Origin of the sequence: Lysinibacillus telephonicus, from assembly GCF_003966145.1 — a bacterium.
Taxonomy (GTDB): Bacteria; Bacillota; Bacilli; order Bacillales_A; family Planococcaceae; genus Ureibacillus; species Ureibacillus telephonicus.
On sequence record NZ_RXNR01000005.1, the window covers coordinates 57,672 to 106,774 of the forward strand.

Here is a 49,103-nt window from a genome sequence, read left to right on the forward strand (position 1 = left end):
GCACCCCTTTATATTAAAATATTTAATAGAGCCGGATAGTTTGCTTTAAAATACTTTGCGCAATAAGTTAAATCACTGCTTTTACTTGATTTTTATGTATATCTAATAATAATTCTGTTGCTGAATAAGAGACTACATTTTTCGAAAATGCAATGGCCTCAGCTTTTGATTTAAATGAAAATGCACTAATTTCACGTTCAAGTTCATATTGTCCATTGTTTAAACGAATAGAATAAACTCTTACTACTGGATTATATGGCCGTGTTTGTTCAAAATTATCACTTGCAAATAAAACACCAATTGCTTCATTTTCCTCATCAACAACTGTATTAAGTACAAATAACTCGTCTTGTTTAAACCATTCTGGAATATTGACTTCAATGTTTTTTCTCATCGTTTCGTATCTCCTTGGCTGTAATTTTATGAAGTATTAAAAAACCAAGATTAAACATTCCTTAGTAAAATAGTTGATTTTGTTAGATATATTTTACTACAATACTTTCTCCTTTAGAAGGGCAATATTTAAACGATTTTTACTACACTTTTTCCTTATTTTATAAATGTGTTGCAATAAAAAACAACCTATCTCAATGTTTTCCCATTCCACCTAATTCAAAAGTAATGAGCCACCATTTTATAGTATTATTTTTCAACTTCTACTAACTCTTAATGATAGCCCTTTATTATTTGGCAACTGATTTTGTCATATAATTAAATAGTTTAATTAGGACTTATTATTGCAAAGAATAAATATAGCAGCTTTTAGTGGCTAAAAATTTCGGATTAATTCCAACGAGGTGTTTAGGATGGATGGGACAGTAATATTTATTGTAATTATAACTTTAATACTTCTAAGTCTTTTTGTTCTTATGATTTATGTACTCCTTCGAACTGGAGAAGATTCAAATTAATAATTTGACGTTTGACTATTTACCAAAAGACCGCTCCTCCCGCTGGATAAGGCGGTCTTATTGTTTATTTCTTTGCAGGTCAATAATGCCAGCATCAATAGTCACCCCTTGATATGAACTTCAAGCATAAATGTCTTAACTACTGCACTCCCACTAAACCAAATATGATAATATTTTACCATTATTTAATGTACTTGATTATCCTACTGTTTTGCTATTCCCAGGTGAATCACCCACTAAAAAAAAGTTTGATTGAATATGATGTCTATATATTTGGGTTATGGGGGATGTTCAATGAAAAATCAAAATTTTAACCAAGAAACTCAAAATACTAATTCTGAAAGTCAAGCTGCACAACTTGCACTAATCGCAGCATTAATAACTACTCTTGGTGATGGCCTTGCAACAGTTGCTGCCGCCCTTGCAATACAGGAAGCACAGCAAAGTAACCAAAACATTAATAACAATAATAATAGCAATCTTCAATCACAGATTGATCATCTCTCTAGAGAAATAAAACAAATAAAGAAGCGACTTGAAAGCATGGGAATTTAAATGTATAAAATGGTATAAAAATAAAACCGTACATAAAAAATTTGGACATAGCAAATCAACTGTAACTGAAGATTGCTATGTCCATTTATCTAATAGGATGGTAATAGAAAACTGCCGATATTATTAATTCCTTAATTAATAAAGCAGCGGGATATATCCGCTGCCTTAGAAATATTTAAATGAGTGAAAACTCGATAAAACCTTGGTATATTACTTTTTATTATTGTCATCCATCTTCAACACAGCCATAAATGCTTCCTGAGGAACTTCAACGGAACCTACTTGCTTCATACGTTTTTTACCTTCTTTTTGTTTATCAAGAAGTTTACGTTTACGTGAAATATCTCCTCCGTAACATTTTGCAAGCACGTTTTTACGCATCGCTTTTATTGTTGAGCGTGCAATAATTTTTTGCCCAATAGCTGCTTGAACAGGTACTTCAAATTGTTGACGTGGAATGAGTTCTTTTAGCTTCTCAACAATAACTTTACCTCTTTCATATGCAAAGTCACGGTGTACGATGAAACTTAAAGCATCGACTTGTTCACTATTTAGCAGGATATCCATTTTTACTAATTTTGATGGTTTATAGCCAATTAATTCATAATCAAAAGAAGCATAGCCTTTTGTATTTGATTTTAAATAATCAAAGAAATCATATACGATTTCTGAAAGTGGAATTTCATATTGAATGCTTACACGCGTTGTATCAATATAGTCCATTCCAATAAAAGTTCCACGCTTCATTTGACACAATTCCATTACCGCACCAACATAATCATTTGGCACCATAATTGTTGCCTTTACATAAGGCTCTTCTATATGATCAATTTTTTGTGGATCCGGCATCATTGAAGGGTTGTCCACTCTTAAAGACGTGCCATCAGTTAATTTTACATCGTAAATAACGGATGGAGCAGTTGTAATTAAATCAATATTAAATTCCCGTTCAAGACGTTCTTGAACGATTTCCATATGAAGCAATCCTAAGAAGCCACAGCGGAAACCAAAGCCAAGTGCTTGAGACGTTTCAGGTTCAAATTGCAGAGCCGAATCATTTAATTCCAATTTTTCAAGGGCTTCGCGCAAGTCATTGTATTTTGCAGTATCAATCGGATAAAGACCACAGTAAACCATTGGATTTAATTTACGATAACCTGGCAATGGTTCGCTTGCAGGATTCGTTACCGAAGTAATAGTATCCCCTACTCGTGTATCGCCTACAGACTTAATAGAGGCAGTTAAATATCCAACATCCCCTACAGTTAATTCCGCCACCGGAGTAATTTTTGGAGTATGTACACCAACCTCTACTACTTCAAATTCAGCACCAGTTGCCATCATCCGAATTTTGTCTCCTGGTTTTACGGTACCGTTGACAATTCGAATAGAAGTAACTACCCCTTTATAAGCATCATATAGCGAATCAAAAATAAGAGCTTGTAATGGTGCATCAGGATCTCCCATTGGTGCAGGAATCTTTTCGACAATTTGCTCTAACAGCTCATCGATGCCAATCCCTGCTTTTGCAGATGCAAGTACTGCTTCAGATGCATCAAGGCCGATTACATCTTCAACTTCACCACGTACACGTTCAGGATCTGCTGCTGGTAAATCAATTTTATTAATTACAGGTAAAATTTCAAGATCATTATCTAGAGCTAAATATACGTTTGCTAAAGTTTGTGCTTCAATTCCTTGTGCCGCATCGACGACCAGTACCGCTCCTTCACATGCAGCTAAACTTCTTGATACTTCATATGTGAAGTCGACGTGTCCTGGTGTATCAATTAGGTGGAAAGTATATGTTTGTCCATCCTTAGCCTGATATTTTAACTGTACGGCATTCAACTTAATTGTAATACCACGTTCGCGTTCTAAATCCATTGAATCCAATAGCTGCGCTTTCATTTCTCGAGCTGTTAATGCTTTTGTTTTCTCTAAAATTCTGTCAGCTAAAGTAGATTTCCCATGGTCGATATGTGCAATGATTGAAAAATTCCGTATGTTTTCTTGTCGTTTTAAACGTTCTTCTCGATTCATGTCGTGTCCACTCCTAATCAAATACGCCTCCGCGTATTCTACTAAAAATTGTAGAATTAATGCCTTTTAGGTGATAACAGTCAAAGGCATACGCTGGAGGCTTTAACCTTCATCAGTATAAAGTCAGCACTGCTGAATATTTCAATTACTGTTACTTATAACTCATGTTGTTAAAACCCTACTTAGAAAAGCGTAAGCCCGCCCCAAAAAAATGCGTCTGCTCGTGAACGTACACCGTTAGTCCAGCCGACATCTCATTTCGTGTGTATCTCAGCAATTTTTTCGCCTTGCCCACGAAATGAGCCTTCAACTAGAGAGGCCGAGCTTACTATAACAGTTTTCTAAATATTTTATACTTCTTATTCAAGTAAAAAAGGCTAAACTAATTTGAATTATAGCAGTCAGACATTAACTTTAGCAATGTTGGAGTGAAAAAACACAAAAGTTCAAGAATCAGAAGTTTTGTTAGCTGGTGATAGAGCTTGACTATCGGCGTTAGCAACTTGATCATTAACGAATGTTTTAGATATTGCTTGTGCTAAAACAGCAATCGTACGATACACTTCATCCTCTGTATTATCAATCCCGCCAATTTCGATTAGCAATAGGTTTTTAGATAAATCTTGATTATAAACCCCATCTACTCCTGCGCCTTTCTTTTCAATTATTCCTCTCGATATATTTGGAATAATCTTATTTATAGACTGATTTAACGCATTGGCGTAGGAAAGATTAGACTTATAATTTGGATTTTCAGCACCTATGACAAACGCAATTTTTGCATACTTGACATCCTTATGCTTAATTGTACTTTTATCAGCACGTGTTGCATCACGATGTATATCTAAAATAAGGTCATAGCTATTTTCTTTTAATTCCTTACTTATATATGGTCTGACTGTATCGTATGCTGCTGACATCGTAACTCCTTTTTTCTGCATAACTGACATAACATCAACATCAAGTGTTTTTGCATTTAAACCATTTAGTCGAAAATAGTCTTCCATCACTTTAGACATTGTGAATAAATTAGCCTGATCATCATAGACCGCGATGGTGCCACTTTCACTTTCAGCGTAAGGCTTATAGGTTTCATGAGAATGCGTGAAAACAAACAATACATCAAATGGATCCATTGTTGGTGAAATATCTGTCGCTTTCGGCTCTGTTTCTGTAATTTCTGTTGATGCATAGACCATTTGCTTTTCTTCAGGTTTAGGGGGCTCATATTTTTCGTTGTTTGGAAAAGGCAATAGTCCGGTAATAATTGGCAACATGAAAAAGAAAAATAGAAAAACTGATAGAACTTGTATTTTTTTTAACATGACATCCTCTCCTTCCACTACCTTATGGAGAGAAGAGAAATTTTAGAACTAGTGAACTTTATGATTCATCCATTTAAACAAGCATTTACTTATGAGAATTGAATATTTTGTTATCCAAACATCTACTTCTTTTGGTGTAACAATCAATCTCTCAGGATGTGTTGCAAACACTTCCTCAAATAATTTGAGTCGATCATCAGTTGACCAAGTTGACCATTCACCAAAGATAGGTTTTATTAAATTTAAATCTACTCTTGAATTTGATTCCGGCGTCCATGAAGTAACAGAAAGTTTTCCTGACGGCTTGCCCTTTTCTTCTATCTTCGCAGCAATAGAACGGAATACATTATCGATTGCATCCGCAATAATTACTGTTGCATCAACAACAGTCGGAACACCAATTGCTGTAACAGGAACACCTAATACTTCTTTTGAAACTTCAGTTCGCTGGTTACCAACCCCGGAGCCAGGATGTATCCCTGTATTAGTAATTTGTATCGTTTTACAAAGTCTAGAGCTTCCCCTTGTAGCTAAAGCATCGATGACTAAGACGAGCGATGGTTTAATTCTTTCAGTTAAGGCATGAACAAAGTCGCTCGTTTCGAACCCTGTTTGACCCGTAACACCTGGAGCATACATAATAAAATGATCGCTTGGATTTTCAGATTGCTCATTTTGCATTGAATCGATGGCAAAAGGCCCAATCGCATCTGGTGTAATCGTTTTATTTCCCAATCCTATTACAAGAACTTTACTATCTTTATTGATTTTTATATCTTTATGGATATCATCAAGATACTTAGTAAAGGATTTTTCTAGTTGCTCAAAACCGTTGTGGTCATCAATTGTTAATGTTGGAACAGAGAGTGTAATATATGTCCCTTCTTTTTTTCCAATTTGTTCCTGCCCTCTTTTATCAACAATAACCTTTGTGACTTTTACCCTGTTCTCCTTAAACTCATCAATCGAGACGCCGCTCGTATCATGTAGCGCTTCTTTTTGCTGCCTGGTCTGATGCTCTACTACTTCCTTCGATTCGTCGATTAAATCGGTTCTACTCCAATTCACTTCTATCATAATTATCACCTCACTATTATGTTTGACAATCTGTCAAGTAAATATTCTTTGCATTTATGTATTGCAATTATACTCATCGTTTGGTAGAATGATTTTTGTTGTATTAACAAATGAAATAGTGAGAAGATAACTCATCTCGTACCTTATTTAGGAGGTGAAAGATATGCCAAACATTAAATCTGCAATTAAACGTGTAAAAGTAGCTGAAAAAGCAAACGTTGCTAACTCTCAAGCAAAATCTGCAATGCGTACTACTATTAAAAAAGCTGAACAAGCTTTAACTGCTGGTGCAGACAACGCACAGGAATTAGTTGTAGCAGCTAACAAAGCTCTTGATAAAGCAGCTTCTAAAGGTCTTATCCATAAAAACGCAGCTGCTCGTAAAAAATCACGTCTAGCTAAAAAAGCTAACTAATGAAACTGTAAAGATCAATTACCTTTATTGGTAATTGGTCTTTTTTCATTAGCTAAGAATTATTTATTACGGGAAGCTACTCAGTATAATTTTAAATAGTATGAGTTTGAGTGAGCCGGCTGAGGGGCCAACACGATGTTGGCCGGAAGCGATGTCGGATGATCGACATTCTCGCTCACAAGCGCTACGAGTTAGGCCCCCAACAGTTTTTGCTTCTGGGCAGCTTATAGTGGTAGGCTGCGCCTTCTTATCTTATTTAATCGTCTGAAACGTTTAAAAGAGGTAATGTTTTTAATTCAAACATAAGAAAAACGCCAAAATGCTGATTATTAGTCAACATTCTAGCGTTTGTACTTTGGGTTCTTTTTATTCTATGCTTTTTGAATAAGTAGCGTTCTTTTTATAATGCCTTCAATAAAAACATTTCTAAATAACGTTCTCTGTTTCCGCTGACGGATTTTAGCTGCAAATCAATTTCTGATAAATTTTTTAATGCTTTTAACAATCTTTCCTCACTTGGACGGTTTCGATTTTCAAGCATCAACTTCACTCGATATGGATGTATTTTCAACTGTTTTGAAATTTGATTTGGATGGTAGCCCTTTTTTTGTAAATAATAAACATTATTCATCGTCCGAATATTAGATGCGAGTAAGCCCACAAGCATGATTGGCTCTTCTTTTTGTCTAAGCAAATCATGATATATTTGAAGTGCTTCAGCATGATTATGGGACAAATAAGCATTCAACATTTTAAAAGCATCATGCTCCAATGTTTTTGCCACAAGTTCTTCTACTAAGGAAGAGCTTATTTGCGTGTCGTTTCCTAAATATAGAGATATTTTTTCGATTTCCATCTGCAATTGCATCATATTAGCTCCAACCATTTCAACAAGCTTGTCAATTGCATCATCTGAAATATTTTTGCCATATGTACTTACCTCATTGCGTATCCAAATAGCTAAATCATTTTCCTTTGGAGTTTCCGCTTGAAGCATTATACTACTTTCTTTCATGAGCTTTGTAATTTTTTTTCGCTCATCTAATTTTTCATACGGCGCAATAAAAATTGTTACAGAAAAGCTTGGAGGTTGAACCAACCAATTCTCTAATCTTTTTATATTATGATCAATCTTTTCTTTCCCTTTTTCTGCTGCCTTTAAAAAAGAAGCATTTTTTGCAATAATTAGTTTACGCTCAGAGAAAAATGGAAAGGTATCAGCCTCATCAATGACTAAATCAACCGGGGATTCATCTAAATCAAAGCTCATTGTTTCCACTTCTTCTGTTGAGCTCAATGATATTTTTAAACGTTTTATCGTTTCATCAACAAAATACGACTCTTCCCCGAAAATGCAATAGACAGGAGCGATTTGCCCATTTTTAATATCGTTCCAAACCTTTGTAAACATTTCGTCAGCTCCCTTACAACATTTCGTATATAAGTATACACGTTTTAATGCAACTGTGTATAAATAGTGACAATAAATCAAAGATTAGATAATAGAATTTGGTTGATTCTATATAGATTTTTGCTATATATTGACTTATAATTATTCTGAGTAGGAGGGATAGGTATGTCATCACATAATGAAAACGTTGTAACACATAACCCATTCGAAGGCAAAAATGGCGCTTCAATGCGAAACCAAGCTATTGACGCTGGTGTAGGATTTGGTGTTTCATTCGTATTCTTCGCACTTATTTTCATTATCGCAACAATTATTGATGCAGTTGCATAATTTGTAATTGCATGAAAAAGGGGGAAGTCTCAAAGTTGTTGGGACTGTCCCCTTTTTTTAGCACATATTTAGTTGGAGGTAGTAACCTCTAACTTATCGCCTTTCACTTTTACTTCTATCGTTCCTACCTTACCAGTTGTAAATGTCCGCAACCCTAATGATTGAAATCTTGAAACGACTTCCTCATGCGGATGTCCATAACGATTGTTTTCTCCTGCACTAAAAATCGTTAAAACTGGTTTCATCTGATTTACAAATTGTTCACTGCTTGATGTTTTACTGCCGTGATGGCCTGCTTTTAATAGGTCGATATTTGTTAAGGATGGATATTTTCTCAAGATTTCTTCTTCCCCTTCATGTTCCACATCCCCCATAAAAAGCGCCTTAAACTCACCCATTGCAACATAAAGAACTAGGGAGTCATTATTCCCTTCATATTGTGTATCTACTGGCCACAAATACTGAAATGAAATACCTGCTTCAGCCCATGCGTTATTAGCAATTTGCTCTTGAATCGAAATATTTTTCTTTAAGGCGTCATGTACTAAATCGTTCATCACTTCTTTATAATAAGAGTTTGGAGATAGGTGTATCTCTTCAACATTTATTTCTTGTAAAATTTCTTCAGCACCCTCCACGTGGTCTGCATCTGCATGAGTTAAGATGAGTTTATCTATTTTTTGAATCCCTTTTCCTTTTAAAAATGGTACGACAATATCTCTCCCAATTTCATAAGGACTGTCACTTTGCTTCCACTTCTCCTGCTCAAAGCGTAAAAGGCCTCCAGTATCAATCATATAAACTGCTTTTCTGTATGGCAATTCAATGACAATGCAGTCTCCTTGTCCTACGTTTATAAATGAAATAATTAATTCTTCATGAACTTTTGTACTAAAATGTAAAATACACATCGGGATAAGTAATACCGATAATATTTTAACTAATTTTGCACGTATATCTAAATAGTAAAATGTTGCAAATACACTACCATATGCAATTAGCATACTGACAATAGAAGGTTTTCCCGGATTCCACATTTGATAGGGGATATCCTGGAGCAAATTAATACATTTTGTTAGCAAGGTACGAATTGGTTCATAACAGCTAAACATGAATTCTGGCAATGCACCTGGAAAAAAAGATACAACAAGTAAAATAATATTAATTGGCAATATAACGAAGGAAAAAAGTGGAACAAAAAATATGTTAACGACTAAAGAAGATATACTAAGTTCAAAAAAATGCAACAGCAATAGAGGATAAACAAGCAATTGACAAACAAAGGTGATAAAAAAGGATTGAACAATCCATGAAGAATAGTATCGAATAAGTCGACTTGAATAAATTAAAGCTGCTGTAGCGAGATACGACAACTGAAACCCAATTTGATAAACCGACCACGGTTCTATAATAATAAATAAAATAAAGCTTATTGCAAGTGCGTCATCAACTGGCAATCGCCATTTTATTCTGCTCAGAATGGTTAACTCAACCACTGATACCGCACGCCATACAGACGGTGCCCCACCTACTAATATCGCATATATCGGCAGCACTACGATTAGTACTAGCATCGCAAACTCACGCCTAATTTTTAAACGCAATAGTCCCTGGAAAAATAGTAAAGATACTATAGCTATGTGCAACCCCGAAATTGCGAAAAGGTGTGTAATGCCAAGTTTTTGGTACGCTCTAGTCGTATCATCATCCACATTTTCTCCTAAACCAATGAGCAATGCTTGAGCTTCACCAACTAGAGATTCGGGAAATGTTTCTTCAATATGCTTTTTTAATTTGAAACGCTGCAATCCTATTCTTTGAGGGATAGATTCCTTCGTTTGAATATAAGACCAATTAGAAACTTCCAATATTCCAATGGAGCCCTTACTTTTTAAATATTGTTCCATACTAAACGCATAAGAATGTGCAGGCTTTGACGGTTCTTTAATAGTACCATGGACAATATATTGCTTGCCAATTAGTGGACTTTCTTCAAAGACAATCTTCTCTGTTTCAGAGGCTAATTGATAGGCTACATAAACTTTTTTGCCACTTTCATCTACCATAAATCCCCGCAGCATATCCCCATTAATTTTATACTCGCCTGTCCATGTTAAAGTTGCAGGAAGGTTTAATGTATAATCCACTTTATTGATTTGGAAGGAAAAATAATAATATGAAATGAAACATAGAAGCATTATACCTACTAGGTGTCTAAATGTAATTTTTTTATAAATACAAAACAATAAAAGTAAAGCAAGCAATAATAAAAGCCTTGCCGATTCTGTTGCTGCAAGTGAAGCAACGAGAACCGACAAGGCATAAAAAATACATTTATGCTTGAACAAGATCAAATAATTCATTCACCTTCTTTTCAAAAGGCTTCAATTCTTCTTCTGAAGCACCGAGATTTCGAAGTTTATGCAGCATATCAAAAGCTAACTGCAGCTTTTCATCTTTCAAAAAGTCAATTTTCGCTTCGTCAAATGGAATGTGTACAACTTCAACATTTGCCTTTTTAAACAATTCCAACGCATACGGGTTGTTTTTATAATCTGTAGCATAATAAACGTTTTTAATGCCTGCCTGAATAATTGTTTTCGAGCAAGGCAAACAAGGAAAATGTGTAACATATAAATCTGCACCGTTTGCTGATGTACCATATTTTGCGCATTGTAGTAATGCATTCGTTTCAGCATGAATCGTCCGTATACAATGGTTATCAACAACGTAGCAGCCTTTTTCAATACAATGTTCATCTCCTGAAATTGAACCATTGTAGCCCCCTGCAATAATTCTTTTATCTCGAACAATCGTTGCGCCTACAGCAAGTCTTGTACATGTACTTCTAAGTGCCAATAAATGGCTTTGCGCCATAAAAAATTGGTCCCAAGTGATTCGCTCCATATGATTCCCTCCAAACTAGATTACTATTAGTTTAGATGTAAATACTAGTAGTTGCAATGCAGGAAATAGAAAAGTATTTATTTTACATCTATTAAGTCTTTTAATTTATCATAGGTTTTGTCTCCTATTCCAGATACATTTTTTAAATCTTCAATCGATTTAAAAGATCCAACATCCTCTCTATATGCAATAATAGCTTGCGCCTTTGAAGGTCCAATGCCTGGTAAAGTTGTTAATGCAGTTTCATCCGCTGAATTAATATTTACCTTACTTGCAGAACTAGAATTGTCGGAAGGCATATTAACGACCTGTGTAGGATCCATTTCCAAGGTGCCTACTTCCTCACCCTTCTTAGGGATATAAATTACCATTTCATCCTGAAGCCTTTGGGCATGGTTTACCAACTTCGATTCAGCCCCTTCTGTATAGCCTCCAGCCTTTTTTATGGCATCAATTACTCGTTCTTCAGTAGTAAGCTCATAGACGCCTGGAAAGTTCACAGCACCCTTCACATCGACTATTACTTTATTAACAACAAGCTGTTCCTGCTGTTCATCCTCGCTATTTAATTGTTCTGTTTGCTCTTGTGGAATAGTAGTAATAACCTCTAATTGTTGTTCATTAGAGTCAGTTTTTTGAAGGAAAAAATAAAGAAGAATAACAGAGACAATGCCGGGGAGAGCAATTGCCTTACCATACTTTTTAATCACTTGCTGAAAAATGAAAAAACACCTCTTCTCAGAAAGTAAATCATATGGAGTATAATAATAATATACATAATTTACCTTCTGTTGAAAAGATGCTTTTTTATTTAACTATATTTACTTTACTGCACGAATAAAAATTCTTTCACTTTCATTTGTAGGACTTTGCTCCATCCAGTCAGCAGTCACTACTATTTTTGAAAAGCCTATTTCAGTTAACCAATTTACATATGTGTCAATTGAAAAGGAGCGTTGAAGGTGTTCTTCATCAAATCGTTCAAACAATCCCGTTTTTTCATCCTTAACAAAAAACGTCATCTGATGGTAAACAGAATGTTCAAATTCTCCTTGTTCTGTATACCAGATGTAGGTGATTTCTCCATCATCATACGTAAAAGGACTTTCCATAAATATAACATCCATTTTAAAGAGAGAATGAACATCAAAAAATAATTGTCCGCCATCTCGCAAGCTGTTGTAAATTCGTTTTAATGTTTCAACAACCATTTGACTATCGGGTAAATAATTAATTGAATCAATCGGAATCGTCACAACGTCTAAATCCGAAAATCCTTCTAATTCATCCATAGACATTGCATAAAGCGGCAAGGTTACATTCGCAGCCTGCAAACGCTCATTGGCAACAGCCAGCATATCTTCAGATAAATCTATGCCACTTACGCTGTAGCCTTGTTGATGAAACATTAAAGAAAGTGTACCCGTCCCACAACCTACATCTAATAAATTTGGATATCGCTCACTAGGAGCATGGGATTTAACCCAATTAACATATTGGTCATAGGGTACATCTTGCATTAATTCATCATAAACAGCCGCAAATCGTTCATAACTACTCGTCATTCTACTGTTGGAATATCTAATTGAGGAGCATCTCCCCATAGACGTTCTAGATTATAAAATGCGCGTTCGTCTTTATGGAAAATATGGACAACGACATCACCTAAGTCAACTAAAATCCAACGTGCAGAGTCAAATCCCTCAATACGTTTTATTTCAAAACCATTTTCTTGGGCTTTTTCTTGAACTTCTCGTGCAATTGCTTGTGCTTGACGGTCTGAATTACCGTGGCAAATGATAAAATAATCTGCTAATAAAGAAATATTTTGCATATTTAATACAACAATATCCTCTGCACGCTTATCATCTAAAGCTTTATAGGCAATCTGTAATAAATTTTCTGTCATTCTTCACTGTTCCTCTCTTTTTTTCAATCCACAAATTTTCGTGTTATGAAATTACATCATTATAGCATTCAATCGAAACGGGATATATTTGCTGCTTTGTATGAACTAAAAAGGCAATAGAATGGCAAATACAAGCTTTCAAAGCCTCATCTATATCTTTATTTGCTAAAATTCGAAGTTCTTCTACACCAGGGAACTTTCGGTTTGGTTCAATCATATCTGCAATATAAATGATTTTCTCTAATTTTGTCATTCCAGCTCGCCCCGTTGTATGAAACCGAATTGCATTCAAAATATCTTCATTTATAATATTAAATTCATTCTCAGCAATCCATGCGCCTACTGGACCATGTAAAATTTCAGATCCCCAGCCAATTAGACGATGATCAAGTCCATTTTGTATTACTATTTGACGCATCCAATCTTCATCAGCATATTTTGCTATATCATGTAAAATAGCTGCTGTTTCAGCAGATTTAGCATTTTCATTGTACTTCTCTGCTAAAAAAATGGCGGTTTCCATCACACCAATAGTATGAATATATCTTTTTTCTGGCATACGCGTTTTTATTGCTGCTAAATAATCATCGCGTTCCATAAAGACCTTCCTTTCGAATATATTCCTCAACGCCTTCTGGCAATAAAAATTTTAATGTACCACCATTTTTTAATCTTTTTCTTATTAACGTTGAAGATAAATCAATTTCAGGTGCCTCCACCATTGTTACATCATATGTAGATGCTGATTGTGTTCCAGGACGCTTCAAACCAACAAATTCAACAATTTTTACTAACTCATCGACCTTATACCATGTATGAAGCGAATCAATCATATCGCCTCCAATGATAAAGTAAAATTGAACATCCGGCTCTCTTTCACAAAGCTCTTTCATTGTTTGATACGTATAGGAAATTCCACCAAGCTCCAGTTCAATCGTTTCAATTGTAAAATGGTCATAAGGTTCAATGGCGATTTCCACCATTCGTAGACGATTTTCCATTGTTGCATCATCAACTAATTGTTTATGTGGTGCAATCGCATTTGGCATAAAACGGACTTCATCTAGTTGCAACGCATCAAATGCCTCATTTGCCATTATTAAATGTCCGATATGAGGAGGGTTAAATGTCCCTCCTAAAATGCCAACTTTTCTCATTTGCATAACACCTTACTTTTTATCTGCTTTTGGTAACACAATCTTCTTATTATTGCGAGATTCTTTATATAAAACAACTGTTAACCCTATTAATTGAACAAGTTCTGCTCCAGTTCCAGTTGCTAATTGTTGCGCCACTTCATCTTTTTCATCTTCACAATTGTCTAAAATACGTACTTTGATTAATTCACGTGCTTCTAGTGCATCACGCAATTGTCTCAGCATTTGCTCATTAACCCCACCTTTTCCCACTTGAAAAATCGGTGTTAGATGATGAGCTTCAGCTCGTAAAAATCTTTTTTGTTTGCCTGTTAGCATAAATAAATGTTTCCTCCTAAATTAACTGTTTATTTTTGTAATTCCTCAGTTAATCTTTTTATCATTAAATTTGTGTTTGGATATTGCCCTAACCAATAATTAAAAGCAATCGCCCCTTGATGCACAAACATTCCTAAACCATTTACTATCTTGGCATTTTTCTTCTGCGCCTCTAGTAAAAAAGTTGTCATTAATGGATTATACACAATATCTGCAACAATTGCTCCTTCTTGCAGCTTTTCTAAAGATAGAGGAAGACTAAATTCACTATTTGCAAGCCCAGCAGAAGTAGATTGTATAATAATGCCGAAATGATCTAGTTGTTGTTCAGCATCTTTTAAAGAAATGGCTTGTCCCTCGCCTAATTCATTGACAATTTCTATCCCTTTGGAAATTGTTCGGTTGGCAATTGTTATATTCGTATACCCGTATTGTTGTAATGCAAAAGCAATGCCTCGAGCTGCACCACCTGCACCAATAATTAAAACAGCTCTTTGTTTATGTTCCTTCCCTACAGCTTCTTCAAGGGAATGAACAAATCCGGAACCATCTGTGTTGTACCCTTTCAGTTTTCCGTCTTGCTGACGAACAACAGTATTAACAGCCCCCATTTTTTCAGCAAGTTCATCTAGTTCGTCTAGAAATGGGATAATCGTTTGTTTGTGAGGGATTGTTACATTCCATCCACTTGCCCCTAATGTTTTTAAAGAAAAAACCGCCTTTTCAAGCTGCTCACTTTTAATATGAATCGGAATATACGCAGCATCGATATCCATCTCATTAAACCAAGCATTATGCATATTCGGGGATTTTGAATGTGCAATAGGATCCCCAATCACAGCAAACCATTTCTTCATTTCAAAAACCTCTTCTCTTAAATATCAATTACACCTATCGGCCAATCATCGCGTCGACTTTAGAATCATGTTTAAGCCCTATATTGCTGTAACTTAACCGTTGTTGCATTTGATGCGACGTATTTAGTAGGTCAACTTCCTTTCACAATCCTCCGTTAAATCTTATGACCCTTGGGAAGCAGAATCTTCACTCGGTATTATTCACTAAATAACCCAGGGGGAATGAAGATAGATCACAACTAGATTAATGAAGGGCGGATAAAAACCTCTACTCCTTTTGGTGCATGTGCTGCTACCACTACATTTGGATGCTGTACAGTTATCCAACCAAGCCCTGATATTACAATGTCCGTTTTCCCTTCTTTAACTGAAAACTCGTGACGAACTAGTTCAGGCAGCTGATCAATAAACTTACTCGTTGGAGGTGACAAAAGCTCCCCTTTATGCTCCTCGTACAATTCATCCGCCTTTTCAAGCTTCGTACGATGAATTGGTAAATCATTTGCAGCATAAACTGTAAAAGCAGAACGATCGCCTTTTATAAAGTCAAAACGGGCAAGTGCACCGATAAATAATGTTTGACCCTCATTTTGTTGATAAACTTTTGGCTTAATTTCTTTTTTCGGCATAATATATTTTAATTCACTCGAATCAATATGGTGTGCCATTTGATGATGATTGATTATTCCAGGTGTATCATAAAGAGCTGCACCATCATCAAGCGGAATTTCAATCATATCTAAAGTAGTTCCAGGGAAATGGGACGTTGTAATGACATTTCCTTCACCGGTAGCTTGTTTAATTATTCGGTTAATAAATGTGGATTTCCCAACATTTGTACAACCGACAACAAATACATCCTTGCCTTCTCGATACATTTCAATTGCATCCACTACTTCATGCATCCCAATGCCTTTATGTGCACTTACAAGCATGACATCAACCGGGTTTAAACCTAAATCCTTCGCTTCACGTTTTAACCAATTTATAACTTTTTTCGGTTTTACAGATTTCGGTAATAAGTCTACCTTATTCGCTACTAATAGCACTGGGTTGTTGCCGACAAATCGGTGTAGTCCAGGCAGCCAGCTACCATTGAAATCAAAAATATCAACAATTTTTACAATAAGGCCTTCTTGTTCACCAAGACCATTAAGTATTCGTAAAAAATCATCGTCTGTTAGGCTAACTGGCTGAATTTCATTATAGTTTTTCAAACGAAAACAGCGTTGACATATTACTGTTTCTTTTTCAAGAGAAGAAGGCGGCGCATACCCAACTTCCTTTGGATTATCTGTTTGAATTATTGCTCCACAGCCAATACAATTTGGCATTTCAATCATTACTGTTCCTCCCAAGTTTTAATTCCTTTACGCTTTAATAAATTAAAAACACGTCTTTCTACAAAACGATTAAAGCGCGTGACAAAACCGTCCGACTCCGCTACAGGTCGAACTAAAAACGTATATAAATTCAATCGATTGGCTCCCATTATGTCGGTGAGCAATTGATCTCCAACCATAACAACTTCATTACTTTTCAAGCGCAGCTGCTTCATCGCAGCATAATAAGCTGCTCCAAGAGGTTTTCTTGCCCGAGAAATAAAAGGGATTCCTAATGGATCAGCAAACCTTTTTACTCGTTCATCATTGTTATTTGAAACAATGATGATCTTCAATCCCGCATCTTCGAGCTCCTTCATCCAAGTAGCAATCTCTTCTGTTGCATCTGGTCTGTCCCATTCAATTAGAGTATTGTCTAAATCAGTAATAATCCCTCTAACTCCAAGCTTTTCCAACTTTTCTGGTGTGATTTCAAAAACTGTTGTTACAAATTCATTCGGCAATAGAAAATTATACAAAGCCTTAACTCCTTCAATAAATTTTATCCCGCATTAACGGGAAGTAAATTATTTGCATCAAAAGCGATGCGACTAAAGTTTTAACGACGAGTAACCGCAGGAACAGGTACAAAATTTCCACTTTAATTAAATATAAGTTGCAAAGCAACTGCTCGTAATTTGTACACAACTAAATGCGCCAAGTCCTGCTCTGGTCGCTGTGCTTTCGTCGCAAAAGAACTTTTTGGCAACGTCTGTGTACCCCACATCGTGTGTGAAACAACTAACAATCAGTGGAAAATACCCCACTGATTTGTAGGCTTCACTTTATTATTCGATTATATCATAATTGCAATCGGTTCACCCATCTTCACTGCATGACCTTTTTGGATATTTTCCGTAAAGTGAATAAAATTCTCCTCAAAAAGCATGACAACTGTAGAACCAAAAGAAAAATACCCTATCTCTTGTCCCTTTTTCCATGTTTTCGAAGTGTTGGTTAATTGTATTGAATTGACAAACATCGCCCCTACTTTAACAAGCGCAAAGTTTTTATTATTTTGATATTGGAGCTCGCTTATCATACGATAATTATGACTAATTGGTTTTTTCCCATAAGTAAGTCCTAATTGATTCACTGGGTAAGATTTTTTTCCAAGAACATATTGCCGAATTACTGTACCATCCAAAGGGCTATGAATTCTATGATAATTTGCTGGACTTAAATAAAAAACAATATAGTTTCCATTTTTATATTTTTCAGCAATTTGATCTTTTCCAAGTAAATCTTGCAACGTATATGGCTTATTCTTAACAGTAAAAACTGCATCACATTTTATCGTTCCAAATGCTTCAACCTTTGCATCAACAGGGCTGATAAATGTTTGCTCATGCAAATGTATCGGCCGAGCTCCCTCTTTTAATTGTCTTGTAAAAAAATCTTGTAAACTAGAAAAACTTTGCAGATCTCGTGAAACTTCTGATAGGTCAATTTCGTATACTTTACTGTATCTTTGAATAAAGTTTTTACTAAACGTGGAAGTTACAAGTCTTTTTAATACGAGGGAACTGTATTTTCCGTTCGTTAATTCAATTAAACGTTGGTAAATCTTCTCTTTCATACTGTACCCCCTAATAAAACATTTGTATTCTTTACAATAATTTTAATGAAAGCGAAATTTTACAAAAACTTTGATTCACTTACAATTTACACTGTTTCGAAGTATAATATATAAATATATTTAGTGCAAAGGAGTGTTCCCCATGTTTCTTTTGCATATGGTGGATTCAACAGTTAAAAAAGTTAAATCTCAAGCTGCTAATTTGATTACAATTTTCAATTTATCGTTTGGTGGAGCTTCGATTATGGCGACATTAAATGAAGCCTATAGTTACAGCGTTCTATTTATCTTTATTGCTGCTTTTTTAGATCGCTATGACGGAAAAGTAGCACGGAAGCTAAATCAGGAATCCGAGCTGGGCAAACAATTGGATTCTATGGGTGATATTATATCATTTGGTGTAGCACCTGCTCTATTAATGTATGAAAATATATTGTCCGATTTTGGAATGGCCGGAATTATTTTGACAATTGTCTATATCGCCTCTGGAGCATTCCGTTTAGCTCGTTTTAATATAACTGAATCAACTGGGTATTTCGTAGGGTTGCCTATTACAGCAGCAGGAACTTTTTTAACGTTTTCCTATTTCCTTATTTCTTCAGTTGGACCACAATTTTATATGTTCTTATTCCCAATTCTTTCGGTTTTGATGATAAGTACATTTACATTAAAAAAAGTATAATTTTCAGTCGATGCATTTAACCAAGAGTGCATCGATTATTTTTTTGCGATATTATTGCTCTACATTTTCATTTTCTTGCCAACAACATCATATAATGTCGAAAAAGGCAGAAAGGATGACGTAACCTGAGCGGGATCTTTGCGTCAATTATGCAGCTTTGGTTAGATATTCCGACATTTTTAGGGTATTTAAAGGGGCAGGCTTTCCATAGACCATTTACAAAAGAAGAAGAAGCAAAATGCATAGAACGGTTTATGGCAGGAGATGAACAAGCGCGGCTAGATTTAATTGAAAGAAACATGAGACTTGTAGCACATGTCGTCAAGAAATTTCACCCACAGCATGAACAACTAGACGATTATATATCAATTGGTACAATTGGGTTGATGAAAGCGGTTAGCAGTTATACACCAGATAAGAAGACTAGATTAGCCACATATGCTGCACGTTGTATTGAAAATGAAATACTAATGCATTTACGGGCGCAAAAAAAAGTGCAAAAAGATGTTTCACTTTTCGAACCTATTGGAGTAGATAAGGAAGGACAATCTTTGCAAATCCGTGACTTGCTTCAGCTTGATGAACAGCCAGCAATCGATAAAATCGAACAAAAGGAAAGTTTTGAGCAGCTCTATTCTTATCTTAATACTTTGGAGCCTCGTGAACTTGAAATTATCGTCTATCGATATGGATTAAACAACAACGACCCCCTAACCCAAAAAGAGATTGCAAAAAAGCTAAAGATTTCAAGAAGTTATGTCTCACGCATTGAAAAAAGAGCTTTAGTTAAGCTATATCAGCAATTTAAACATAATCAAGCAGAGAAAGAATCGAAAAAAGCTGAAAATCAAACATATCGGGAATAATTACTTAAGCTTATAAAAAACAATTTACTTAGCTTTTCATCTGTTCATTGTATATGCCAATAAAAATATTGCTAACTAGAAATTGATTAAAAATTAGAGCTACCATACACGCCATTTTCTTACTACAACTATTTTTAAAGACAACTCCTAATGTTAAACTACTCTCTTTACTCTTGGCTGCTTAACAATTCATTTTGTTAAGCAGCCTAAATGTTTTTTACTCTCAGTATTCATACTAATTAATACTCGGCTTCATACTTCATAACTAAATATTTTTGCTCCATTTCGAATTTATTTTAGATTTAATTTGGTAATGTCTTCTATAATTTGAGAATATATTAAACCCCACACTTCTTATCAGCTATTTACTCACGCTTTCCAATGCGATAATCATCTTTAATCATGTTAACAGTCTCGGTTGTACAGGAGTGAATTTTACAGTAAGTTTGAAGCTAAAAAGTAAGGGGATACAACTTAACTTACGAAAAAACTTAATGTAACTGAATCAGCAATAACATTGTATGAAACTCTACTGTTTTTCAAAAATTTGTTATATATATGTTATAATAGTGTTATCAACTTTTAATAGGAATTGCAGTTATAGGGGGTGGAATTATTATGGAAGGCAATAAAGAGGGGACGAGACTATCTTTGAAGCATCAGATAATTGCTATTATCTCAATTGTAATCATTGGGTTAGCTATATTCCTATCAATAGATCTTTACATGGACCATAAATTCATAATGGAAATTTCCAATCAATGTTATGATATAAATGGGTTTCCAGTCGTAGAAAGAAGCTCTCTTTTTTCGGGCGATTTCACCTTCTCGTGTGAAAGGCAATAAAGAGGGGAACCCAAAGTTACACTCGGGCTCCCCTCTTTAACATAAACATTGTCTATAAAAACTTTTGGTTTTAATGATAAACTGAATCACTAGCTCCCATATAAATCACAATACCTAAAATAGTTGTAATCGCTACAGCACCCGCCATAATTAATAACATAGCAAATACCTCCTCTATGTGAATTTTTTAAAAATACCCTATACAACCATAATTATATATTACTGTGTATTTTTATTTACCGTCAAGGAAGTTTATGAACAAACGATGACGTTTATAATTTTTCAATCGTTTTTAATACAATTTCTGTAGAATGCTTTGCAGCAACAGGTAAAAATTCATCAAAACTAATATTTGATTCTTTTCCCGCAATATCAGATAAAGCACGAATAACAACAAATGGTGTATTAAATTGATAACATACTTGAGCTACCGCTGCAGCTTCCATTTCTACTGCTTTCATTTGTGGGAAATACTCTCTTACTTTTTCTACACGCTCTGGATCATTCATAAACGAGTCACCTGAGCAAATTAGTCCAACACCGTATTGATGTTCTCCAATTTCACTTACAGCTTCTGTTGCCAAGCCAATTAATCGTTTATCAGCTTCGAACGCAGCAGGCATCTGTGGCACTTGTCCCATTTCATAATTAAAGATTGTCACATCTACATCATGATGACGAACTTCATCGGAAATAACGATTGCACCTACTTCTAAATTTGAATCATAACCGCCTGCAGAACCAGTATTGATAACAATATCCGGTTTAAATTCATACAATAAAATGGTTGTAGACATTGCAGCGTTTACTTTTCCAATTCCACTTTTCAGCAGTACAACTTCTTTATCCTTATATGTACCTGTTGTATACTCACTATTTGCAATTTTAGCTACTTCAGTATTTTCCAGTGAATTTCGAAGTAGTTCCACTTCTTCTTCCATTGCACCAATTACAGCGATTTTCATTTTGTTTCCTCCAATTCTTGACACATATTTTAACATAAATAAAATATGGTCGTTCGTCAACGCTTATTGTTAATAGGTACCCTCCAGCTGTGAAAGTTTTTCTACTTTCGTTGGCTTCCAGCCTTCATTTTGCACCCATTCAATAAATATTCGATATTTTTCTGAACGATCGTTTGTAGAAACAACCGCTACAGAAGAATCTGCACTACCGTTATTTTTTACAGACCAATAAATAATATTATTTTCCTCAAGGTTTACTGCATTACGAAACGTTTCAAGCTTTTCTTCGTAATCAATATGTCCTTCTTCATAAGTTGAAATATGCTCTCCAGTCTGTTTAGTTGTGGTAGGTTTCCAATTGGGATCAATAATAACCTCATCTACATTTGGATCATCCGAGGACTGTACAATCTGTTGCGCCTGATTATTGTTTGGATCTTCTTCTACGGATTCATTATAATTCTTCTTTTGCTCCGTATCACCTGCAACCATATCATTAGTTTGTTCATTTTTCTCGTTATTTTGATTAGCAACATCTTCTTGTTCTTTTGTTTCATTTACTTGTGCTCTTTCATTTTCTTTATCATTATCATTATTAAAGACAGCAACAAGATTTAAAACTATAAGAATTGATACGACAGCGATTAATATATTTAAAAGGCGATCCATCTTTTTTCGCTTTTGACTACGTTGATGACGTTGTTTTTTTTCTGAACGTGTTGTTAAACTAGGTTCTTCATTAGACATGGGACATGAATCCTCCTTTGCCATAGATATCTTTTATTTTATCAATATTCGATAGTATAACACCATAAGTTCTGTCAATTTTTAATGTATTTGTTAAGCAAATAAAATAAATGAAAAGTATGAATTAAAAGGTATTTCCTTTTTTAAAAAATTTGAGCAACAATTAAGCCGCCTCAATAGTATATGAGGCGGCTTATGTTTGTTATGTCTTTCCATATCGATCGGCTATGTATAATAATTAGCCAGTTGAAAGGGACTATAATTATTTAGCTGTTTTAATGGAAACAATACGTACTTCCATATCTCCACCTGGTGTTGTTAACTTTACTATATCGTCAACTTTATGACCAAGCAACGCTTTCGCTATTGGAGAATCGTTAGAAATACGTCCTTCAAAAGGATCAGCCTCTGCAGAACCTACGATTGTGTACTCCTCTTCATCGCCATCCGGCAGTTCAACAAAAGTAACTGTTTTCCCTAAAGTAACGATATCACTTTGACCTTCTGCTTCTTCTATAATTATTGCATTACGCAGCATTGATTCAATTGCAGAAATTCGTCCTTCAACGAAACCTTGTTCTTCTTTAGCAGAATCGTATTCAGAGTTCTCAGATAAATCTCCAAAACTACGGGCAATTTTTATGCGTTCCACAACTTCTTTACGCTTTACAGTTTTTAAGTGTTCTAATTCTTCCTCTAATTTTTGTTTCCCCGCTAAAGTCATTGGATATTGTTTTTCATTTGCCAAAACATTTCACTCCTTAACTACTCACAATAATTTTACTTGAAACAATACTATACACCTTATTATTAATAATGCAATCGTTTTCTTTAAGATGTAATAAGAAAACCCGGTTAGTAGTTAAGCATATGAGGCAAAAATGACTAATAGAAGCTGTTTTTGTCCACTTAACTAGTAACCGAATTTTATTGTTTAATGTTATTTAATAAATTAGAAAAGGTACTAAATTATTCCAATACCTTCTAATCATATTACACTATTGTCATTGTTTCAAGAATTGTTTTAATTTTTGTTACCATTAAATCGATTGCTACTTCATTTTCCCCACCTTCAGGAATAATGACGTCTGCATATCGTTTAGTTGGTTCTATAAATAAGTTATGCATTGGTCGCACTGCAGTTAAATATTGTTCGATTACAGAATCAATTGTTCTTCCTCGTTCCTTAATATCCCGCTCAATGCGACGAATTATACGTAAATCGGAATCTGTATCTACAAACAATTTTATATCCATTAAATCACGTAACCGTTTATCTTCCAATACTAAGATTCCTTCTAGTATAATAACATCTTTTGGTTCAACATGTATAACTTCTTCAGCACGAGTATGATTTACGTAATCATATACTGGTTTTTCAATCGGTTTTCGTTGCAGCAAATTGTTTAAATGCTCAATTAATAAATCATTATCAAAGGCTAACGGATGGTCATAATTTGTCTTTAATCTTTCTTCAAAGGTTAAATGACTTTGATTTTTATAATAAAAGTCTTGTTCAATTACAACTACTGAATGCTCTCTGAAAACATCATAAATGGCATGTGTTACGCTCGTTTTCCCCGAGCATGAACCTCCTGCAATCCCGATTACTATAGGACGCTTTTTTGACATTTATTTATTCTCCTTTCGCATCATGTTGTATTTGAACAACGGACGCTCTACTTTAAATTTTACAATTTGTAATGGATGATTTGCTACTTCAATTTCATTATCCTCTTCATCCCAAATTTGACCGACTTCCATTTTGAACGACTCAATATCAGGCCCGAAGAATTCAATCGTATCACCTGGTTTAAAGTAATTTCGCTGTTGTAGTGTAACCATTTGAGTTTCAGTATTATAGTCAAGTACAAGTCCAGCGAAATCCCATTTCAATTTTGCAGCATGGGAACCAAACATTTGTTGTTTGTAGCTTGGTTCACCTTCGAAAAAGGCAGAAGCTGTTGCTCGGTTTGCACATCGATCAAGTTCCTCTAACCATTCTTTTTTAATTTTAAAGTTTTCAGGATCTGCACAATATGCATCAATTACTTTGCGGTAAACAGAAATAACTGTTGCCACATAGTGAATAGATTTCATACGACCTTCTACTTTTAAAGAGTCGATGCCTAGCTCAATCATATGCGGGATTGATTCAATCAATTTCAAGTCTTTAGGACTCATTGCAAATGGAGCATCACCTTCGTTAAATAAAGCGTTTTCTTGTCCATCTACATTTTCATATAAATCGTAGTCCCAACGACAAGATTGGCAGCAACCACCACGGTTAGAATCGCGTGCCGTCATATGGTTGGATAACACGCAGCGTCCAGAGTAAGCAATACACATCGCACCATGCACGAATGCTTCAATTTCAATATCTACTTCCTCTTTCATCTTTCTCATTTCTTCTGCACCGACTTCACGGGCTAACACTACGCGATGAAGTCCTTCTTGTTTCCAATACTTCACGGCTTTCCAGTTAGATAATGATTGCTGTGTAGAAAGGTGGATTTCTAACTTAGGTGCTACTCTGCGGCATGTTTCAATAATAAGTGGATCAGCTACGATAATCCCTTTTACTCCAGCACCTTCTATTGCTTGAAGGTACTCTTCTAGACCGGCCATGTTCTCATTGTGTGCAAAAATATTTGTTGTTACATATACGACTGCTCCGTATTGTTTTGCAAACTCTACACCTTCACGCATCTCTTCAATTGTGAAGTTATCTGCATTTGAGCGCAACCCGAATTCTTGACCGCCAATAAATACTGCATCCGCCCCATAATGAACGGCTACTTTTAATTTTTCTAAGCTGCCAGCAGGTGCCAATAATTCTGGTTTTTTAGTTATTACACGCTTACCATTAACGGTTTCACGAATTTTTTCATTTTCAATTAACTGTAACAATTCAAAGCCTCCGATCTTAATAAACTGTTTCTTTGAAGATAAATCCAGTATCTAATGGACGGTTAGCAGGTTGAATTTCTTCTATTTTTGCTAATAGCTCATCCTTAATTGCTTCATAAGCATCTTCACCTTTATCAAAGTAAGCATCAATTGCTTGTCGGTAGCAATTTGTTGTCGTAGTGATGTAATCTTCGCTTTGAAGCACTCCATCAAATTTTAATGAATCAATTCCACCTTCGAAAAGTTCCGTTAATTCATCAATTAAACACATATCATTTGGTGAAAAAATATGTGTACCGTTTAAGTCTTCGTAAATTGGATATTTATTTTTTCTCTCTTTGTCATGTAAGAACATGTTTTTATTTTCTTTACGATTTTCTACTTCCATTACTTCATTACGATATAAGAAATAATTTCCTAATAAAGAGCGTTTTGATTGGAACATACATGTCATGCCATGTACTTGAACTTCAATTTCTGGTCTTGCATTTTCTTTTATTTCTAACACTTCATCTAATGAAAGTTCACGAGCAAGCACCGCGCGTTTTGCTCCACGATCAGCCCAATAATTTGCTTGGAACCAGTTTGTAGCAATTGTTTCTGGATTCCAATGCAGCGGAATAGTTATGCCTAATTCACGAACTGACACCACAACGGCAGGATCACCAAAAATAAGTGCATCTACACCGATCCTTTGCATTTCCTTTAAATAATCATCTAAAGCATCTAGACGATCATTATGAAATAATGCATTAACTGCTACATATACTTTTTTGCCAGCTTCATGTATTAATTTTGTTGCTTCTTCAACTTGTGAAACTGAAAATTCACCAGCTAATCGCAAACCAAATTTTTGTTCACCAATTACAAATGCATCTGCACCTGCTTCAATTAATGCCTTAATATGCTCTATTGACTTAGGTGTTACTAATAATTCAGGTTTTTTCATTTAACGTCACCTCTTCAAACAAATTAATAAGCCGTCACCAATGGGGAAAAACGTACTATCGTATTCAGGACGCTGCATAACCCATTCAGTAAAAGTTTTTAAATTACGAATCATTGTTCTTTTTCTACGGGGTACTTCCTTTATATCTAAATTCGATAGCCCATGCATATACATATTATCGATATACAAAACACCACCTGATGGTACAAGCGGCGAATACTTTTCAAAAAAGCGCATGTTTTGACCTTTTGCAGCATCAATAAAAACAGCATCAAAAGTAGATTGAAATTTTTCAACATCCACTTCCAACGCATCACTCTCAATTATCGTAATTCGATTTGCTGCTTCCGAACGAGCAATAAATTGCTTCGCAGCCTGCAAACGTTCGTGATCCCTTTCAACTGTGACAACTTTACAATGCGGTAAAGCAGTTGCCATTCGTAATGCCGAGTATCCAATTGCTGTACCTATTTCTAATATTTTAGAAGGGTTTTGAATGCGTAGAAGCTGTATTAAAGCATCAATAGCAGGTAATTGCATAATCGGCACATGATGTTCTTTTGCATACGTTTCCATTTCGATTAACAATTCATTGCGCGGCTGAATAAAGGATTCAATATATTCTTTAGAAAATTCCATTGTGCGAACCCCTTTTAAATTAGGATAAAATTAATGTCTAAAAAAGAAAAAAGACCAAACGATTTGTTGGCACAATTTAATCATTACTATATGATTTGAAAAACACGATTTATTAAGAAAAACGCAAGCGACCTGTTTCGCTACGCGTTTGCTAACATCCCAACATGTTTTTGACATGACTCGCGTTGCATAAACCCAAAAGCAAGGTACCGAACAGATAAGCTTTTTCCGTTTTAATAGGGACGCAAATTACCCAATCGGCTGAGCGGCTGTAGACACTTACAAAAAATCACAACTTCTTACCTGGTAATAATCGATGTTTTCCTTACTGATACCAGTAAATTGTATTTTCCTAATCAGTACAAAAAATCACAATTTATAATATCATGAAAATAGAAGGAAAGCGAATAATCTTTATGACAAAATCGTAGAAAATTGCTTTACCTTCTTTAGAGAGGAATTTGGATCAAATTTACGTGTTTAAGTTAAGAATAAAAAACTATTAACTTAATCAAGTAGCTCTTACATCTCCTTTGCAAACTGCCGAAAAAAGAGAAGCAAGTATACGGTAATTACCGCATACTTAGCTATATGCTCAAGCACGAATACAATGATGTAGTGCTCTATTATTACTTAATGGGATTGCCTCTTGCTAAACCATCATAACTATTATTGTATAAATTCATCTACATTTTGCAAATGTTCTTCATAAGTTTTTGCAAAATGATTATTACCTTCTTTATCAGCTAAGAAATAAAGGTAGTCTGTATCTGTTGGATTTAATGCAGCTTCTATTGAAGTTTTTCCTGCGTTTGCAATAGGACCTGGTGGTAGACCAGTATTTTTATAAGTGTTGTATGGATTTTCCACTTCCAAATCCTCGTATAATACCCGCTCTTTATGATTTCCTAATGCATATAAAACAGTCGGATCTGTTTGTAATGGCATATCGATTTCTAAACGGTTATAAAATACACTTGCAATCGTTTCACGATCTGTCTGGGCAGTCGCCTCTTCCTCTAAAAGCGATGCAAAAGTAAGCAACTCATGCACGGACATTTGCTTTTCCTCAAGAATTGGGCGGTATTCAACAACAATATCATTTGTTTGGGAAATCATTGTTGAAATAATTTCTTCTAATGAAGGATGTTCTTCATAAAAGGAATAGGTTGCTGGATATAGATAGCCTTCAAGTGTAAAACGAATATTGCCATCCATAATTTCTTCTGTTAGCAATTCAGGATAAGTTCCCATCATTGCTTCGATAAATTGGCTATCTGTAACTTTTTCCATAAATTGAGCCGCAGTATACTCTGTATTTTTTTCGATAATGTTAGAAATTTGTTCAAGTGTTAATCCTTCTGGAACTGTAACTGTAAAAACAGGTTCACGGTATACTTTTCCAGTCTTCAAGCTTTCAATAATCTCGTCTAATGTCATCGCCTGAGTCATAGTATAATTGCCAGCTTGGAAACTTGTCTCATTTTTAAATTTTGTATAGTATTTAAAAATACGTGCATCTTTAATAACACCATTAGTTTCTAGTATTGTTGCAATAGTGTTTAACCCTGAGCCCATTGGAATTTCTACCGGAATTTCAGTAGTTGCTTCCGGATCTAGTGGTTCTAATGCAGATTTTACATAAAAGTATCCGCTAACCCCTACAATACCAACAATTAATAGTACAACAAGCGTTACAATTCCTACAATACGACGTACTACTTTTCCTTCTTTTTTACGTTCCTTCATCTTTTTAATCATCTCATGCTTTTTAGATTCCACCGATGTACCCCCTCATATCTCCTAATATGATACAAGAAAATACTGTAAGTGACAATATAACACATCTCTTTCACGTTAGAGACCTGTTATAACTGTACTGAAAGCATAGCACCAAGCACAACATTGAACTCTTTTTAATTAGTTTAAAAGTGGCATGTGTCTGTCTATGTCGAAGTCCAATAAAAAAACGCCAAGACAACGATAATTGCCGCAGCGTTTTATAAATTTTTATTGATTTATAAATTCTAGCTCTTTTTCAACCTTCGCCCACTCTTCATCACTTTCAATAGGTAAAAGTTCTTCCACTTCCCCATTTTCACCTGCAATATAGGCTGCAGCAAAAATTTCACCATCTTCGTCTTGGTCAGCAAACGTATAAAGAATGTAAGATTTATTAAAATCCTTTAGTTCAAAGCGGTGAAGCACCTCACACTCGATTTCTTCACCATTTTCATCTGAAATCGTGAAGTAATCTGCTTCATCTTCATCACCAAATTCGGCAATTAGAGTGTTTAAAACTTCTTCCACCATATCCCACTCCTCTTCTGTTTCAAGAGGGGTAAAGTGTGTCATTTTGCCATCCTCATCCACTTCATAGCGAAGTGCTGTAATTTCTTCACTTTCATTTCCATCTTCATCGACTATGGAATATAGCACATATGAAAAATCATCCGTGTCGAATGTAAACACAACTTTACATAACTGTTCTGAACCATCTTCCAATGATACTTTAAAATATTGTTCGTCCATTTTCGATCCTCCTAATAGTTAAAAAAGGTAGGCATTTGAATTTGCCTACCTTTTATTTTACTCAAAATTATTCTTCTTCATCATCAAATTCATCTTCAAGTGCATTTAACACATCTTCAATTAAATCCCATTCAGCTTCAGTTTCAATAGGTTCTAATTCCCCATCTTCACCATTTTCAGAAGGAACGAATGATGATGCAAAAATTTCAATTTGCCCTTCGTCATCTTCTTCAGCACCTACTAAAGAATAAAGTACATATGATTTGCCGAATTCTTCTGAGTCAAAAGTGTGAAGTACTTCGCAAAGTTGTTCGTTGCCATTTTCATCTACAATTGTAATATGTCGATGTTCTTGTTCATGATCGTGTTCATGTCCCATTATTGGTCACCTCTTCATTATGTTTAAAACTTGCTGCATTTTATGCACCAGGTTTCTTTTACCCCTGTCGCATTCGCTCTCGGGGCAGAGTTTTTGCCCCTTCCGCTTTGCTTTCGGGGCAGATTCTTGCCCCTGTCGCTTTGCTTTCGGGGCAGAGTTTTTGCCCCTGCCGCTTCGCTTTCGGGGCAGATTCTTGCCCCTGCCGCTTCGCTTTCGGGGCAGATTCTTGCCCCTGTCGCTTTGCTTTCGGGGCAGATTCTTGCCCCTGTCGCTTTGCTTTCGGGGCAGAATTTTTGCCCCTGCCGCTTCGCTTTCGGGGCAGAGAATTAAACTTTGCTTTTTGCAAAGTTTAATTCTTGCTATCTAAGTATCCTTGTAGGATCATAACAGCCGCCATTTTGTCTATTACTTTTTTGCGTTTTTTGCGGCTTACGTCTGCTTCTATTAGCATTCGTTCCGCGGCCATAGTTGTTAGACGTTCGTCCCAAAGTTTCACAGGCAGACCGAATGTCTCTTCCAATAATTTTTTATAATTCTCAGAAGCTTCACCTCGTGGACCTACTGTATTATTCATGTTTTTCGGATATCCTACTACAAATTCTGTAACAGCATATTCCTTTACAAGCTCTTTTATACGTTCTATACCGTAATCGCCTGTTTCTTCATCAATTTGTACAGTTTCAATCCCTTGAGCCGTCCAGCCTAATGCATCACTAATAGCTACGCCGACTGTTTTTGAACCGACGTCTAAACCCATAATTCTCATATAGTTATTATGCCTCGTTATTCTTCCTAATATAAAATTTCACAAGCTCTTCAAGTATTTCGTCCCGTTCAAGCTTACGGATTAAATTACGTGCGTCCTGATGGCGAGGGATGTATGCCGGATCACCAGATAAAAGATATCCTACAATTTGATTTGTAGGGTTATACCCTTTCTCTTCTAGTGAAGAGTACACCTTCAACATCACTTGCTTAACTTCTTGTTCCATTGATTCTTCCGGGAAACTAAATTTCATTGTTTTATCAAACGAACTCAAGACCAGCACCTCGCTTTCAGAAATAAGGAGATGGCATAATGCACATCTCCATTTTCTATATTATACCCTATAATACGTAGCAATCAAATAATCAAAGGACTTATTTCAACCATTATTTGTATAGGAAGAAAAAAATTATCTTTTAAATTGATTTAACGTAATCATACACAGAAACAAGTGCTTCATCAAGTTTTGATGCGTCCTTCGCACCAGCCATCGCCATATCCGGACGACCGCCGCCTTTACCGCCGCAAGCTTCCGCTACTATTTTAACGATGTTTCCTGCATGGAAGTTTCCACCAACTAAATCTTTTGTCACACCTGCACATAGCATAACTTTTTCACCATCAGTAGCCCCTAAAACGATTACCGCTTGTTGAAGTTTTTCCTTCAAATCATCCATCATTTGACGAAGTTGATTGTTATCTTTTGCTTCAACTTTTGTCGATAGCACTGTTACATCTCCGATTTTTTGGGCATTATCTAAAACAGCTCCAGCCTGTGCATTCGCAATTTTTTGTGATAATGATTCATTCTCACGTTGTTGTTCTTTTAGCTCATGTTGCAAGCTTTCAACTCGTGCCACTAAATCTTTTGGATTTGCTTTTAGCAATGCAGCAGTTTCCTCTAGAATGCGTTGTTCCTCTTTTACTGCTTCAAATGCGGCTTTGCCTGTAACTGCCTCAATACGACGAGTACCAGCACCAATACCACCTTCAGATACGATTTTAAATAAACCAATTTCTGAAGTTCGTTTTACATGAATACCACCACAAAGTTCAACAGAGTAATCACTTACTTGTACAACTCGAACGATATCTCCGTATTTTTCACCGAATAGAGCCATTGCACCCATTGCTTTCGCTTCAGCTATTGGCATTTCTTCAATCACTACTTCAATATCATCCCAAATTTTTTCGTTTACAATACGTTCAATTTGTTCTAATTCTTCTTTTGTTGCTGGACCAAAATGAGAGAAGTCAAATCTTAAGCGATCTGGACCTACATATGAACCTGCTTGGTTTACATGCTCACCTAAAACATCTTTTAGTGCACGTTGCATAATATGTGTTGCCGTATGGTTTTTAACAATTAAGTTGCGCTCATCACGATCAACTGTAGCTGTCACAGAGTCATTTAAGTGCATTTCTCCAGACTCAACAATTACTGTATGAAGTGATTGGCCATTTGGCGCTTTTTGAACATCTTTTACAGATGCTTTAAATGAATCATTGCCGATTGTCCCGTGGTCTGCCACTTGACCACCCATTTCAGCGTAGAAAGGAGTTTCTGCCAAGATGACAAGAACTTCATCACCTTCAGAAGCTACTTCAACATTTTGACCGTTAGCAACCATTGCTACAATAGTAGTTTCACTTTTTAGTGTGTCATAACCAACAAAATTAGATTCCACTTTTATGTTAGCTAAAACCTCTGATTGAACTTGCATTGAATCAACATCAGCTCGTGCAGCACGTGCTCTTTCACGTTGCTCTTCCATCGCTTTTTCAAAGCCTTCATGGTCAACTGTCATACCAGCTTCATTAGCATATTCCTCTGTTAACTCAATTGGGAAACCGTATGTGTCATATAGACGGAATGCATCGCTGCCTGGAATAACATTTAGACCAGCCGCTTTTTCTTTCTCAATTACTTCTGAAAGTATAGCTAAACCTCCATCAAGCGTTTCATGGAATCGATTTTCCTCATTTTTAATTACACGCTGGATAAATTCCGTTTTTTCTTTTACTTCCGGATAGAAGTCTTGCATAATTTCACCAACTGTAGGCACTAATTCAAACATGAATGGCTTTTCGATGCCGATTTGCTTTGCATAACGTACAGCACGGCGAAGCAAACGACGTAAAACGTATCCGCGGCCTTCATTTGAAGGAAGTGCACCGTCACCAATTGCAAAAGCAACAGTACGAATATGGTCTGCAATAACTTTAAATGGTGTATTAATATCTTCCTCGCTGCCAAAAATCTCTTTTAAATCGATTTCGCCTGGACGTTTGTACGTGCGATTTGCAAATTCCTCAATCTTTTCGATAATTGGCATGAATAAGTCTGTATCAAAGTTAGTTGGAACGTTTTGTACAACAGATGCCATACGCTCTAATCCCATACCTGTATCAATATTTTGTTTTGGCAGAGGAGTGTAAGTTCCATCCGGGTTGTGGTTAAATTGAGAAAATACTAAATTCCACACTTCTAAATAGCGTTCATTTTCGCCGCCTGGATATAATTCTGGATCATTTTCATCATTTCCATATTCAGGACCTCGATCATAGAAAATTTCAGAGTTTGGACCAGATGGACCTTCTCCGATATCCCAGAAGTTTCCTTCGATGCGTATTAAACGTTCTTCAGGAATGCCAATTTCATTTTTCCAAATATCATATGCTTCTTGGTCTTCAGGATGAATTGTAATCGATAAAAGTTCAGGATTGAAGCCCATCCATTTTGGATCCGTTAAAAACTCCCAAGCATAGTGAATAGCTTCTTTTTTAAAGTAATCTCCAATTGAGAAATTTCCTAACATTTCAAAGAAAGTGTGGTGACGCGCTGTTTTCCCTACGTTTTCAATGTCATTTGTACGAATTGATTTTTGTGCATTTGTAATTCGTGGGTTATCAGGAATTACACGACCATCAAAGTATTTTTTAAGCGTTGCTACACCTGAGTTAATCCAAAGCAATGATGGGTCATTAATTGGTACAAGCGGCGCTGATGGTTCTTGTGCATGTCCTTTTTCAATGAAAAATTCCAAATATTTACGGCGAATATCTGCTGCTTTCATTTTAAATTTCCTCCTAAAAAATAATTTGTTTTAAATGCTAATGATGAAATGCAACAAAGTACGTATTTGACAATATGAGCTTTAATAAATTTAGCCAATACTATTAAAATCCCACACATCTTGTGAATTTCCGCGGAATCATTTTATCATAACAAAATAAAAAGCCTTCATCCCTAAAAGGGACGAAGACTATAGTTCGCGGTACCACCCTAATTTATAAGAAGGCTAAAATCAATCGCTTTTATTCTTCGTTGTTCCTCAAACTGGTCACAACTTGACTGGCAAGCGATTTCTTTTCAGCATTAAAAGCTGAAATAAATAACCAAACTTATATCTCAAGCACTGTAACGTTAGTGAACGGCAGGGATTAGCTGCACTCTGGAGTAGCTTTCGGTTAATGCTTTACGTAAGATTCTTTCAGCCTTAGGAATCTCTTTCTAAACGAAAACAAAAACGTACTCTTTCCATCATAGTTTTCATCATATTCTGTTCTAAATTATATGAAAATGAATTCAGTGTGTCAATTATAACTATATTATTCATATCGATATAAATTCCAAAAGCCAATATCTTCAAATCCTAGTCGTTTATAAATTTTCCCTGCTTCTGGATTATCATAAAACAAACATAATTCTTTTCCTTCAGCAAGCAAATCTTTGCATAATTTAATCATACAATCAGTTGCTAAGCCTTTTCGTTTAAATTCCTCTTTTGTTGCTACAGCAACGACCATTGCAGAACGACTATTTTCAGCTGTTGTTGATGCTGTTGTTACCATCTCTCCATTTACACGAATAAAATAAGTTCTGCCCGTTTTCGTCTCCAAAATTCTTTTTTTTGATTCCATTGTAATTGTTGCAGTTTTAAATTCTGGAACACTTTTTAAGAGCCTAACATTTTCTTCGATTTCATTTATAGTTAATTCTTCAACATGTTGAAGCTGTTCATCATTCTTATCTAAATTGAGCTTTTGGCATTTTGCATAATAAAAGGAATTTTCACTTCGAAGCTTTCTTTCTATATGAGGGGCAAGTTGCTCTACGATTTCTTTTAATCCAGATAATTCGCGCATACTTTGATCAGAATTTATAATATTTGCAAACTCTTCAACATCAAATTGTCCTTTTGCATAAGGAATATAATTGTTTTCAAATTTTAAAAGAACTGCTATTAATTCACCTAAATCATTAAATTGCCCCCATAATGTCTGGAATTCAGCATCATAACCAAAGGCTTCTACATCCCCTATAATAAACAAATTTTCTGCTGCTTTTTTGTTAACGAGTTCCATTAATAACTCATGATCCTCTTTTGAAGGCTTCCTTATCATCCATCCGCCTCCCCAACCGTTTTAAGTTAAATTATTAAGAAACTATCATAATTATTAAAGAGTTTCAACATTAGTATAATTACAAACTTCTAAACTAACCTTTGCAGAACATATACTAGTTCTGCATGGAGGAATTTATCGGACGAGGACAAGATTGGGGCGAGTACATAGTGGACATATTTTCAATGGAATTTTTCACCGCATTGCTTTCTATTATTCTTATTGACTTGGTTCTAGCAGGTGATAATGCTTTATTAATTGGACTAGTTGCAAAAAACCTGCCGAAAAAACAACAAAAAAAGGTAATTTTTTGGGGGACTTTTAGCGCCATATTTATTCGAATTGCTCTAACTTTAGTTGCCGTCAAATTACTTGAAATTGATGGTCTTCTTCTAATTGGCGGTGTGCTATTATTATATATTTCTTATAAGCTGCTACTTACAGAGGAAGAAATCAATGTAAAACCTAATAAGAAAAATTTTTGGGGAGCAATAGGTACTATTTTATTAGCTGATTTATTAATGGGGATTGATAACATTATTGCAGTAGCTGGTGCTGCGCACGGAAATTTTCTACTTGTTGCAATTGGATTGCTGATTTCAATTCCTATTGTTGTTTGGGGTAGTACACTTGTAACAAAATTGATGGAGGATTTTCCAATTATAATTGTCCTAGGTGCAGCAGTTTTAGCGTGGACATCTTCAAAAATGATTGTTCATGATGCATATGTTTCCCCTTTCTTCCATTCACAAAATGCAATATATAAATTTGAAGCCATTGTAGTTATTACAGTAATTTCAATTGGATTAATGGTTAAATATTTTATAAGAAAACGAGAAGTCGCTCCGAAATAGGAGCGGCTTTTAATATTGATACACTTTTCTTGAAAGAAGGGTAATAATAATTGCCGGAATTGTAAAAACAGTCATTCCTAAAAACGCTAGGCCTGGAGTTATATAATATAAATATCCTCCAAACAATGTTAATAAAGCAGCACTTAAACTCATAGCCAATGCAGAATATAACCCTTGTGCGTTGGAAAGCTGTTGCTTTGGTAAATTATTTGTAATGTATTGGACAAATGCATAATGAGCCATTGCAAAACCTAGAGAATGCAAACTTTGCGATAAAATAAATACCCAAACATTAGGAATTGCAAATATCATTATCCATCTTAAAGTAGAACCAACTGCTGCTATGAGCAACAAAGTAGAAGTCTTCCACTTTGAAAAAAGATAATCGACTTTTAAAAAGAAGAGAATTTCAAATAATACTGCAACGTTCAAAATAATTCCAATATAAAAGGTATTCACTTCTAAATATTGCTGTAAGTATATGTAGCTGTAATTGTAATAGGATGCATGAGCACCTTGTAATAAAATTACAATAACCATAACAACCGGGAATCCTTTTATTTTCCATAAACTTCTCATTGAGAAGGATTGACTGCGATCTACTGCTGTTGGTTTTACAGATAATACATCAGGTGCAGGCATAAATTGAAGAATTAACATAATAGCTAAATACACAATCATGCACCATAAAATCGCCTTTTCCCCAACATATCCAATAATTATACTAAGGATAAATACAGAAATTACAAAACTAATAGAACCGTAAGATCGGCTTTTCCCGTAATGAATGCGTGTTTGTTGTACAAGTGTAGAAGCACTGCTTTCAATCGCTGGTAAAAGCGAAGGATAAAATAGACTGAAAATCATAGTGATAATAAATAAAGCTGTAAAAGAATTAAACGGGATGTAAAAAAAAGCAGCAAGCAACGAACTAGTCACTAAAAACTGGGATAACTTTTTATTACTTAAGTATTTAGATGCAAATGGGAATATGAACATTGTAGATAATGCTCTCGATACTAACCCAAATCCCATAATAAAGCTAACTTCCTGTACAGATAATCCTTTAGCTTCTGTTAGCCAGCCTGACCAATATTGAAGATATACTCCCCAAGTAAAGAAAAATATAAAGAAATTTTGAGACAGCCATCGTTGATTGTTCATCGTGTACTTAAACCTCCAATCTATATTGAATGATAGCATCAAGTCATTTAAAATAATGTGAGATATCTCATATTTTTCTTTCGGAAACTAAAATCTTTTTATAATATGGATACATTAACATGCGAAACTTCACCCATGTAAAAATTTGAATCTTTTGATTGGAGGACTTATTTTGCAGTTATTAATGGGTAAAAAAAAAGAAGATTATATTAAAAAATATTCCTTTCAAAATTTCTTCTCCTTTGATATAACTCCATACATCCAAGTGTGTGAATTTGAAAAAGGTGAATTTATTTTTCATGAGGGTTCTCTACCAGAATGTCTTTATTACATGGTAGAAGGAAAAGCAAAGCTATATGTATCTCATCAAAATGGAAAAATATCGTTGATTAATTTCATAACTTCACCTAGTTTCATGGGCGAAATTGAATTATTAAATGCTCAAAAATATACAAGGGGCATTCAAACGGTGACAAAAACCATTTGTTTTTCATTGCCTTATCATGAATGTAAACAAAAATTATTAGCCGATTCAGTATTTTTGCGTGAACTTTGTTTATTTTTAGGAAATAAAATGGCAAGAACAACAACTAGATTTAGTCAAACTCAAGCATACCCACTTGAAAACCGATTAGCGGCGTTTATTTTAATGTCCTCCGATGAAAACTTTTATAAGGAAAAACATACTGAAATAAGCGAATATTTAGGGGTTTCCTATCGTCATTTACTCTATACCTTTTCCCAATTTTGCCAGTCAAAAATAATAAAAAAGAGTGGCAAAGGCTACGAAATTATTAATAAAAAAAAGCTTCAGGAACTTGCTCGAGAAGTCTATTAATACTATAAAAAAGGGTAATCCAGAAGTTTGGGATTCTGGATTACCTTTTTTAGTTATCTCTATTGTTAAGCATACTTTGCTATTGTTTGTTTTAATATATCACCTAAATTATGTAGATCCTGTTGTGTAATCGTCATTCTCACATGTGTTTCGTCTGCATCCAATGCTTCAGCTAAAAAGCCCCCAAATCCTCTAGCTTTACGGTCTACTTGCATTAAAATTTCTGCAGAACTTTCCGTTTGTGAAAGAAATACAATTTCTAATTCATCTAGTTTCCCTCTAAACATTCCACCTACAGGAACAAATTCAAATTCTTGAAGGAATGGGTAACGGCTTCTATATTTATATGACGCTTGCTCGCACTCTGCTTTACGTAGTCTAAATCCAATTTGTTGAACCTCTTCAAGGATTCGAGAAGCAAGCTGTGATGGGCGGATTTCAATATAGTCACGATCCTGAGCGTCTACCCCACTTCGAATGTCCAGCTCTGTTGCAACCCATACTTCCGTTTTCCCTACAGTAATTGGAACATCAAATGGTAAATTAAACGTAAAAGGTACAATTTTTGTTTCATTCGCCTGAATTACGAAAGGATCACTTACTCTAAATTGTTGAACAGGCGCCTTTGCAGTATATTTATTGTCATCTACTTCTTTTATATATGTTGTATATAACGTTAGGTAAATGGCATCAATTTGTTGTTCTATGTTCCCTCCGTAAATTTCAACCTCTCCACGAATTGTTTCACCAGCTACAAACGAAGATTTTTCTAATTTTGTATCAACTCTTGCTGCTCCGACACCAATACTTGCCAACATCTTATTAAAAAAAGACATAGTAAAACCTCCAAAAAATTATTTTCTTCTTTTTACGAATCTACAATAGAAAAAGTTTCAAATTATTGGGAGGGATATAAATTTTGTAAAAACTTTATGGATTGTTGAATTAATTCTTTTAATACTTCCTCATCGATATCTGCTAGCTTGTTGATATAGACGCAAGCCTTTCCTTTTGTATGCTTGCCAAATCGTTCAAGTATTTTATCGCGTTCAGGATCACCTGTAGCAAAATATAAACTTATTTTTGCTTTTCTAGGTGAAAATCCTACTAATGGTGCATCACCTTCATGCCCTGTTTCGTATTTATAATGATATGAGCCATATCCAATAATACTCGGCCCCCACATTTTTGGTTGAAAGCCTGAAGCATCTTCAAATATTTTTAACAACTTATAAGCGTCATCTCGTTTTTTCGGACTTTCTACTGCTTCAATAAATTCTATTACACTGTTATCCGTTTCTTTTGTCTTCTGTTCATATTTTGCCAATTGTTCATTCTCCTTTTATAGATGAATAAGAAAAAGGAGAACTTTACTTATGGTTCTCCTAAAATTTATTTAATATTGATACTTCACTCTAATCGCTGCGTCAATCGTAATTATACCTGGTTCAATTGGTGTTCTAACTGCTTGTTCAGTCATTGCTACGGTTCTATATAATATGGGTCTTCCTGCACTTTCTTCCACAATCTCAATTGGCTGCGGCATATAGGGCAGCTGTAAGGATACTGCAATCGCCTGCACCTTGCTGTTGGCATTCTGAAAAGCTAGCTGAAGTGCTTGATTTTGATAAATTTCTTCATTGTCTAATTTAAATTCAAGTTGGGAAATGCGGTTCGCTCCACTTCTCAATGCGGTATCAATAACCAATCCTACTTCATTAATATTTCGAATCTTTACTGTAAGACTGTTTGTCACTTCATAGCCTCTAAAAACTTGCCGTCCCTCTATATAATCGTAACTTGGGAATACATTATAAAATGCAGTCTGAATATCTTCACGCGGTATATTCAATGCTAAAAGTGATTGTATAACTTGATTCATCTTCACTGCATTTTCTCTTTGAGCTTCTGTCACTTCATCCGCTTCTGTACTTACCTCTATTTGAACCTCCGCAAAATTTGGCTGTACTTCAATTTGTCCATTACCTATAACAGTAATGGTACGTGCTTGTCGGACAGTTTGTTGAAAGACGTTCGAATTAACCAACTGATTCCACCTTCCACTCATTTAATCATGTTACTATATGCATATTAGGCGGAAAATTTGTCACTTTACAGAAACGTCTAGACATTCAACTAAAACTTCCATAAAACATCAAATTGATCTTAAGCAGTTTGTCCTTTGAACATTAAAAATGGTATAAGTTTTGACCGTCAAAGCCCATTTCATTAGCATTGAAATTAATATATTCTTTATTTTAATCTTCCTGAAAATCATAGGGGGAAACCCCTTCCATTCCAATTAGCGGATGTATATAGGGCGCAGTTTCAGCGTTTAAAACCGGTTCTAATACTTCACCTTTCATATAAAACATTGCTTGCTGTTCTTTAACTTCCCCAGAAATCTTGCTTTCTGATTGGTTTTCATGTTTCAGTGAATCTGACTGTACTTCTACAATTTCTAAGTCTTCAACTTCCATTGGATTCAGTCTTGCTTTTAGACTCGTTAAACGTTGTAAATCATCAGTTTTTGCTAAACCTCCAGCAAATACATCCGGTTCTCCGCAAAGGATTAAAAAGTTTTTTGCACGTGTAATGCCCGTATATAAAAGATTTCTTCGAAGCATTTTGGAATAGCTACGGACAATTGGCATAATAACGGTTTGGAATTCACTGCCTTGAGATTTATGAATAGAACAACAATAGGCAAGGGTAATTTGATTTAAATCTCCACGCTGATATGTTACTTCATTGCCATCATAGGAGACAACGAGTAAGTCTTGTTTTTCCACCGTTTCTTTCGCACGAATGATAGCAACAACTTCCCCCATATCACCGTTAAAAATATTACTTTCTGGTTGATTGACTAATTGTAGAACCTTATCGCCAATACGGTAAACAACATCTCCAAAAACTAATTCTTTACGAGAACCATCAGCATTTGGATTCACAAGCTCTTGTATTTGCTTATTTAACATATCGATGCCTGCTGGACCTTTATACATGGGCGCAAGCACTTGAATATCACGAATTGATTGTCCTTTTGCAATGGCACTTTTAACGACCTGGGTAACGACACTTGCAACTTGAGGAGCAGACGCTTTTATAAACGAACGATCAGTTGTTTTTTCAGCAATTGTATTTGGAATATTTCCTTTTTTAATTTGATGGGCAAGCTCAATAATAGTTGACCCTTCAGCTTGTCGATAAACATCAATCAATTCAACTGTTGGAATCTGTTTAGAGGCAAGCAAATCCTTTAAAACTTGTCCAGGACCAACTGGAGGCAGTTGATCTTGGTCGCCTACAAACACTACTTGGGCATCCTCGCCTAAACTTTTTAAAAGCTGATGGGCAAGCCATGTATCAACCATAGACATTTCATCAATTATAATTAGTCGCCCTTCAACTTCTCTTTCAGTTTCCTCTTCCTTTTCTTGTCCATTAAATCCTAACAACCTATGGATTGTCATTGCAGGCAGCTCGGTTGATTCTGCTAACCGCTTAGCTGCTCTACCTGTTGGCGCTGCAAGAACAATTGGGAACGGTTCTTCCTTTTGTGCATATTCTTTTGGGTTAAGCGACAAACCATGCAGCTCAGCATAAACCTCCACCAACCCTCGAATAACAGTTGTCTTCCCTGTACCTGGACCCCCTGTTAGAATCATGACTGATGAATTAAGTGCACACTCAATAGCCTTCACTTGAGTTTCCGCATACGAAACTTCCAAACGTTCTTCTACTTCGCCGATTGCTTTTCTTATTTCATCCTTTGTAAAGCGTTCCTGTTTATCGTTGTGATTCAGTAAATCTAGTATTTTAGAAGCAATTCCTATCTCACTATAATAAAGCGATGGGAGATAAAGTCGTGTCTCTTCTCCACAAATTTTACTTTCCTCACGCATTTCAATAATCGCTTTAGAAATCGCCTCATACTGTATTTCTTCACGCTGACTTTGTTCGAGCATTGTTTTCACATGAGGCAATACATGCTCAGCATCTAAAAAAACATGCCCCTCTGACAGTGCTGCATCTGTTAACACATGTAGAACAGCAGCTTTAATTCTGTCGGGATGTGCTCCTACAATACCTAGTCGTGCCCCCAGTTCATCTGCTCTGCCAAAACCAACACCTTCTACATCTTCAATTAAGCGATAAGGATTCTCCGTTAATAAGTGAATTGTTTCTTCACGATATGTCTGATAGATTTTCATCGCAAGCTGTGGGCCGAACCCCCAGTCATTTAATTGAATCATAATTTTTTCAAGCCCAAGGTTTTGTTCCAATGTTTGCTTAATCGTCATCTTTTTTTCTTCGTTTAAACGTGGAACTGCGTCTAGGGCTTCTGGATCTTCCATTATTTTTTTAATCGCATCCACACCTAATTTTTCAACGATTATTTCCGCTGTCTTTCGGCCAATGCCAGGAAATAAATCGCTTGATAAATAATGAATAATTCCTTGTTCTGTAGCAGGCACCTCTTTGACAAATGTTTCAACTTGGAACTGCAAGCCGTATTTAGGGTGACTTTTCATCGTACCTGTAAACCGGTATAATTCATCGTCATTTAGTTTCGGGAAATACCCAACAACAATTATTTCTTTTTCGTTGTATTGTAAATTCGTTTCTTGTATTTTTACTCGAACAATTGAATACATATTTGAATCATTATGAAATATTGAAACAATTGGACGGCCAAGGATAAACAATTTATTTACTTCAAATAAATCCAGATTTTCTGCCATCCTTCTAACTCCTTTACTACCTTTTTCGTATATTTGATTTTACCATATACACAACTAGCTGTCTTATGAAAGAAAGGCCAAGCTTCCTTACAGCTTTCTATAGACATGCTTCAAATTTCTACTTTTATTCTGTAGCAAAAGGAAACTCGATATTTTTACTGACGGATGATATGATAATTTAAATATGATTTTGAAAATGAATCGTTTAATTGTTATTTATTGATTAGAGAAGGGATTCGTGGATTTAGTGGAATTTAGACCTTGCATTGACTTACATGACGGAAAAGTAAAACAAATTGTGGGCAGTACTTTAGGGCATGAAGATAAAACAATAATTGAAAATTTTATATCCGAAAAAGATTCTTCCTATTATGCAAAAATGTTTGCACAGGATCATTTGACTGGTGGTCATGTCATTATGTTAGGATCTGGCAATGAAGAATCGGCGTTACTGGCATTACAAGCCTACCCAAACGGTTTACAAGTAGGCGGCGGCATTACTGCTGACAATGCAAAAAAATATATCGATGCGGGGGCGTCTCATATTATTGTTACGTCCTATATTTTTCATGGTGGGCAATTAGATTTAGAAAGATTAAATACACTAATAAATGCTGTTGGCAAACAGCATATCGTTATTGATTTAAGTTGCAGAAAAAGAGATGGAAAATGGTTTGTTGTAACAGATAAATGGACAAAATTCAGCGACTTTGAAGTAAATGAAAAGACAATTCCATATATCGAACAATTTTGTGACGAGCTATTAATTCACGCTGTTGATGTTGAAGGAAAACGAAGCGGAATGCAGGAGGAATTAGTTCAAGATTTAGCACAATGGACGTCTATCCCTACAACGTATGCTGGCGGTGTTCGATCATTAGAGGATTTAAAAAAATTCGAAGAGCTATCTAATGGAAAATTGCATGTTACGATTGGGAGTGCATTAGATATCTTTGGCGGCAATTTAAAATACCGGGATGTAGTTGCTTATTGCAATAACAATAAAAAATTGTAGCAGGCAAAAAAGTACATCTGCGGGTGAGCAATTAATTATTAAAAATGGAAAAGCGTGCGATTTAGAATGATACTAAATCGTACGCTTTTTAATTGATCTAAATTTTTATAAAAACATTCCTGCGATTGAAGCACTAAGTAAAGATGCTAAAGTTCCTGCCACTACAGCCTTTACCGCTAAATTAGCAATAATTGGTCGTCTACTTGGAGCCATCGCACCTAATCCACCAATTAAAATTGCCATCGAGCTTAAGTTAGCAAAGCCACATAAGGCGAAGCTGACAATCATTACTGTCTTTTCCGAAAGATTTGTTATTTCAGGTGCAAAGTTTGAATACGCAACAAACTCATTTAAAACTAATTTTTGCCCTATAAAAGAACCTGCTTGAACAGCTTCATCCCAAGGAACTCCAATAGCGAAAGCTAAAGGCGAAAATACGTAGCCTAAAATTCCTTCAAGCGTAATTCCTTCAACTCCAAAAACGCCTCCAATTCCACCGATAATTCCATTTATTAATGCAATTAGGGCAATAAAAGCAAGCAACATCGCACCGACATTGACAGCAAGTTTCATCCCATCACTGGCGCCGCGAGCAGCAGCATCTATTACGTTTACTGAATCCGCATCTTTTTCTAATGTAAAATTCGAATCATCGACTTCCTCTGTTTGTGGAAGCATTAATTTAGCCAATATTAACCCTGCTGGAGCTGCCATAAAACTTGCAGCAATCAAATATTCTAATGGAACTCCTAACAAAGAATAACCAACTAATACAGAACCTGATACAGATGCTAATCCACCTGTCATAACAGCAAATAATTCAGATTTTGTCATCTTACTTAAAAAAGGTCGAATAACTAAAGGAGCTTCTGTTTGCCCTACAAATATATTCGCTGCAGCATTAACGGACTCTGCTTTACTTGTTCCCAAAACTTTTGATAGTCCCCCACCTAGAATTTTAATAACTAGCTGCATAATCCCAAGATAATACAATACTGAGATTAATGAAGAGAAGAAAATAATCACAGTTAACACGCTGAGGGCAAAGACCATACCACCTGTGAAATTTGAATCTGCTAAAGGACCAAATACAAATGAAATTCCTTCATTTGCATAGCTAATTAAACCTTGAATTGCATTTGATATGCCTAATAAAACTTTTCGGCCCAATTCCCATTTTAAAACGATAAATGCAAATATCAATTGAATTGCTAAACCTGCCAGTACAGTTCTCCAATTGATTGATTTACGACTGCTCGATAAAGCAAACGCAATAACAAAAATGACTAAAATGCCTAAAAGGCCCCACAAAATATTCATTAAGACACCTACTCTAAAAACTCATAATTTTATTTCAATTATTCAGGATGTTTCATAATTAAAATATAGGTATTATAGTACCAAACGAAAGCGCTAATACTTAGATAAAAAATAATTCGAAGTTTTCATAGTTCACTTAGTATTTTAAAAAGGCAGAAAATACTCTCGTTGCGTAACTTATTATTTATCCAAAAGTTAATTTCATGCTTCATAACTGACTTTTTTCCAAATAAAAAAGTCGACCTTTTTTGGTCGACTTTTCCGTTTTAATTAAAGCGTTGACTAATCATATCATAAATATATTTTGCCTGATCAAAGTTAGGTTCTAGTGTATATGCTTCTTTTAAATGATTCATCGCCTTTTCTGTATCTTCAGTAGCAACCGCATATAATACCCCTAAATTATAATGTGCATCTGCGTTTTTTGAATCTTGTTCTAGCACATACTCTAACTCGCTTTTTGCAAGATCAAACATTTCTAACGAACATAGCAAAATGCCATAGGATAATCGTATTTGCAAATCATTAGGTGCAAGTTCAGCTGCTCTCTGCATATAAGGAAGAGCTAGTTTATGCTTTTCATCCCGTTCAAATGATTTTGCTAACATATAGTAAGCATCTGCACCTTGAATTCCATGTTCGATTGATTTTTGATATAATTTTGCTGCTTCTATGTACCGTTCAGCATTATAATATAAATTTGCCAATCCGTAATAAGCAGTAGCTGCTGATTCGTCTAGAGTAATTGCCTTTTGGAAAAAGCGCTCAGCTCGTTCAGTATCATTCATTGCTGCCAATAAATTTCCAAAATTCACATAACCAATTGGATTACTAGGATTGTTTTCAATTGCTTCGGTAAATGCTTTTGCTGCATCTTCATAGCGCTTTTCTTGAAATGCTTTTATTCCAATCTCATTATAGTCCATTATTTCACCTCATCAGAAAACTAGGCTTATCGCCAATATTTTGTCGATAAGCCTTAGTAGCATTAATACAGAAAAGAAATTTTTATATATTCTTATCTATAAATAATTGGAAAATCTAAAATTAGGTCACTTAACCTACGTACGTTAATTTTTCACTATTTTTGAATACTTCATCAATTGTTCCGCCGCCAAGACATTCTTCTCCATCATATAAAACAACTGCTTGACCAGGCGTAATAGCACGGACAGGCTCTTCAAAAGTAATATGAGCTCGGCCATCTTCTAAAAGTTCTACTACTACTGGTGTATCGTCTTGACGATAACGGAATTTCGCCGTGCAGCTAAATTTAGAAGGCTTTGGCGTATTTGATGTGAAGCTCATTTTGACAGCCATTAAAGAAGTCGAATATAATGCGTCATGATGGAAGCCTTGACCAACGTATAAAACATTCCGTTCTAAATCTTTACCTATTACAAACCATGGGTCGCCTTCTCCACCGATTCCTAATCCATGGCGTTGCCCAATCGTGTAATACATTAAACCATCGTGTTGCCCCATCACTTTACCATCAAATGTTTCCATTTTGCCAGGTTGAGCAGGTAAATATTGACTTAAAAATTCTTTGAAATTACGTTCCCCAATGAAGCAAATTCCTGTTGAATCTTTTTTCTTTGCGGTAGCAAGTCCAGCTTCCTCAGCAATTTTGCGTACTTCTGGTTTTGCAATATCGCCAATTGGGAACATCACATGTTTTAATTGGTCTTGTGATAATTGATTTAAAAAATACGTTTGATCTTTATTGTTATCTACACCGCGCAGCATCACAACTTCCCCATCACGTTCTTCCACTCGAGCATAATGGCCAGTTGCTAAATAATCCGCACCTAATTTCATTGCATGTTCAAGAAATGCTTTAAATTTAATTTCTTTATTGCACATCACATCAGGATTCGGTGTTCGGCCAGCCTTATATTCTTCAAGAAAATAAGTAAAAACTTTTTCCCAATATTGTTTTTCGAAGTTAACTGCATAGTAAGGGATGCCAATTTGATTACATACTTTAATCACATCATCGTAATCTTCTGTTGCTGTACATACACCAAATTCATCTGTGTCATCCCAGTTTTTCATAAAAATTCCGATTACGTCATAACCCTTTTGTTTTAATAGATAAGCCGCAACAGACGAATCGACCCCACCAGACATTCCTACGACAACACGAATTTGTGATGGGTCTCTTGTTTCTACCATTGTCTTCACCTTTTTCTTTTAATTCGCAAGTCTTTTAACAATTTTCGCTGTACGCTCAGCCGCTTGTACAATCAATTCGTCTGTTAAACCTAAACCAAAGCTAAAACGAATCGAATTGCGAAGTTCTTCAGCATCACGTCCAAACATTGCAACTAAAACATGTGATGGATCAATGGAACCAGCAGTACAAGCAGAACCACTAGATGCATAAACACCAGACATATCTAAGTTCACTAAAAAGGATTCTACATCCATTCCTTTAAAGCTAATATTTAAAACATGTTGGAGTGTATGGCTCTCATTGCCATTCACTTTATAGTCAATGTTTTCATTGTCTAAGACTTGTAAAAATAATCTACGGAACTGTCGATACTTCTCTTGTTTCAATTGAATTTCTTGTTGGGAAATTTCCACAGCCTTCGCAAAACCAACTGCAGCTGGAACGTTTTCTGTACCAGCGCGTCTTTTCTTTTCTTGAGACCCGCCGAAAAATGTTGCAGTTAATGGGGTACCAGTTCTTTGATATAAGAATCCTATACCTTTTGGACCATTTAACTTATGACTTGATACACTTAAAAGATCTACATGTAAAAGATCTACATCAAGTTTCTCAATGCCAAATGCTTGTACTGCATCCGTATGGAAAATTGCTTGGTGATCCTTTAACAACTCTCCAATTTCTGAAATTGGCTGAATTGTACCGACTTCGTTATTCCCATACATAATTGTTACGAGAATTGTATCGTCACGAAGTGCTGACTTAAATTGATTTATTGAAATACGGCCATCATTGTCAACAGGTAAATATGTTACATCAAAGCCTTCTTTTTCAAGCTTTTCACATGCATTCATTACTGCATGATGCTCAATTTGAGTCGTAATAATATGCTTCCCCTTTGACTTTTGGGAATACGCAATACCAAAAATGGCGGTATTATCAGCTTCGGTACCACCACTTGTAATAATAACTTCAGTATCTTTTGCACCAATTGCTTTTGCTAGCACTGTGCGAGCATCATCTAAAACCTTTCGCGCTGCACGTCCTGCTGTATGAATACTCGAAGGATTACCGTACACTTCATTCATTGCCTTTGTCATCACTTCGATTACTTGGGGATGCATTGGTGAAGTCGCGGCATGGTCTAGATAAATTGTTTCCATTCTAAATCAAAAACTCCTTTTACTATTGCAACATTCTTTGCAGGTATGAAATCTAGTTTAGCACTGGATATCACTTTGCTTCAATTTTTATGATTCCAGGAGATTTTCATACCTTATGAATATGCATTGTTTTATATATAAAACATATAGCCATCAAATTCTGTTTCATCATTATATTTAGCTAAATCTTCAATTGTAGTTGTATCAAGAACATTTTTTACTGCATCACGAATGCGTATCCATAACTGTTGTTGTGCGGCTTCTTCATTCTCTATCCCTTCAACAGGCTGAATAGGGCCTTCCAATACTTTGATTACATCTGCAGCAGAAATTTTACTAGGTGGCAATGCTAATAAGTAACCACCATATGCACCTCGTACACTTTTTACTAAACCAGCTATACGAAGTGGGGATACTAGTTGCTCTAGATATGCTTCAGATAAATCCTTCTCTGCAGCAATTTGTCTAAGTGGTGTTGGCCCTTCACCATAATGCTTAGCTAATTCAATCATAATTGTTAGTCCGTATCGACCCTTTGTAGAAATTTTCATTATAACACCTCTATTTTTGTTGTCCATTTATATGCTCAAGTATACCATAACACCTTTTATTCCTCTTGGAAAAGGTCTAATATTAATATAATAAAGGGAAACTTTCATAAAAAGAATTGTATAATTCCTTATATATTAATATGAAAGTTCCACTTATTGGGCCTTTAATTATGCGTAGGCCTATATTAAATCTTTTAACGCAAGTTTAAGGTAATAAGTATATTTGGAGGAAGTAAACATGAAAAACGAACCTTTAGCTTACCGAATGCGTCCTCGCAATTTAAATGAAGTCTGAACTGCTCCCCGTCAAGTAGACAGTATAAATAATAAAAAGATTTTAAGCGGCTTGAGCTCGGAATTCTAAAGGGCTTAAGCCGTTTAATTTTTTTGTGTAACGATAATGATTATAAAAA

General features: G+C 35.4%; 49 protein-coding genes. 8 read left to right on the plus strand and 41 right to left on the minus strand.

Going from position 1 to position 49,103, the window contains the following annotated elements; all coding sequences use genetic code 11:
* Positions 1 to 67 precede the first annotated feature (67 nt).
* A complete protein-coding gene (locus tag EKG35_RS02760; protein ID WP_126292788.1) occupies positions 68 to 394 on the minus strand; it encodes a hypothetical protein in 327 nt (108 codons plus the stop codon).
* A gap of 811 nt (positions 395 to 1,205) precedes the next feature.
* On the opposite strand from EKG35_RS02760, the gene EKG35_RS02765 reads away from it, so the two are divergent.
* Positions 1,206 to 1,466 carry a hypothetical protein gene (locus EKG35_RS02765; protein ID WP_126292789.1) on the plus strand — a complete coding sequence of 87 codons (261 nt, stop codon included), beginning with the start codon at positions 1,206 to 1,208 and terminating at the stop codon, positions 1,464 to 1,466.
* 210 nt (positions 1,467 to 1,676) lie between these two features.
* On the opposite strand, the gene lepA is transcribed toward EKG35_RS02765, so the two are convergent.
* The 3 genes from lepA to gpr all read right to left on the minus strand — a co-directional run bounded on the left by lepA (position 1,677) and on the right by gpr (position 5,911).
* Positions 1,677 to 3,509 (minus strand): translation elongation factor 4, encoded by a 1,833-nt coding sequence (gene lepA, locus EKG35_RS02770; protein WP_126292790.1) that lies wholly within the window; start codon positions 3,507 to 3,509, stop codon positions 1,677 to 1,679.
* 446 nt (positions 3,510 to 3,955) lie between these two features.
* A complete protein-coding gene (gene spoIIP, locus EKG35_RS02775; protein ID WP_126292791.1) occupies positions 3,956 to 4,834 on the minus strand; it encodes a stage II sporulation protein P in 879 nt (292 codons plus the stop codon).
* A 48-nt stretch (positions 4,835 to 4,882) separates the two neighbouring features.
* Positions 4,883 to 5,911 (minus strand): GPR endopeptidase, encoded by a 1,029-nt coding sequence (gene gpr / locus EKG35_RS02780; RefSeq protein ID WP_126292792.1) that lies wholly within the window; start codon positions 5,909 to 5,911, stop codon positions 4,883 to 4,885.
* Between the two features lie 163 nt (positions 5,912 to 6,074).
* On the opposite strand from gpr, the gene rpsT reads away from it, so the two are divergent.
* Positions 6,075 to 6,326: a 30S ribosomal protein S20 gene (gene rpsT, locus EKG35_RS02785; RefSeq protein WP_126292793.1), complete on the plus strand. Its 252-nt coding sequence runs from the start codon at positions 6,075 to 6,077 to the stop codon at positions 6,324 to 6,326.
* Positions 6,327 to 6,726: 400 nt separating this feature from the next.
* Here the strand turns inward: rpsT and holA are convergent, their stop codons facing one another.
* Positions 6,727 to 7,737, minus strand: a complete 1,011-nt coding sequence (gene holA, locus EKG35_RS02790) for a DNA polymerase III subunit delta (RefSeq protein WP_126292794.1) — start codon at positions 7,735 to 7,737, stop codon at positions 6,727 to 6,729.
* Positions 7,738 to 7,902: 165 nt separating this feature from the next.
* On the opposite strand from holA, the gene EKG35_RS02795 reads away from it, so the two are divergent.
* Complete coding sequence (locus tag EKG35_RS02795; protein WP_126292795.1) at positions 7,903 to 8,067, plus strand: YqzM family protein; 165 nt, start codon at positions 7,903 to 7,905, stop codon at positions 8,065 to 8,067.
* A 68-nt stretch (positions 8,068 to 8,135) separates the two neighbouring features.
* Here the strand turns inward: EKG35_RS02795 and EKG35_RS02800 are convergent, their stop codons facing one another.
* The 12 genes from EKG35_RS02800 to EKG35_RS02855 form a co-directional block, all read right to left on the minus strand.
* Positions 8,136 to 10,430, minus strand: a complete 2,295-nt coding sequence (locus tag EKG35_RS02800) for a DNA internalization-related competence protein ComEC/Rec2 (protein WP_126292796.1) — start codon at positions 10,428 to 10,430, stop codon at positions 8,136 to 8,138.
* On the minus strand, positions 10,402 to 10,974 hold the full coding sequence (locus EKG35_RS02805; protein WP_126292797.1) for a ComE operon protein 2: 573 nt from the start codon (positions 10,972 to 10,974) through the stop codon (positions 10,402 to 10,404). The genes EKG35_RS02800 and EKG35_RS02805 overlap by 29 nt, the downstream gene beginning before the upstream one ends.
* Before the next feature lie 77 nt (positions 10,975 to 11,051).
* Positions 11,052 to 11,684, minus strand: coding sequence for a helix-hairpin-helix domain-containing protein (locus tag EKG35_RS02810; protein ID WP_246020143.1), 633 nt, complete (start codon positions 11,682 to 11,684; stop codon positions 11,052 to 11,054).
* A gap of 111 nt (positions 11,685 to 11,795) precedes the next feature.
* A complete protein-coding gene (locus EKG35_RS02815; RefSeq protein WP_126292799.1) occupies positions 11,796 to 12,539 on the minus strand; it encodes a class I SAM-dependent DNA methyltransferase in 744 nt (247 codons plus the stop codon).
* The gene (rsfS, locus tag EKG35_RS02820; protein WP_126292800.1) at positions 12,536 to 12,883 is read right to left on the minus strand and encodes a ribosome silencing factor; all 348 of its coding nucleotides are present in this window, start codon (positions 12,881 to 12,883) and stop codon (positions 12,536 to 12,538) included. Before rsfS ends, EKG35_RS02815 begins: the two co-directional genes overlap by 4 nt.
* A 43-nt stretch (positions 12,884 to 12,926) precedes the next feature.
* Entirely contained in the window at positions 12,927 to 13,481 is a 555-nt protein-coding gene (yqeK, locus tag EKG35_RS02825; RefSeq protein ID WP_126292801.1) for a bis(5'-nucleosyl)-tetraphosphatase (symmetrical) YqeK, read from the minus strand.
* Positions 13,468 to 14,040 carry a nicotinate-nucleotide adenylyltransferase gene (locus EKG35_RS02830; protein ID WP_126292802.1) on the minus strand — a complete coding sequence of 191 codons (573 nt, stop codon included), beginning with the start codon at positions 14,038 to 14,040 and terminating at the stop codon, positions 13,468 to 13,470. Before EKG35_RS02830 ends, yqeK begins: the two co-directional genes overlap by 14 nt.
* 12 nt (positions 14,041 to 14,052) lie before the next feature.
* Complete coding sequence (gene yhbY / locus EKG35_RS02835; RefSeq protein WP_126292803.1) at positions 14,053 to 14,358, minus strand: ribosome assembly RNA-binding protein YhbY; 306 nt, start codon at positions 14,356 to 14,358, stop codon at positions 14,053 to 14,055.
* Between the two features lie 29 nt (positions 14,359 to 14,387).
* On the minus strand, positions 14,388 to 15,215 hold the full coding sequence (aroE, locus tag EKG35_RS02840) for a shikimate dehydrogenase (protein ID WP_126292804.1): 828 nt from the start codon (positions 15,213 to 15,215) through the stop codon (positions 14,388 to 14,390).
* A 239-nt stretch (positions 15,216 to 15,454) separates the two neighbouring features.
* Complete coding sequence (gene yqeH, locus EKG35_RS02845) at positions 15,455 to 16,558, minus strand: ribosome biogenesis GTPase YqeH (RefSeq protein ID WP_126292805.1); 1,104 nt, start codon at positions 16,556 to 16,558, stop codon at positions 15,455 to 15,457.
* Positions 16,558 to 17,076: a YqeG family HAD IIIA-type phosphatase gene (locus tag EKG35_RS02850; RefSeq protein ID WP_126292806.1), complete on the minus strand. Its 519-nt coding sequence runs from the start codon at positions 17,074 to 17,076 to the stop codon at positions 16,558 to 16,560. The genes yqeH and EKG35_RS02850 overlap by 1 nt, the downstream gene beginning before the upstream one ends.
* 317 nt (positions 17,077 to 17,393) lie before the next feature.
* On the minus strand, positions 17,394 to 18,176 hold the full coding sequence (locus EKG35_RS02855; protein ID WP_126292807.1) for a phosphatidylserine decarboxylase: 783 nt from the start codon (positions 18,174 to 18,176) through the stop codon (positions 17,394 to 17,396).
* A gap of 142 nt (positions 18,177 to 18,318) precedes the next feature.
* Between EKG35_RS02855 and pssA the strand changes: the two genes are divergently transcribed.
* Entirely contained in the window at positions 18,319 to 18,858 is a 540-nt protein-coding gene (gene pssA, locus EKG35_RS02860) for a CDP-diacylglycerol--serine O-phosphatidyltransferase (RefSeq protein WP_126292808.1), read from the plus strand.
* Positions 18,859 to 18,983: 125 nt separating this feature from the next.
* Positions 18,984 to 19,724 (plus strand): RNA polymerase sporulation sigma factor SigK, encoded by a 741-nt coding sequence (gene sigK, locus EKG35_RS02865; protein WP_126292809.1) that lies wholly within the window; start codon positions 18,984 to 18,986, stop codon positions 19,722 to 19,724.
* A 1,118-nt stretch (positions 19,725 to 20,842) separates the two neighbouring features.
* On the opposite strand, the gene mtnN is transcribed toward sigK, so the two are convergent.
* The 14 genes from mtnN to EKG35_RS02935 form a co-directional block, all read right to left on the minus strand.
* Positions 20,843 to 21,535 carry a 5'-methylthioadenosine/S-adenosylhomocysteine nucleosidase gene (gene mtnN / locus EKG35_RS02870; RefSeq protein ID WP_126292810.1) on the minus strand — a complete coding sequence of 231 codons (693 nt, stop codon included), beginning with the start codon at positions 21,533 to 21,535 and terminating at the stop codon, positions 20,843 to 20,845.
* 69 nt (positions 21,536 to 21,604) lie between these two features.
* On the minus strand, positions 21,605 to 22,282 hold the full coding sequence (locus tag EKG35_RS02875; protein WP_185807622.1) for a YrrS family protein: 678 nt from the start codon (positions 22,280 to 22,282) through the stop codon (positions 21,605 to 21,607).
* A 262-nt stretch (positions 22,283 to 22,544) separates the two neighbouring features.
* Entirely contained in the window at positions 22,545 to 23,030 is a 486-nt protein-coding gene (gene greA / locus EKG35_RS02880; RefSeq protein WP_126292812.1) for a transcription elongation factor GreA, read from the minus strand.
* 245 nt (positions 23,031 to 23,275) lie between these two features.
* Complete coding sequence (gene udk, locus EKG35_RS02885; RefSeq protein ID WP_126292813.1) at positions 23,276 to 23,914, minus strand: uridine kinase; 639 nt, start codon at positions 23,912 to 23,914, stop codon at positions 23,276 to 23,278.
* The gene (locus tag EKG35_RS02890) at positions 23,915 to 25,180 is read right to left on the minus strand and encodes a peptidase U32 family protein (protein ID WP_185807624.1); all 1,266 of its coding nucleotides are present in this window, start codon (positions 25,178 to 25,180) and stop codon (positions 23,915 to 23,917) included.
* A gap of 28 nt (positions 25,181 to 25,208) precedes the next feature.
* Positions 25,209 to 26,141: a peptidase U32 family protein gene (locus tag EKG35_RS02895; RefSeq protein WP_126292815.1), complete on the minus strand. Its 933-nt coding sequence runs from the start codon at positions 26,139 to 26,141 to the stop codon at positions 25,209 to 25,211.
* Positions 26,142 to 26,147: 6 nt separating this feature from the next.
* Positions 26,148 to 26,780, minus strand: a complete 633-nt coding sequence (locus tag EKG35_RS02900; protein WP_126292816.1) for an O-methyltransferase — start codon at positions 26,778 to 26,780, stop codon at positions 26,148 to 26,150.
* Positions 26,781 to 27,449: 669 nt separating this feature from the next.
* Positions 27,450 to 28,541, minus strand: a complete 1,092-nt coding sequence (gene mltG / locus EKG35_RS02905) for an endolytic transglycosylase MltG (RefSeq protein WP_126292837.1) — start codon at positions 28,539 to 28,541, stop codon at positions 27,450 to 27,452.
* Positions 28,542 to 28,790: 249 nt separating this feature from the next.
* Positions 28,791 to 29,312, minus strand: a complete 522-nt coding sequence (locus EKG35_RS02910; protein WP_126292817.1) for a DUF1292 domain-containing protein — start codon at positions 29,310 to 29,312, stop codon at positions 28,791 to 28,793.
* Between the two features lie 67 nt (positions 29,313 to 29,379).
* The gene (locus EKG35_RS02915; protein WP_126292818.1) at positions 29,380 to 29,691 is read right to left on the minus strand and encodes a DUF1292 domain-containing protein; all 312 of its coding nucleotides are present in this window, start codon (positions 29,689 to 29,691) and stop codon (positions 29,380 to 29,382) included.
* Positions 29,692 to 30,040: 349 nt separating this feature from the next.
* Positions 30,041 to 30,457: a Holliday junction resolvase RuvX gene (gene ruvX, locus EKG35_RS02920; RefSeq protein WP_126292819.1), complete on the minus strand. Its 417-nt coding sequence runs from the start codon at positions 30,455 to 30,457 to the stop codon at positions 30,041 to 30,043.
* A 7-nt stretch (positions 30,458 to 30,464) separates the two neighbouring features.
* Positions 30,465 to 30,731 (minus strand): IreB family regulatory phosphoprotein, encoded by a 267-nt coding sequence (locus tag EKG35_RS02925; RefSeq protein ID WP_036176121.1) that lies wholly within the window; start codon positions 30,729 to 30,731, stop codon positions 30,465 to 30,467.
* Positions 30,732 to 30,873: 142 nt separating this feature from the next.
* Positions 30,874 to 33,534: an alanine--tRNA ligase gene (gene alaS / locus EKG35_RS02930; protein WP_126292820.1), complete on the minus strand. Its 2,661-nt coding sequence runs from the start codon at positions 33,532 to 33,534 to the stop codon at positions 30,874 to 30,876.
* Positions 33,535 to 34,069: 535 nt separating this feature from the next.
* Positions 34,070 to 34,864: a GNAT family N-acetyltransferase gene (locus tag EKG35_RS02935; protein WP_126292821.1), complete on the minus strand. Its 795-nt coding sequence runs from the start codon at positions 34,862 to 34,864 to the stop codon at positions 34,070 to 34,072.
* A gap of 170 nt (positions 34,865 to 35,034) precedes the next feature.
* Between EKG35_RS02935 and EKG35_RS02940 the strand changes: the two genes are divergently transcribed.
* Positions 35,035 to 35,718, plus strand: coding sequence for a TerC family protein (locus EKG35_RS02940; protein WP_126292838.1), 684 nt, complete (start codon positions 35,035 to 35,037; stop codon positions 35,716 to 35,718).
* 9 nt (positions 35,719 to 35,727) lie between these two features.
* Here EKG35_RS02940 and EKG35_RS02945 read toward each other — a convergent pair whose 3' ends face one another.
* Positions 35,728 to 36,882: an MFS transporter gene (locus EKG35_RS02945; protein ID WP_126292822.1), complete on the minus strand. Its 1,155-nt coding sequence runs from the start codon at positions 36,880 to 36,882 to the stop codon at positions 35,728 to 35,730.
* 172 nt (positions 36,883 to 37,054) lie between these two features.
* Between EKG35_RS02945 and yeiL the strand changes: the two genes are divergently transcribed.
* The gene (gene yeiL, locus EKG35_RS02950) at positions 37,055 to 37,720 is read left to right on the plus strand and encodes a transcriptional regulator YeiL (RefSeq protein WP_410798232.1); all 666 of its coding nucleotides are present in this window, start codon (positions 37,055 to 37,057) and stop codon (positions 37,718 to 37,720) included.
* A gap of 65 nt (positions 37,721 to 37,785) precedes the next feature.
* Here yeiL and EKG35_RS02955 read toward each other — a convergent pair whose 3' ends face one another.
* From EKG35_RS02955 to recD2, 4 genes are all read right to left on the minus strand, one after another.
* A complete protein-coding gene (locus EKG35_RS02955; RefSeq protein ID WP_126292823.1) occupies positions 37,786 to 38,556 on the minus strand; it encodes a sporulation protein in 771 nt (256 codons plus the stop codon).
* A gap of 62 nt (positions 38,557 to 38,618) precedes the next feature.
* Positions 38,619 to 39,047 (minus strand): DUF1801 domain-containing protein, encoded by a 429-nt coding sequence (locus tag EKG35_RS02960; protein ID WP_126292824.1) that lies wholly within the window; start codon positions 39,045 to 39,047, stop codon positions 38,619 to 38,621.
* 69 nt (positions 39,048 to 39,116) lie between these two features.
* Positions 39,117 to 39,767 (minus strand): SIMPL domain-containing protein, encoded by a 651-nt coding sequence (locus tag EKG35_RS02965; RefSeq protein ID WP_246020144.1) that lies wholly within the window; start codon positions 39,765 to 39,767, stop codon positions 39,117 to 39,119.
* Positions 39,768 to 39,978: 211 nt separating this feature from the next.
* Positions 39,979 to 42,465 carry an SF1B family DNA helicase RecD2 gene (gene recD2 / locus EKG35_RS02970; RefSeq protein WP_126292826.1) on the minus strand — a complete coding sequence of 829 codons (2,487 nt, stop codon included), beginning with the start codon at positions 42,463 to 42,465 and terminating at the stop codon, positions 39,979 to 39,981.
* A 247-nt stretch (positions 42,466 to 42,712) separates the two neighbouring features.
* Here recD2 and hisA point away from each other — a divergent pair, with 247 nt between their 5' ends.
* Complete coding sequence (gene hisA, locus EKG35_RS02975; RefSeq protein WP_126292840.1) at positions 42,713 to 43,480, plus strand: phosphoribosylformimino-5-aminoimidazole carboxamide ribotide isomerase; 768 nt, start codon at positions 42,713 to 42,715, stop codon at positions 43,478 to 43,480.
* A 105-nt stretch (positions 43,481 to 43,585) separates the two neighbouring features.
* Here the strand turns inward: hisA and EKG35_RS02980 are convergent, their stop codons facing one another.
* The 5 genes from EKG35_RS02980 to cymR form a co-directional block, all read right to left on the minus strand.
* On the minus strand, positions 43,586 to 44,800 hold the full coding sequence (locus tag EKG35_RS02980; protein WP_126292827.1) for a NupC/NupG family nucleoside CNT transporter: 1,215 nt from the start codon (positions 44,798 to 44,800) through the stop codon (positions 43,586 to 43,588).
* Positions 44,801 to 45,066: 266 nt separating this feature from the next.
* Entirely contained in the window at positions 45,067 to 45,726 is a 660-nt protein-coding gene (locus tag EKG35_RS02985) for a tetratricopeptide repeat protein (protein ID WP_126292828.1), read from the minus strand.
* A gap of 130 nt (positions 45,727 to 45,856) precedes the next feature.
* On the minus strand, positions 45,857 to 46,978 hold the full coding sequence (gene mnmA, locus EKG35_RS02990) for a tRNA 2-thiouridine(34) synthase MnmA (RefSeq protein WP_126292829.1): 1,122 nt from the start codon (positions 46,976 to 46,978) through the stop codon (positions 45,857 to 45,859).
* Positions 46,979 to 46,996: 18 nt separating this feature from the next.
* Positions 46,997 to 48,139, minus strand: a complete 1,143-nt coding sequence (locus tag EKG35_RS02995) for a cysteine desulfurase family protein (RefSeq protein WP_126292830.1) — start codon at positions 48,137 to 48,139, stop codon at positions 46,997 to 46,999.
* 131 nt (positions 48,140 to 48,270) lie between these two features.
* On the minus strand, positions 48,271 to 48,690 hold the full coding sequence (gene cymR / locus EKG35_RS03000) for a cysteine metabolism transcriptional regulator CymR (RefSeq protein ID WP_126292831.1): 420 nt from the start codon (positions 48,688 to 48,690) through the stop codon (positions 48,271 to 48,273).
* Positions 48,691 to 49,103 lie beyond the last annotated feature (413 nt).

Coding starts and splice junctions, on each gene's coding strand:
- EKG35_RS02760 (WP_126292788.1), bottom strand. CDS start 394: ATGAGAAAAAACATTGAAGTCAATATTCCAGAATGGTTTAAACAAGAC.
- EKG35_RS02765 (WP_126292789.1), top strand. CDS start 1,206: ATGAAAAATCAAAATTTTAACCAAGAAACTCAAAATACTAATTCTGAA.
- lepA (WP_126292790.1), bottom strand. CDS start 3,509: ATGAATCGAGAAGAACGTTTAAAACGACAAGAAAACATACGGAATTTT.
- spoIIP (WP_126292791.1), bottom strand. CDS start 4,834: ATGTTAAAAAAAATACAAGTTCTATCAGTTTTTCTATTTTTCTTTTTC.
- gpr (WP_126292792.1), bottom strand. CDS start 5,911: ATGATAGAAGTGAATTGGAGTAGAACCGATTTAATCGACGAATCGAAG.
- rpsT (WP_126292793.1), top strand. CDS start 6,075: ATGCCAAACATTAAATCTGCAATTAAACGTGTAAAAGTAGCTGAAAAA.
- holA (WP_126292794.1), bottom strand. CDS start 7,737: ATGTTTACAAAGGTTTGGAACGATATTAAAAATGGGCAAATCGCTCCT.
- EKG35_RS02795 (WP_126292795.1), top strand. CDS start 7,903: ATGTCATCACATAATGAAAACGTTGTAACACATAACCCATTCGAAGGC.
- EKG35_RS02800 (WP_126292796.1), bottom strand. CDS start 10,430: ATGAATTATTTGATCTTGTTCAAGCATAAATGTATTTTTTATGCCTTG.
- EKG35_RS02805 (WP_126292797.1), bottom strand. CDS start 10,974: ATGGAGCGAATCACTTGGGACCAATTTTTTATGGCGCAAAGCCATTTA.
- EKG35_RS02815 (WP_126292799.1), bottom strand. CDS start 12,539: ATGACGAGTAGTTATGAACGATTTGCGGCTGTTTATGATGAATTAATG.
- rsfS (WP_126292800.1), bottom strand. CDS start 12,883: ATGACAGAAAATTTATTACAGATTGCCTATAAAGCTTTAGATGATAAG.
- yqeK (WP_126292801.1), bottom strand. CDS start 13,481: ATGGAACGCGATGATTATTTAGCAGCAATAAAAACGCGTATGCCAGAA.
- EKG35_RS02830 (WP_126292802.1), bottom strand. CDS start 14,040: ATGAGAAAAGTTGGCATTTTAGGAGGGACATTTAACCCTCCTCATATC.
- yhbY (WP_126292803.1), bottom strand. CDS start 14,358: ATGCTAACAGGCAAACAAAAAAGATTTTTACGAGCTGAAGCTCATCAT.
- aroE (WP_126292804.1), bottom strand. CDS start 15,215: ATGAAGAAATGGTTTGCTGTGATTGGGGATCCTATTGCACATTCAAAA.
- yqeH (WP_126292805.1), bottom strand. CDS start 16,558: ATGATTGAAATGCCAAATTGTATTGGCTGTGGAGCAATAATTCAAACA.
- EKG35_RS02855 (WP_126292807.1), bottom strand. CDS start 18,176: ATGAAAGAGAAGATTTACCAACGTTTAATTGAATTAACGAACGGAAAA.
- pssA (WP_126292808.1), top strand. CDS start 18,319: ATGTTTCTTTTGCATATGGTGGATTCAACAGTTAAAAAAGTTAAATCT.
- mtnN (WP_126292810.1), bottom strand. CDS start 21,535: ATGAAAATCGCTGTAATTGGTGCAATGGAAGAAGAAGTGGAACTACTT.
- EKG35_RS02875 (WP_185807622.1), bottom strand. CDS start 22,282: ATGTCTAATGAAGAACCTAGTTTAACAACACGTTCAGAAAAAAAACAA.
- udk (WP_126292813.1), bottom strand. CDS start 23,914: ATGTCAAAAAAGCGTCCTATAGTAATCGGGATTGCAGGAGGTTCATGC.
- EKG35_RS02895 (WP_126292815.1), bottom strand. CDS start 26,141: ATGAAAAAACCTGAATTATTAGTAACACCTAAGTCAATAGAGCATATT.
- EKG35_RS02900 (WP_126292816.1), bottom strand. CDS start 26,780: ATGGAATTTTCTAAAGAATATATTGAATCCTTTATTCAGCCGCGCAAT.
- mltG (WP_126292837.1), bottom strand. CDS start 28,541: ATGATTAAAAAGATGAAGGAACGTAAAAAAGAAGGAAAAGTAGTACGT.
- EKG35_RS02910 (WP_126292817.1), bottom strand. CDS start 29,312: ATGGACGAACAATATTTTAAAGTATCATTGGAAGATGGTTCAGAACAG.
- EKG35_RS02915 (WP_126292818.1), bottom strand. CDS start 29,691: ATGGGACATGAACACGATCATGAACAAGAACATCGACATATTACAATT.
- ruvX (WP_126292819.1), bottom strand. CDS start 30,457: ATGAGAATTATGGGTTTAGACGTCGGTTCAAAAACAGTCGGCGTAGCT.
- alaS (WP_126292820.1), bottom strand. CDS start 33,534: ATGAAAGCAGCAGATATTCGCCGTAAATATTTGGAATTTTTCATTGAA.
- EKG35_RS02935 (WP_126292821.1), bottom strand. CDS start 34,864: ATGATAAGGAAGCCTTCAAAAGAGGATCATGAGTTATTAATGGAACTC.
- EKG35_RS02945 (WP_126292822.1), bottom strand. CDS start 36,882: ATGAACAATCAACGATGGCTGTCTCAAAATTTCTTTATATTTTTCTTT.
- EKG35_RS02955 (WP_126292823.1), bottom strand. CDS start 38,556: ATGTCTTTTTTTAATAAGATGTTGGCAAGTATTGGTGTCGGAGCAGCA.
- recD2 (WP_126292826.1), bottom strand. CDS start 42,465: ATGGCAGAAAATCTGGATTTATTTGAAGTAAATAAATTGTTTATCCTT.
- EKG35_RS02980 (WP_126292827.1), bottom strand. CDS start 44,800: ATGAATATTTTGTGGGGCCTTTTAGGCATTTTAGTCATTTTTGTTATT.
- EKG35_RS02985 (WP_126292828.1), bottom strand. CDS start 45,726: ATGGACTATAATGAGATTGGAATAAAAGCATTTCAAGAAAAGCGCTAT.
- mnmA (WP_126292829.1), bottom strand. CDS start 46,978: ATGGTAGAAACAAGAGACCCATCACAAATTCGTGTTGTCGTAGGAATG.
- EKG35_RS02995 (WP_126292830.1), bottom strand. CDS start 48,139: ATGGAAACAATTTATCTAGACCATGCCGCGACTTCACCAATGCATCCC.
- cymR (WP_126292831.1), bottom strand. CDS start 48,690: ATGAAAATTTCTACAAAGGGTCGATACGGACTAACAATTATGATTGAA.